48 protein-coding genes and 1 pseudogene (2 of these 49 cut by a window edge) are annotated in these 57,671 nt (G+C 66.1%); 13 read left to right on the top strand and 36 right to left on the bottom strand.

All coding sequences use genetic code 11. The features are described 5' to 3' along the window. The 15 genes from lepB (CVV68_RS13725) to CVV68_RS13645 all read right to left on the bottom strand — a co-directional run. Positions 1-939: the 5' portion of a signal peptidase I gene (lepB, locus tag CVV68_RS13725; protein ID WP_110501568.1), read on the bottom strand. Its footprint begins 51 nt before the window's first position; 939 of the gene's 990 nt are visible here — the first part of the coding sequence; the start codon lies at positions 937-939; its stop codon lies beyond the left edge, outside the window. 48 nt (positions 940-987) lie between these two features. Continuing rightward, positions 988-1,644, bottom strand: coding sequence for a signal peptidase I (lepB, locus tag CVV68_RS13720; protein WP_110501567.1), 657 nt, complete (start codon positions 1,642-1,644; stop codon positions 988-990). Between the two features lie 14 nt (positions 1,645-1,658). Then, positions 1,659-2,018, bottom strand: a complete 360-nt coding sequence (gene rplS / locus CVV68_RS13715; RefSeq protein WP_110501566.1) for a 50S ribosomal protein L19 — start codon at positions 2,016-2,018, stop codon at positions 1,659-1,661. Positions 2,019-2,259: 241 nt separating this feature from the next. After that, the gene (gene trmD / locus CVV68_RS13710) at positions 2,260-3,060 is read right to left on the bottom strand and encodes a tRNA (guanosine(37)-N1)-methyltransferase TrmD (RefSeq protein WP_110501565.1); all 801 of its coding nucleotides are present in this window, start codon (positions 3,058-3,060) and stop codon (positions 2,260-2,262) included. Continuing rightward, positions 3,060-3,632: a ribosome maturation factor RimM gene (gene rimM / locus CVV68_RS13705; protein WP_110501564.1), complete on the bottom strand. Its 573-nt coding sequence runs from the start codon at positions 3,630-3,632 to the stop codon at positions 3,060-3,062. Before rimM ends, trmD begins: the two co-directional genes overlap by 1 nt. Positions 3,633-3,789: 157 nt before the next feature. Then, positions 3,790-4,029: an RNA-binding protein gene (locus CVV68_RS13700; RefSeq protein ID WP_110501563.1), complete on the bottom strand. Its 240-nt coding sequence runs from the start codon at positions 4,027-4,029 to the stop codon at positions 3,790-3,792. A gap of 1 nt (position 4,030) precedes the next feature. Further along, positions 4,031-4,438: a 30S ribosomal protein S16 gene (rpsP, locus tag CVV68_RS13695; RefSeq protein ID WP_110501562.1), complete on the bottom strand. Its 408-nt coding sequence runs from the start codon at positions 4,436-4,438 to the stop codon at positions 4,031-4,033. A gap of 636 nt (positions 4,439-5,074) precedes the next feature. Next, the gene (locus tag CVV68_RS23515; RefSeq protein ID WP_245933535.1) at positions 5,075-5,527 is read right to left on the bottom strand and encodes a hypothetical protein; all 453 of its coding nucleotides are present in this window, start codon (positions 5,525-5,527) and stop codon (positions 5,075-5,077) included. Positions 5,528-5,559: 32 nt separating this feature from the next. Continuing rightward, on the bottom strand, positions 5,560-6,450 hold the full coding sequence (locus CVV68_RS13680) for a VOC family protein (RefSeq protein ID WP_110501596.1): 891 nt from the start codon (positions 6,448-6,450) through the stop codon (positions 5,560-5,562). Positions 6,451-6,754: 304 nt separating this feature from the next. After that, positions 6,755-7,255, bottom strand: coding sequence for a GNAT family N-acetyltransferase (locus tag CVV68_RS13675; protein ID WP_110501559.1), 501 nt, complete (start codon positions 7,253-7,255; stop codon positions 6,755-6,757). 216 nt (positions 7,256-7,471) lie between these two features. After that, positions 7,472-8,236 carry an alpha/beta fold hydrolase gene (locus tag CVV68_RS13670; RefSeq protein WP_110501558.1) on the bottom strand — a complete coding sequence of 255 codons (765 nt, stop codon included), beginning with the start codon at positions 8,234-8,236 and terminating at the stop codon, positions 7,472-7,474. Positions 8,237-8,321: 85 nt separating this feature from the next. Beyond that, positions 8,322-10,769 (bottom strand): ABC transporter ATP-binding protein, encoded by a 2,448-nt coding sequence (locus tag CVV68_RS23910; protein WP_211320842.1) that lies wholly within the window; start codon positions 10,767-10,769, stop codon positions 8,322-8,324. Positions 10,770-10,874: 105 nt separating this feature from the next. After that, entirely contained in the window at positions 10,875-11,828 is a 954-nt protein-coding gene (locus CVV68_RS13655) for an ABC transporter permease (protein ID WP_245933534.1), read from the bottom strand. Beyond that, positions 11,825-12,769 (bottom strand): ABC transporter permease, encoded by a 945-nt coding sequence (locus CVV68_RS13650; RefSeq protein WP_110501557.1) that lies wholly within the window; start codon positions 12,767-12,769, stop codon positions 11,825-11,827. The genes CVV68_RS13655 and CVV68_RS13650 overlap by 4 nt, the downstream gene beginning before the upstream one ends. A gap of 111 nt (positions 12,770-12,880) precedes the next feature. Then, positions 12,881-14,485 carry an ABC transporter substrate-binding protein gene (locus tag CVV68_RS13645; RefSeq protein WP_170133176.1) on the bottom strand — a complete coding sequence of 535 codons (1,605 nt, stop codon included), beginning with the start codon at positions 14,483-14,485 and terminating at the stop codon, positions 12,881-12,883. Positions 14,486-14,507: 22 nt separating this feature from the next. Here CVV68_RS13645 and CVV68_RS23505 point away from each other — a divergent pair, with 22 nt between their 5' ends. Both CVV68_RS23505 and CVV68_RS13640 read left to right on the top strand, forming a co-directional pair. Continuing rightward, positions 14,508-14,732, top strand: coding sequence for a hypothetical protein (locus CVV68_RS23505; protein WP_170133175.1), 225 nt, complete (start codon positions 14,508-14,510; stop codon positions 14,730-14,732). Between the two features lie 339 nt (positions 14,733-15,071). After that, positions 15,072-16,475 carry an MFS transporter gene (locus CVV68_RS13640; RefSeq protein ID WP_245933533.1) on the top strand — a complete coding sequence of 468 codons (1,404 nt, stop codon included), beginning with the start codon at positions 15,072-15,074 and terminating at the stop codon, positions 16,473-16,475. A 125-nt stretch (positions 16,476-16,600) separates the two neighbouring features. Here the strand turns inward: CVV68_RS13640 and ffh are convergent, their stop codons facing one another. Beyond that, positions 16,601-18,175: a signal recognition particle protein gene (ffh, locus tag CVV68_RS13635; protein WP_110501554.1), complete on the bottom strand. Its 1,575-nt coding sequence runs from the start codon at positions 18,173-18,175 to the stop codon at positions 16,601-16,603. A gap of 526 nt (positions 18,176-18,701) precedes the next feature. Here ffh and CVV68_RS13630 point away from each other — a divergent pair. Further along, positions 18,702-20,102 (top strand): glucose-6-phosphate dehydrogenase, encoded by a 1,401-nt coding sequence (locus CVV68_RS13630; protein WP_211320845.1) that lies wholly within the window; start codon positions 18,702-18,704, stop codon positions 20,100-20,102. Between the two features lie 240 nt (positions 20,103-20,342). Here CVV68_RS13630 and CVV68_RS13625 read toward each other — a convergent pair whose 3' ends face one another. The 4 genes from CVV68_RS13625 to ftsY form a co-directional block, all read right to left on the bottom strand. Then, positions 20,343-21,179, bottom strand: a complete 837-nt coding sequence (locus tag CVV68_RS13625; protein ID WP_110501553.1) for a putative endonuclease domain-containing protein — start codon at positions 21,177-21,179, stop codon at positions 20,343-20,345. 383 nt (positions 21,180-21,562) lie between these two features. Further along, positions 21,563-21,901: a P-II family nitrogen regulator gene (locus tag CVV68_RS13620; RefSeq protein ID WP_110501552.1), complete on the bottom strand. Its 339-nt coding sequence runs from the start codon at positions 21,899-21,901 to the stop codon at positions 21,563-21,565. Then, positions 21,898-23,253 (bottom strand): ammonium transporter, encoded by a 1,356-nt coding sequence (locus CVV68_RS13615; RefSeq protein WP_110501551.1) that lies wholly within the window; start codon positions 23,251-23,253, stop codon positions 21,898-21,900. The genes CVV68_RS13620 and CVV68_RS13615 overlap by 4 nt, the downstream gene beginning before the upstream one ends. Positions 23,254-23,451: 198 nt before the next feature. Continuing rightward, the gene (ftsY, locus tag CVV68_RS13610) at positions 23,452-24,657 is read right to left on the bottom strand and encodes a signal recognition particle-docking protein FtsY (protein WP_110501550.1); all 1,206 of its coding nucleotides are present in this window, start codon (positions 24,655-24,657) and stop codon (positions 23,452-23,454) included. 59 nt (positions 24,658-24,716) lie between these two features. Between ftsY and CVV68_RS13605 the strand changes: the two genes are divergently transcribed. Next, positions 24,717-26,012 (top strand): MFS transporter, encoded by a 1,296-nt coding sequence (locus CVV68_RS13605; RefSeq protein WP_438502643.1) that lies wholly within the window; start codon positions 24,717-24,719, stop codon positions 26,010-26,012. Between the two features lie 141 nt (positions 26,013-26,153). Here CVV68_RS13605 and CVV68_RS13600 read toward each other — a convergent pair whose 3' ends face one another. Together CVV68_RS13600 and CVV68_RS13595 are read right to left on the bottom strand one after the other, a co-directional pair. Further along, on the bottom strand, positions 26,154-26,669 hold the full coding sequence (locus CVV68_RS13600) for a flavin reductase family protein (RefSeq protein ID WP_110501549.1): 516 nt from the start codon (positions 26,667-26,669) through the stop codon (positions 26,154-26,156). A 297-nt stretch (positions 26,670-26,966) separates the two neighbouring features. Beyond that, positions 26,967-30,689, bottom strand: coding sequence for a chromosome segregation SMC family protein (locus tag CVV68_RS13595; protein WP_211320841.1), 3,723 nt, complete (start codon positions 30,687-30,689; stop codon positions 26,967-26,969). 252 nt (positions 30,690-30,941) lie between these two features. Between CVV68_RS13595 and CVV68_RS13590 the strand changes: the two genes are divergently transcribed. From CVV68_RS13590 to CVV68_RS13570, 5 genes are all read left to right on the top strand, one after another. Then, positions 30,942-31,967: a 3-oxoacyl-ACP synthase III gene (locus CVV68_RS13590; RefSeq protein WP_211320840.1), complete on the top strand. Its 1,026-nt coding sequence runs from the start codon at positions 30,942-30,944 to the stop codon at positions 31,965-31,967. Then, positions 31,961-34,768: an alpha/beta fold hydrolase gene (locus tag CVV68_RS13585; protein ID WP_245933532.1), complete on the top strand. Its 2,808-nt coding sequence runs from the start codon at positions 31,961-31,963 to the stop codon at positions 34,766-34,768. The genes CVV68_RS13590 and CVV68_RS13585 overlap by 7 nt, the downstream gene beginning before the upstream one ends. Then, the gene (locus tag CVV68_RS13580) at positions 34,765-36,327 is read left to right on the top strand and encodes an NAD-dependent epimerase/dehydratase family protein (RefSeq protein ID WP_438502642.1); all 1,563 of its coding nucleotides are present in this window, start codon (positions 34,765-34,767) and stop codon (positions 36,325-36,327) included. Before CVV68_RS13585 ends, CVV68_RS13580 begins: the two co-directional genes overlap by 4 nt. Before the next feature lie 657 nt (positions 36,328-36,984). Beyond that, positions 36,985-37,479 carry a putative endonuclease domain-containing protein gene (locus CVV68_RS23500; RefSeq protein ID WP_170133173.1) on the top strand — a complete coding sequence of 165 codons (495 nt, stop codon included), beginning with the start codon at positions 36,985-36,987 and terminating at the stop codon, positions 37,477-37,479. A gap of 301 nt (positions 37,480-37,780) precedes the next feature. After that, entirely contained in the window at positions 37,781-39,247 is a 1,467-nt protein-coding gene (locus CVV68_RS13570) for an MFS transporter (protein WP_245933531.1), read from the top strand. Between the two features lie 504 nt (positions 39,248-39,751). On the opposite strand, the gene CVV68_RS13565 is transcribed toward CVV68_RS13570, so the two are convergent. The 6 genes and pseudogenes from CVV68_RS13565 to coaD form a co-directional block, all read right to left on the bottom strand. Next, complete coding sequence (locus CVV68_RS13565; RefSeq protein ID WP_110501546.1) at positions 39,752-40,720, bottom strand: endonuclease domain-containing protein; 969 nt, start codon at positions 40,718-40,720, stop codon at positions 39,752-39,754. Between the two features lie 278 nt (positions 40,721-40,998). Beyond that, on the bottom strand, positions 40,999-41,976 hold the full coding sequence (mutM, locus tag CVV68_RS13560; protein ID WP_110501545.1) for a bifunctional DNA-formamidopyrimidine glycosylase/DNA-(apurinic or apyrimidinic site) lyase: 978 nt from the start codon (positions 41,974-41,976) through the stop codon (positions 40,999-41,001). 187 nt (positions 41,977-42,163) lie between these two features. Then, positions 42,164-42,910 (bottom strand): annotated as a pseudogene (gene rnc, locus CVV68_RS13555) (ribonuclease III); the annotation flags it as partial. A gap of 61 nt (positions 42,911-42,971) precedes the next feature. Beyond that, positions 42,972-43,175, bottom strand: a complete 204-nt coding sequence (rpmF, locus tag CVV68_RS13550; RefSeq protein ID WP_110501543.1) for a 50S ribosomal protein L32 — start codon at positions 43,173-43,175, stop codon at positions 42,972-42,974. 58 nt (positions 43,176-43,233) lie between these two features. Next, positions 43,234-43,713 (bottom strand): YceD family protein, encoded by a 480-nt coding sequence (locus CVV68_RS13545; RefSeq protein WP_245933530.1) that lies wholly within the window; start codon positions 43,711-43,713, stop codon positions 43,234-43,236. 434 nt (positions 43,714-44,147) lie between these two features. After that, positions 44,148-44,663 (bottom strand): pantetheine-phosphate adenylyltransferase, encoded by a 516-nt coding sequence (gene coaD, locus CVV68_RS13540; RefSeq protein WP_110501542.1) that lies wholly within the window; start codon positions 44,661-44,663, stop codon positions 44,148-44,150. A 244-nt stretch (positions 44,664-44,907) separates the two neighbouring features. Between coaD and CVV68_RS13535 the strand changes: the two genes are divergently transcribed. Both CVV68_RS13535 and CVV68_RS13530 read left to right on the top strand, forming a co-directional pair. Then, positions 44,908-46,104 (top strand): aminotransferase class I/II-fold pyridoxal phosphate-dependent enzyme, encoded by a 1,197-nt coding sequence (locus CVV68_RS13535; protein ID WP_110501541.1) that lies wholly within the window; start codon positions 44,908-44,910, stop codon positions 46,102-46,104. Beyond that, entirely contained in the window at positions 46,104-46,880 is a 777-nt protein-coding gene (locus CVV68_RS13530; protein WP_170133172.1) for a spermidine synthase, read from the top strand. Before CVV68_RS13535 ends, CVV68_RS13530 begins: the two co-directional genes overlap by 1 nt. Before the next feature lie 126 nt (positions 46,881-47,006). On the opposite strand, the gene CVV68_RS13525 is transcribed toward CVV68_RS13530, so the two are convergent. Next, the gene (locus CVV68_RS13525; protein WP_245933529.1) at positions 47,007-47,237 is read right to left on the bottom strand and encodes an NfeD C-terminal domain-containing protein; all 231 of its coding nucleotides are present in this window, start codon (positions 47,235-47,237) and stop codon (positions 47,007-47,009) included. A gap of 4 nt (positions 47,238-47,241) precedes the next feature. Further along, complete coding sequence (locus CVV68_RS13520; protein WP_110501539.1) at positions 47,242-48,636, bottom strand: SPFH domain-containing protein; 1,395 nt, start codon at positions 48,634-48,636, stop codon at positions 47,242-47,244. Positions 48,637-49,086: 450 nt separating this feature from the next. On the opposite strand from CVV68_RS13520, the gene CVV68_RS13515 reads away from it, so the two are divergent. Then, positions 49,087-50,775 carry a hypothetical protein gene (locus CVV68_RS13515; RefSeq protein WP_146238900.1) on the top strand — a complete coding sequence of 563 codons (1,689 nt, stop codon included), beginning with the start codon at positions 49,087-49,089 and terminating at the stop codon, positions 50,773-50,775. Positions 50,776-51,228: 453 nt separating this feature from the next. Here the strand turns inward: CVV68_RS13515 and rsmD are convergent, their stop codons facing one another. The 5 genes from rsmD to CVV68_RS23905 all read right to left on the bottom strand — a co-directional run bounded on the left by rsmD (position 51,229) and on the right by CVV68_RS23905 (position 57,150). Continuing rightward, positions 51,229-51,837, bottom strand: coding sequence for a 16S rRNA (guanine(966)-N(2))-methyltransferase RsmD (rsmD, locus tag CVV68_RS13510; RefSeq protein WP_110501537.1), 609 nt, complete (start codon positions 51,835-51,837; stop codon positions 51,229-51,231). A 30-nt stretch (positions 51,838-51,867) separates the two neighbouring features. Beyond that, positions 51,868-54,234 (bottom strand): ATP-dependent DNA helicase RecG, encoded by a 2,367-nt coding sequence (locus CVV68_RS13505; protein WP_110501536.1) that lies wholly within the window; start codon positions 54,232-54,234, stop codon positions 51,868-51,870. Continuing rightward, positions 54,221-55,177 carry a DAK2 domain-containing protein gene (locus CVV68_RS13500; protein ID WP_110501585.1) on the bottom strand — a complete coding sequence of 319 codons (957 nt, stop codon included), beginning with the start codon at positions 55,175-55,177 and terminating at the stop codon, positions 54,221-54,223. The genes CVV68_RS13505 and CVV68_RS13500 overlap by 14 nt, the downstream gene beginning before the upstream one ends. Positions 55,178-55,199: 22 nt before the next feature. Further along, positions 55,200-56,216, bottom strand: a complete 1,017-nt coding sequence (locus CVV68_RS13495) for a thiamine-phosphate kinase (protein ID WP_110501535.1) — start codon at positions 56,214-56,216, stop codon at positions 55,200-55,202. A 736-nt stretch (positions 56,217-56,952) separates the two neighbouring features. Further along, entirely contained in the window at positions 56,953-57,150 is a 198-nt protein-coding gene (locus CVV68_RS23905; protein ID WP_146238899.1) for a hypothetical protein, read from the bottom strand. 158 nt (positions 57,151-57,308) lie between these two features. Here CVV68_RS23905 and CVV68_RS13485 point away from each other — a divergent pair, with 158 nt between their 5' ends. After that, entirely contained in the window at positions 57,309-57,509 is a 201-nt protein-coding gene (locus tag CVV68_RS13485; protein ID WP_110501533.1) for a hypothetical protein, read from the top strand. 142 nt (positions 57,510-57,651) lie between these two features. On the opposite strand, the gene CVV68_RS13480 is transcribed toward CVV68_RS13485, so the two are convergent. Further along, positions 57,652-57,671 carry the 3' end of an alpha/beta hydrolase domain-containing protein gene (locus CVV68_RS13480; RefSeq protein WP_110501532.1) on the bottom strand. The gene runs 1,765 nt beyond the window's last position, so the window shows 20 of its 1,785 coding nt (coding positions 1,766-1,785); its start codon lies beyond the right edge, outside the window — the gene reads right to left on this strand; the stop codon is at positions 57,652-57,654.

The raw sequence follows: 57,671 nt of genomic DNA, 5'->3' as shown, positions 1-57,671 counted from the left end.
CGGTTCCGGCACCTTGGCGAAAACGTCGGGATAGTTGCCCAGGATGCCCGTGTGGTTCAACGGCCAGGCGATGACGATTGCGCGGCCCTCGACGTCGGAAATCGGAACAAAGCCGGTGCCACTCTCCGTCTGGTGCGCGCGCGAGTCCTCGGAATTGTTCCTGTGGTCGCCCATGACCCAGATGTGTCCGGCCGGAACCGTCACATCAAAGGTGGTGTCCGACGGCGAGGCCCCCGGAAAGAGGTACGGCTCGGTGATGGCCGCGCCGTTGATGGTCAGCTTGCCCGCCGCATCACAGCACTTCACGTGGTCGCCCGGCAGCCCGATGACCCGTTTGACCAAGTGCTGCTGGGAGCTGTCAGGGGCCACCCCGATGAACGTGGCCACGTCGCCGATCCAGCTGAACGGGCCGGTCTTCACCGACTCCGGCGGCAGCCACCCCTGCGTGTCCTTGAAGACGACGACGTCCCCGCGCTTAAGTGCAAACGGTTCCGGCACCAGCAGGTTCACAAAAATCCTGTCGTCAATGCGCAGGGTGTTTTCCATGGAGCCGGACGGAATGTAAAACGCCCGGAACAGGAACGTCTTGATCAGGAAAGACAGCACCAAGGCGATGGCCAGGATGGTGACAATTTCCTTGCCCCAGGCCCAGGCGCTGTTGCTGAAGCGCTCCAGGGCCGTTGCTTCGGAAACATGCCCGCCGTGGCCCCCGCCGTGGTTGGCGCCGTGGTTGGCGCCGTCGGGCTTGGCGCCGTGCGTGCGGTCCGGGCCCCCGCCGGCGCCCCTGCCGGCGGGCTGGGCACTGTCAGGCTGGGCGCCGCCCGCTCTGTGCCCGCCGTCGTGCTTCGCGTCGCCGGGCTTGGCACCGTGCGTGCCGTCCGTGCCCCCGCCGTCGTCCGGAACGGACGGGCCGGGATCGCCGGAAACATTCTGCTGCATAGGGGCTGTTTCCTTAAAGTTCAGTACAACTTGGGTGGGACGGAAACGCTAGGGGGTGGCGGCGTCGCGCGCCAACACGTGGATCCGCCCCAACGGCCACACGGTGGCCCACGGCCGGCCGATCACACGGCTGGTGGAGATGAGGCCTCCGCCGGGCATGCCCAGCAGGGACCGCGAATCCAGTGACACGTCCCGGTGGTCGCCCATGAGCCACAATTTACCCTGCGGGACGGTCACCTCGAACTTCAACGCGCTGGGCTGGTCCCCGGGATACAGGTAACTCTCAGTAACCGGCACGCCGTTGACCTCCAGCAACCCACCGGCCGAGCAGCATTTCACGGTGTCCCCGGCCACGCCCAGCACGCGCTTGACGTAAATGTTGTGGTTGGGAACCAGTCCCAGCCACTGCCCGGTGCCGATGGCGGCGTCCGTGAGCGGGTCATGGCCGGACTCCCACGGGGTAAACGAGCCGCGTCCGTCGAAGACCACCACGTCGCCGCGCTTGACGCCGCCGGCGGCGAAGTCGGTGCGTGAAACCAGTACGCGGTCGCCGGTCAGCAGCAGCGGCTCCATGGATTCGGACGGGATGTAGTACACGTCCATCCACACGTTGCGCACCACCGCGGTAAAGAGGAAGACCACCACAACGGCAAGGACAACAAAACGCCAGCCCAGTTTCCTGGACTGGCGTTTTGTTTGGCCCAAAGTGCGGTTCCTTTTTACTTGGCAGGAACGTTGTCGCGCTTTTCCTTGATCTTGGCAGCCTTGCCGCGCAGGTTGCGCATGTAGTACAGCTTGGCGCGGCGGACGTCGCCCTTGGAGACGACCTCGATCTTGTCCAGGACCGGGGAGTGCACCGGGAAGGTACGCTCCACGCCGACGCCGAAGGAGACCTTGCGGACCGTGAAGGTCTCGCGGATGCCGTCGCCCTGGCGGCCAAGGACGAAGCCCTTGAATACCTGGACACGTGCGCGGGTGCCTTCAATGATGTTCACGTGAACGTTGAGGGTGTCGCCGGCACGGAAGGCGGGGATGTCGCTGCGCAGGCTGGCTGCGTCAACGGAATCGAGAATATGCATTTTTCTCACTCCAGGTAAACGCCACAGGTCATTTACTTTGTGTCACGACTCCATGGACGGCACTCATGCCAGTCATGGAAGTCGAAAGATGAAAGACCGGTTTTCGCTGGTGGAATCCCGGTGTGCCGCCCTGTTGACGAACGTTCCCCCTGTGGCAGGAACGCGCCCAGTCAGGCACATCCACTAATTTTGTCACACCGGGACCGCTGGGACTAATCGGCGCTGTAGCCAATATTTGCTGCTATTCCTTGTTGCGGCGCACTGCCCTGCCATGTTCGACGGCGTACCCGAGTTCCCAGAGCACGTTGCGTTCGGTCTTGCTGAAGTTGGAGACGTCGAGCTTGTCCAGCAGGTCGGGGCGGCGGGCAGCCGTGCGTCGCAGCTGATGTTCCCTGCGGAACTTGGCAATCTTGCCGTGGTTACCGCTGAGCAGCACGTCCGGGACGTCACGGTCCCGCCAGCTGGAAGGCTTCGTGTAGACGGGATACTCCAGCAGCCCGTCCGAGTGGGACTCCTCAATGAGGGAGTCCGGGTTTCCCACCACACCGGGAATGAGACGACCAATGGCCTCCACCATGGCCAGCACGGCCACTTCACCGCCGTTGAGGACGTAGTCACCGAGGCTGACTGGACGGACTGCGTACTGCTCCTGCGCCCATTCGAGCACACGTTCGTCAATCCCCTCGTAGCGTCCGCACGCAAAGGCGAGGTGTTCCTCCTCGGCCAGCTCGTAGGCCAGCGCCTGGGTGAAGACCTCGCCCGCAGGGGACGGGACGATCAGCACGGGCTTGCGTCCGGCTGCGGTGGCCGGGGACGCGGCGGCAATGTCGCCCAGTGCCTGTGCCCACGGTTCCGGCTTCATGACCATGCCGGCCCCGCCGCCGTACGGGGTGTCATCCACGGTGCGGTGGCGGTCCTGCGTGTAGCTGCGCAGGTCATGAACGATCAGCTCCAGCAGCCCGTCCGTCCGGGCCTTTCCAATCAGGCTCAGCTCCAGCGGCGCCAGATACTCGGGGAAGATGCTGACAACGTCAAAGCGCATCAGGCCTGCGTACCTTCCGTGCCGCCGTCCGTTTCCGCCGCCTGCCCGGTTTCGTCATTTTCCGTGGCTTCCTTGTTCACCGTGAACAGTCCGTTCGGCGGCGTCAGGAGGACATAGCCCTCCTCGATGTTCACCTCGGGCACGATCTCGTCCACGAACGGGACCAGGACTTCGTCGCCGTCGTTGTCCTCCACGATCAGCAGGTCCTGCACCGGCAGGGTGCGAAGTCCAGTGACCTTGCCAACCCTTTCCGTGCCAACGCGGACCTCAAGGTTCAGCAGCTCGTGTTCGTACCAGGCGTCGTCGTCCTGGTCCTCTTCGGAGTCAAAGAACAGGCTGGCCCCGCGGAGCAGCTCCGCATCGTTGCGCGTGTTGGTGCCCTCGAAGCCCAGCAGCAGGATGTCCTTGTTCCAGCGCGAGCTGCGCACGGTCAAGGTGCCCAGCGAGGCCGGCTCCACCACAAATTCGGTGCCGACGGCAAAACGCGAATCCGGGGCATCGGTGAGGACAAGCACTGTCACTTCGCCGCGAATGCCGTGGGGCTTGCCAATCCGGGCAACTTGAACCTGCATGTGAACTCCTTGGTGCGTGCTTCGTTTATTGGGCCGGGATGCGGCCGGGAAAAAATTTGGCCCCGACACCATTATGGTGCCGGGGCCAAATGTCTGGCTTTACTGCTGAAAACTTCATCACCCCGCGTGCGCGGAGCAAAGTTCCCTGGCGGCAGGGTTAGCGGCGGTCGGTGTCGACAACGTCAACACGGACCGGCTCACCGTGGGCCAAGGCTCCGACCACGGTGCGCAAGGCACGGGCCGTGCGGCCTTGGCGGCCAATGACCCGGCCCAGATCGTCCTGGTGAACGCGCACCTCGAGGGATTCCCCGCGGCGGTTGTTGTTGACGCTCACCTTGACGTCCTCGGGAGAGTCAACAATCCCACGGACCAGGTGCTCCAGCGCTTCAGCCAGCAAGTTACTGCGCCTCGGTGCTCTCGGCAGCCTCAGCGTCGTCGGCCTTCTTGGCCTTCTTGGTGATGGCTTCCTTGACAATAAGGTTGGTGGCTTCCGGAGCGACGAAGGCAGGCTTGGCTTCCTTCGTCTTCAAGGTGCCTTCCTGGCCCTTGATGCCCTTGTACTTCTGCCAGTCACCGGTGATCTTCAGGATCTTGGCAACGGGCTCGGACGGCTGGGCACCAACGCCGAGCCAGTACTGGGCACGGTCCGACTTGACCTCAATGAAGGAGGGCTGCTCGGTCGGGTGGTACTTGCCGATCTCTTCGATGGCCCGGCCGTCGCGCTTGGAGTGTGAGTCCATGACGACGATGCGGTAGTACGGTGCGCGCATTTTACCAAAGCGCTTAAGGCGAATCTTTACGGCCACTTTTGTGGTTACTCCTGGTTCGAAAAAGGGGCGAATTCCGCTTCACGCTCCCGTGGGGCGGGCCGATCAGCGGATCTCTAAGGACAGGACCATCACGCGGAGAGAGGGGCCGCACGGATCGAGTACCTGTCCATTATGCCAGACGATTGGCCATCCGCGCGACGCGTTACGCCGGTCCCGGTGCGTGTTGTGCACCATACGCGGTCCGACCCGCCTGATCTGCTGGGAAACGGAATTAAAAAGACAGTACCTGCGGGTGACGCAGACTGGCTTCGATTAAAAAGACAGTACCTGCGGGTGCTCAGATTTGAAAAGACAGTACCTGCGGGTGTTAGTGGTGCGGACCCGCAGGTACTGTCTTTTCGATCCTGATCAGCACCCCGGACCCGCAGGTACTGTCTTTTCAATCCCGCCTATAGCTTCGGGGTCCCATCCGAGGAACGAGGGTGGGAGCGGCTGGCTTGGGCCCCCAGGCGCGAGGGCCCCGCTGCGAGCTTGCGAGCGGTGGGAGCGGCTGGCTTGGGCCCCCAGGCGCGAGGGCCCCGCTGCGAGCTTGCGAGGGTGGGAGCGGCTGGCTTGGGCCCCCAGGCGCGAGGGCCCCGCTGCGAGCTAGCGAGCGGTGGGAGCGACTGGGGACTACGAAGCTGAAAAAAAGAACAGTCCCATTTTCGCGTTGTCGTCGGCCGCGGCCACGGCGGCGACGGCCATTGCCGTCAGGGCGCGCAGCAGCGGCTCGGTGACCTCGGGGGTGGATTCCATCTCTTCGGCGGCGGCCCATTCGGCGGCAAGGTCCACCACGTCATCCGGTTCCTCCGGCGCGTTGAGCTCGGCAAACACCTCCAGCAGGGCATCCGGAACGGCGTAGAGCGTGTCCAGCTCGATGTCCACGAGACTGAGCTCGGCTCCAACGCCGGTGGCATGGACCTTCCTCACGGCCAGCTCCCCCAGCACTTCAATTTCAAAGTCGCTCAGGCCGGGCGTTGGCAGGACGGGCACGTCGATGGCCGGCGACTTTCCGGCTTCGCGGGCCTTGGCCCGGGCAACGGCTTGGTGGTGGTCGGCAATGAAAAACTCGGAGTAGAGGGCCACTCGGGTGCCTTTCGCAAAAGGGTGGTGCCGGGTCAGCGCTGGGCTGCGGCGGGTGCAGTCTCCACACTAACGCGGATCCGGTTCTTCCACGGGTCCTCGAAGCGGATCTCGGCGCCGGTGTTGGCGACGGCAATGCCGTGGCGGCCCAAACGCTCCGCCAGCTCCCCGACGTCATCCGGCTTGGGCAGCTGGATCAGGACCTCACCCAACCCGAGGGTGTCCTTGCGGGGGCCGGCACCGCGGCTGTTCCATACGTTCATGGCCATGTGGTGGTGGTAGCCGCCCGCGGAGACGAACAGCGCCTGCCCGTGCCAGCCGGCCGTGCGCTCAAAGCCGAGGGTGTCCACGTAGAACTTTTTCGCCGTTTCGACGTCGCCAACCTGGAGGTGTATATGGCCGACGCCGGCACCTGCGTTCCGCTGCCCGCTCACCGATTCCTCGGTCAGGTGCCTCGTGAGGTACTGCTGTGGTGGCAGGGCCAGCGACGCCATTTCAACGGTACCGTTATTCCAGGACCAGGCATCGCGGGGACGGTCCCAATAGAGCTCAATGCCGTTGCCCTCGGGGTCGGTGAAGTAAAACGCCTCGGAGACCAGGTGGTCGGCGCTGCCGGCGAACAGCTGCGGGCTGTACTGGGCGGCGCTGGCAACGGTGGCGGCCAGGGAAGCCTGGTCCTCGAAGAGCAGGGCCGTGTGGAACAGGCCGGCCTCGCCGCGGCCAGGGATGTGCAGGCCGCCGGCCGGCTCCAGGTGGACCAGGGCTGTGGTGCCGCGCCCCAGGTATTGGCCGCCGTCGGCCTCGGCGACAACATCCAGGCCGAGTGCCTTTTGGTAGTAGTTGCTCATCAGGTTCATGTCGCCGACCTTGAGCATCACGGTGCCCATTTGCAGGTCGGCGGAAAGGAGGTCTTGATGGGTGGTCATGGTTGCTCCAAAGTTTGTTGTGTTCATATCGTATCAAACTACTTGAAGCTTCAAGTTATTCCCGGTGGCCGCCCTGCCGCGGTCATGTGCGGCGTTCAAGCCGGCCGGGCCGCCGGAACCAAATCGTCTGCGCACGCATCGGGGAGGCCGGGGATAAATGCGATGGCAAACGGGTACGGGGCGGAAACAGACAAATGCTGGTAGTGCAGCAGCCGCGAATGTCCACTTTTGCCCCGGGAGCCAGGAGTCCATCAAGCGGGCGTTGCAACTGTCGATCCCACTGCACCAACCAGCACCGGCACACTCAGAGGTGTGCGCGCATGGCCACGCGGCGGCCCATCGCGTCCAGCCCGAGTGCGGCTTCCTCGCGGCGCAGGACAGCCAGTCCGGGTGCCATCTGCGCTTCCGGAACTTCGATAAAGCCGCAGCTGGCGTAAAACGGGCCATTGAAGGGCACCTCGGCGAAGGTGCACAATGTCATCGTGTGGAACCCGGCCTCCAGCGCCCAGGCCTTCGCGGCCGTGACCAGGGCACGGCCAATCCCCCGACCACCCTGGTCCGGGCTAACGGCCAGCTGTGCCAAATGAGCTTGTTCGTCCACTATTTCCAGCCGTGCGAACCCCACTGGTGGCCGCCCGGCAACCATGATGTGAAAGGCCTCGGCAAATGAGGAAGCCGTGCCGGGAGGTGGAAATTCGGTGTGCGGAAACGGCGGGTCCAGGGAGGCAAACACTGCGTCCGCATCCGCTTCCAGGGCAGGCAAAAGCGAAAATTCGTTGAGCCCTGCAGGCCGGATCTCGAGCATGGGGCCAGTCTAGTGCGGGGCTCCGACACCAGATCCGCAATGCCCTCAGTCGGGCCCTGCTCCAGCCCGGCGGCCATGCACTCAGTCGGAACCTGGCCCAGCCCGGCGGCCATGCACTCCGTCGGAACCTGGCCCAGCCCGACGGCCATGCCCTCCGTCGGACCCTGGCCCTAACCCCGGTCTTGCCCCTGCCTGCCTCCCGGGACCTTACTCCGGTCAACCCGCCGGGCCGGGACCGGCTTCGATGCCGCCGATGAACTCTTCGATGAGCCCGGCCCCTGCCTCGGAGTCCTGCGGCCGGTGGCCGCCGCGGGTGACCACGTGGCGGGCCCCGGTGCCGGCAAGGTAGTCGGCGATCTCCTCATAAAGAGGCTCCCATCCCCCGGTCAGCACCAAGGTGGGCACGCCGGGGACTATGTGCACCGGTGCGTCCCACTGCGGCGCCTGCAGATGAATCCGGGCCGCAATCCGGGCAGCCGACTCCGCTGGTCCGGTCCGCGGCCGCGAGAGTCCGGCTGCACCGTCCGACGCGACGCCCGCCGCGCCCGGCCCCGCCATGGACGCCGTCAACCTGCGGAATTCGGCGGAAAAAGCCGTGTCCGTCAAGGCGGCACTGCGGGCAAACAGGGGTTCGAGGTGTTCGCGGTACGCCGTGGTGGCGGGAAGCTCGGCCGTCAGGGACAGCAACGCCGGCTCCACCAGCACCAGGGACTTCACCAGCTCGGGACGTTCCACGGCAGCCATGACGGCCGCCGTGGCCCCCTGCGCGTGTGCCACCACATGCCCGCCGCTGTCCAGGGCATCAATCACAATGCGGGTGTCGGCGGCAAAATCCGTTGGCACGGGAGGCTCGACGGCGTCAAAACCGGCCCGCTTGAGAAAGAGCGCATCGTAGCGCCCGGCCAGGCGGTGTTGGACGGGCCAGGCCGCTGAGCCGTAGCCATCGATCCCGTGCACGAACACGATCCGGGGTTTAGTCATTCAAGCAGGGTACCGGAAGCGGCTGACAAGCCCGTTGGCGGGACGGCAGCCAGCACCGGGCTGTTACGGCCCTGTCAGCGTCTGGCTAAACGGCCCCGCCAGCCCCGGCCGGCCCCGGCGTCCCGCCCGGCCTCCCGCCGTCCGGGGCTCCGTCGGCGGTCACGTCCTGGGGCCCGTCCGCGGCAATCCCACCAGGCGCCACCGTCCCCTCCACCAGCGTGTCGGCGGCGGCGTGTCCGTTGATGGGAAAATGGCAGGCGGTCAGGTGGGGAATGGTGCCGGCGGCGGCAGCGGCGGCCGTTGCCGCCGCCAGCTCGGCGGCGGGCATGGGTACGGATCCGCCCCCCGGCTGCAGCGGCGGTTCCACCTTGGCGCAGATCTCCTGCGCCATGGGGCAGCGGGTGCGGAAGCGGCAGCCGCTGGGCGGGTTCATCGCCGACGGCAGCTCCCCGCGCACACCCAGCTTTGCCTTTTGCCGCTCAATGACCGGGTCCGGGATCGGGATCGTGTCAATCAGCCCGCGCGTGTAGTGGTGCTGCGGGTGCGAATACACGGCGGCGGCCGGGCCCACCTCCACCATCTTGCCCAGATACATGACGGCGATGACGTCCGAGAGGTAGCGCACCACGGACAGGTCGTGGCTGATGAACAGGTAGGTCAGCTCCCGGTCGCGCTGGAGTTCCTTCATCAGGTTCAGCACCTGCGCCTGGATGGACACGTCCAGCGCCGAGACGGGCTCGTCGGCAACGATCAGCCCGGGCTGCAGGGCCAGCGCCCGCGCCAGCCCGATGCGCTGGCGCTGGCCGCCGGAAAACTCGTGCGGGTACCTCTCGGCGGCGCGGGCGGGCAGCCCGACGGCGGCCAGCAGCTCATCGACCCGCTCGTTGCGGTCGCGCGCCGATCCGACATGCTGGATGTCCAGCGGCTCGCGCAGGATGGAGCGGACCCGCATGCGCGGATCCAGCGACGCGTAGGAGTCCTGGAACATGAATTGAACGTTGCGCCGCCCCTCTTTCGCCTCCCTGCCCCGAAGCTGTGAAATGCGCCGGCCGCGGAACAGGATTTTTCCGCCGGTGGGCACGTCCAGCCCCACCACCAGACGCCCGAGCGTGGTCTTCCCGCAGCCGGATTCCCCCACCAGGCCCAGGGTTTTGCCGCGCGGGATGGACACGGTGACGCCGGCGACGGCGCTGATGTCCCCCACGTGCCGGCGCAGAATGGCCCCGGCCGTGACCGGGAAGTCCTTGACCGCGCCCTGGACCTGCAGCAGCGGGACGCCGTCGTCCGGAATGAAGGTGGTGGGCGCCACCCACCCGCGGGCGTCCGACGCCGTTGCCGCCTCCGGCGTTTCCGCTGCCCGGGCGGCGGCACCCCCGGCGGCGGCACCCCGGGCGGCGCCAGGGGCGAGGTGGGCACCCACCCGGGGTCCGGCGTCGTCCGCGTGTACGGTGGCGTCCACGGAGGAGAGGTCCATGCCGGCCTCCAGCTCGGCAGCCTCCACGCGGGCGACTTCCGGGATGATGGTGCGCAGGTCCACGGGTTCCGGCACATTCAGCGGCGTGGTCCGCGGGACAAAGCAGGCGAACTGCTGGGGACCGTGCGCAGTGGTGATGGTGGTCATGGGCGGCACCTGGGCCCGGCAGGAGTCGACGGCGAAGCGGCAGCGCGGCGCGAACCGGCAGGCCGGCGGCGGCTCCACCAGATCCGGCGGAAGTCCCGGGATCGAGTACAGCCGCTCCCCGGTGCCAGCGGCGCGCTCGGGCAGCGCCTCGAACAAGGCATCCGTGTAGCGGTGTTTGGGGGCGGCAAACAGGGTGTGGACGTCGGCCATTTCGGCGACCTTGCCAGCGTACATGACCACCACCCGGTCGGCGCTGCCGGCGATGACGCCAAGATCGTGGGTGACCAGGATCATGGCCATGCGGAACTCCTGGCGCAGCCTGTCCACGAGCTCCAGGATCTGCTTTTGCACCGTGACGTCCAGGGCGGTGGTGGGTTCGTCGGCGATCAGCAGCTTGGGCTGGCAGATCAGCGCCATGGCGATCATGACGCGCTGGCGCTGGCCGCCGGACAGCTGGTGCGGGTAGTCGTTGATGCGCTGCTCGGGGCTGGGCAGTCCCACCAGGCCGAACATTTCCATGACTTCCTTGTAGGCCTGGCGCTTGGTCGACCCCCGGTGCAGCATGAGGGGCTCGGCCACCTGGTCGCCAATGGTTTGCACCGGGTTGAGCGAGGTCATGGGGTCCTGGAAGATCATGCCGATGTCGCTGCCGCGGATCTCCCTCAGCCGGGGCTCCTGGAGCTGCACCAGGTCTTCGCCGTCAAAGAGGATCTCGCCGTTGATGATGTGGCCGCCGGGCGGCAGGAGGCGTTCAATGGACATGGCCGTCATCGTCTTGCCACTGCCGGACTCCCCCACCAGGCCCAGGGTCTCCCCCGCATCGACGTGCAGACTGACATGGTCGAGGGCATGCACCACGGACTTGCTGAGCTGGATGTCCGTGCTGAGGTCGTTAATCTCCAGAAGCGCCATGGGCCTGTCCTTTCCTCGTGTGGCTGATGCCGTGGACTGCTGTGCCTGATGCCCGACGCCGGCCGGCCGGGTTGGTGTTCCCGGGTCCGGCAGGAGCCGGTGAGATCAGCGGCGTTGCAGCCTGACCTCCACCGAGTCGCGGAGGCCGTCGCCCACCAGGTTCACGGCCACGACGACGATGATGATGGCGAATCCCGGAGGGTAGATCAGCCACCAGTAGTTTGTAAACACGAACGCGGTGCCGTTGCTGAGCATGCCACCCCAGTCGGTTGCCGGCGGTGAGATGCCAAGACCCAGGTAGCCGAGGTAGGCGATCAGCAAGATGGCGTCGGCGACCTGGAAGGTGGCATTGACGATCACGGTGCCGATCACGTTGGGCATGATGTGCCGCAACACCGCATGCCACGACGTCCCACCCATGACGCGCACCGCCTGGACGTATTCACGCACGCGCAGGGTCAGCGACTCGCCGCGCACCAGCCGGGCCGGCACCAGCCAGGCCGTCAGCCCCAGCACAAAGATCATGACCGGCACGCTTGGCTTGACGATGGTGACCAGGAACAGCAGCAGGAACAGAATCGGGATGGAAAGGATCGCGTCGACGGTGCGCATCATGACGGAGTCCAGCCAGCCGCCGAAGAAGCCGGCGATGGCGCCCCAGATGGTTCCGACGATTGTGGCGATGATGGCCGCGGCAAACCCGATCATCAAGGACACCTGACCGCCGGTCATGAGCCGCCCCAGCTGGTCGTAGCCGGTTTCGTCGGTGCCCAGCGGATGGCCGGGGCCCGGCGGAAGGTTCACGTTCAGCAGGTTCACGGTGACCTGGTCGGTCGGGTACAGCACAGGGCCAAGGAAACAGAACAGCACCGCCAGCACCAGCACGACGAGGCCCACGATGGCCAGCCGGTTCTGGATGAAAACTTCAAAGCCGAGCTGAAACATGCTCTTGGCCTTGCCGGCGGGCAGGCCCGTGCTTGAGACGGCGACGGTGGTCTTGTGTCCGTCGCCGACAATCTCAGGCGGCGGTTCGCCGACTCCCGGGCGGATGGTGGTCATAGCTTCACTCTCGGATCCAGAACGGCCAGGGAAATGTCTGCCAGCAGGTTTCCGGCGACGGTGGCGAACGCGGTGATGATCACGACGCCGAGTTCCACCGGGTAGTCGGAGGCCTGGGCTGCCTGCCAGAACAGCAGGCCCATGCCCGGGAAATTGAAGATTGACTCAGTGATGAGGGCTCCGGCGAAAATGGCCGGGAGGGACAGCCCCAGCAACGTGATGATGGGTATCATCGCGTTGCGCAGGATGTGGTGGTACAGGACCCTCGTGGGCGACGCGCCCTTGGCTTGGGCCGTGCGCACATAGTCCTGGTCAAGGTTGTCCAAGACCGAGGAACGCATGTAACGGGAAAAGCCGGCGATGCTCAGCAGCGCCAGTGTGACAATGGGCAGCACCATGGCATCGAACTGCGCAAAGATGGGTCCCACACCATCGGATTGCGGCGCTTCCGGGGGAAACCAGCCCAGGTTTTGGGAGAAGACCTCGATGGCGACCAGCCCGATGAAGAACGTCGGAGCAGCATAGAAGATGAACGACAGCCCCGTGGCAATGTAGTCAAACGGCTTGTTGCGGTGCACGGCCTGGTAGATGCCCAGCGGCACCGCAACGATGACCGTGAGCGCCAGGGAAAGGAGGCCCAGGACAATGGTCTTGGGCATCCGCTGGACCAGCAGTGAGCTGACCGACTGGTTCAACTTGATCGAGAAACCGAAATTGCCGGTGGCCCAGTCGCCCAGCTGCCGGAAATATTGGACGAACAACGGCTGGTTGTAGCCGTTCTGGACGTTGAAATCGGCGATCTGGGCCGCGGTTGCCCGCGGTCCCAAAATCGCCCGGGCCGCACCCCCTGGCAGCTGATGCAGCAGGATAAACACGATGATGGTCACCACCAGAACCACCAGAATGGACTGGGCCAGGCGGCGGAGTATGTAGCCGATCATGACACCGCGCACCTTGCCGGCATCGTGTCGATTGCTGCTGCCCTTGCCGCCATGCCCGGTTCACCCCGTCGTTGTGACCCATTGACTATTACTTGTTGACCCAAGGATTGCTCAGTAGTGCCAGTCCTCGGGGTTGATGGCGCTGTACGGGTTCTGCGTAGTCGCTCCCTTGAGCCCATTGGCCACCTCAGTCAGGCTGTAGGTGTAGTTGGGCTGCCAGATCACCGGCACGTCCTTGGCCAAGGCGTTCTCGTAGGCCTGCATCACTGCCGTCCCGCTTTGCGTGGTGCTGTCGGAGATCAGCTTGTCCATGGCGGCGTTCGAATAGCTTCCGCTGTTGGAACCGGCCCCCGTCTGGAACAGCGTCTCACCAGTTGGGTAGTAGTCGGGTGCATACACCCAGCCGCCGCCCCAGTTACCCATTTCCCACGTGCAGGTCTTGCCGGAGCAGGGGATGGCAGTGCCGGTCACCGTATTAAACGGCGCCGGGGAAATGTTCAAGATGATGCCCGCCTGCGCCGCGTTGGACTTCAGGGACTGCATGGCGGTGGTGATGGTTTGGGTGCCGCTGGCGTACTGCAGGTTGAAGCTCAGCTTCTGCCCCGCCGTGACGCCTGCCCCGCAGTCGCCGGCGGCGGTCCCGGGCTTCGAGCACGTAGCAGCGGTGCCAGAAGCGACGGTCCAGCCGTTGTCCGTCAGGTACTTCTTGGCCGCATCAATGTTGAACGGGTAGGGGTTGGACTTCTCCGTGGCGGAAATCAGCGGGCTGTCCGGGAAGAGCGGCACGGGGCCGGTGGTCTCGAATCCGTAGTTCTTTGCGGCGGAGGTGAGGATGCCTTTCTGGTCAACCGTCGACTGCAACGCCTGCCGGAAGTACAGCTGCTTGAAGATCGGGCCAACCGTGGGGTTGTTGAAATTGATCGGGAAGTAGTTGATGCCGTACAGGTTCCACGGTGCCAGGGTGTAATTGGCGCTCAGCGGGTTGGGCCCTGCCTGGCCGGGCGAGGTGTTCGCCGGCCGCGGCGACGACAGGTCCTGGGTGGGCAGGTAACCAACGTCGATCGTGGAGGCGCCGCGCAGGACGTTGAATTCCGCCGAATCGGTGGTGAACGGAACCTCGATGAACTCCTTGAGTGTGGGCTTGACCGGCCCCGAGTACTTCGTGTTGGGAACAAAGGTGATGTGGCCGTCAGAGTTAAAGGACTTCAGGGACCATGGTCCGTCAACCACCTGCCACAGCGGGTTGGTCGCATACGTGGGCAGGTCCTTCGACTGCGCAATCAGGTACTTGTATACGGCGGCACAGCCGGATTCGCTGCTCGCACACGTTCCCTTGGTGTTGGCTGCCGTCATGTCCCACGCCGCCGGCATGGGCGTTATCTGCCCCAACTGGTTGGACAGGAACCACTGCTGGCTGTAGGCCTTGTCCGTGTTGAAGACAATCGTCTTTGCATCAGGGGCAGTCGCTGAAACAATATTGTCCGGGAACTGTCCTGGGACATAGGCGGCGTAGTTGGTCTTTTCCGCCTTGGCCATGTTAAACCAGAACATCACGTCGGCCGAGGTGACCGCCGTGCCGTTGGACCAGTTGTATGGCTTGAGCTTGATCGTGACGGTCTTGCCGCCATTGCTGTACACGGGTGCGGCAGCCAGGCTCAGTGAGTCGTTCACCTCGGCCTTGCCGTCGTTGCCGAACCAGTACAGCGGACGGAACATCAGGTACTGCAAATCCGAGGAGTTGGATACCGAAAAATCAGCGATCGGCGCAAACGGCCAAATCCAGTTCGGCACCGTGTTGGGCGGTTCCGCAAAAGTCGCGGTGTTGGCTGCCTTGCCCGGCGCATTTGCCGACGCGGTGGTTGCGTTCGGGGATCCGTTGCCTGAAGAGCATCCCGTCAACGCCAATAAAACGACTGCAATACTTCCAAATATCCGGAAGATCGGCTTCCGAATCCCCCCATGAGTCCGCAACTTTTTCATCATGCGCCTCCATGGCAGAACCCGGCGGCGGCAGATCTGTTTGGTCCTCGCAGGGCTCCTAAATCAGAGTCTAAACCTCCACCGCCGGACTGTCAGGAGAATGTTGGCGCGAAACGCCCGTCCGGGTGCCCCAGGGCCTGACCCCGGCGGTCCGTGGCGCGCAGATCCGCGGTTCTACTGGCATCATGGGCGTTTTCTGGCAGTTTCCCGCCAAATTCCTGCCAATTCCCCGGGCTTCGCACCGAGGATGTCGATACAGATATTTGAGGTCGAAATATCCGTATCGGCATCCTCAGTGGCGCGAGGTTCTACTGTGGGATGTGTGAGTATCGGGGAAGGGAATTCCGGCGCGTGGGTTGAGGACACAGCGCCCGACGGGGCAGCGCCAGGCGGCATCTTCGGCCGCGGGTACCGGACGATCACCGTGGGAATCTGTGCGCTCATCGTGCTGTCGGCCTTCGAGGCACTTGCCGTCACGACCGTCATGCCCACCATCAGCACGGCCCTGAACGGGGCTTCCCTGTATGCCCTTGCCTTCGCCGGGCCGCTGGCGGCCGGGGTTGTCGGCATGGTGCTGGCCGGAAACTGGTCGGATCGCGGGGGGCCGCGCGGTTCCCTGTACGCCTCCGTCGTCCTCTTCGTCGCAGGTCTGGCCGTCGTCGGCACCGCCCACAGCATGGCCGTCTTCCTGGCCGGACGCCTGGTGGAAGGTCTGGGTGCCGGCGCCTTGACCGTCGCACTCTATGTTGTGGTGGCCCGCGCCTACCCTCCCGCCCTGCACCCGCAGATCTTTGCGGCGTTTGCCGCGTCATGGGTCGTGCCCTCGCTCGTCGGTCCCGTGGTGGCAGGGCTGATCGCCCAGACGCTGGGATGGCGGTGGGTGTTTCTCGGGGTCATCGGACTCGTGGCCATCGCCCTGGCCATGGTCATTCCCGCCATGGTCCGGCTGCGGGGATCCGCTGAAGGCGCCGCCGTCCCGTGGAACGTGGGCCGCATCGGCTGGTCGCTGCTGGCCGCGGCCGCCGTGCTCGCCGTCAATCTCCTGGCTGATGCAAAAGGCTGGCTCCTGTGGATCGGACCGGCAGCGGCGGCTGCCATTGCGCTGCTCGCGCTGCGGCCGCTGCTCCCCCGGCACACGCTAACGGCCGACGCCGGGCTCCCCAGCGTGATCCTCAGCCGCGGTCTCGCAGCGGGCGCCTTCTTTGGCGCAGACGTTTACATCCCCTACCTCCTGACGGTCCGGTACGGCTTCCCGCCGCTGGCCGCCGGACTGTCGGTGACAGCCTCCGGCCTGACCTGGGCAGGCGGGTCCTGGCTGCAGAGCCACTTGGGCGTCCGCCTGAGCCACGTGCGCAGCATTCAGTTTGGTGCGCTGGCACTCTCGACGGCGATCGTCGCGGCGTGTGCGACGGCGGTCCTTGTACTGCCGCCCGCCGTCGCGATTGCCGGCTGGGCAGTCGCCGGGTTCGGCATGGGACTGATGTACCCGCGCACGAGTGTCGCGACGCTGGAATACTCCAGCGTCGAGAAGCAGGGCTTCAACAGCTCCGCGCTCGGCATTGCCGACGCCATCGGCGCCTCGATTTCACTTGCCGCAACGGCGATCGTGTTTTCCGCCCTTGCCGGACTGGGTGGTCCGTGGCCGTTCGCAGGGTGCTTCGCACTGACCACACTGCCCGCCGTGGCGGCGCTGGTCCTGGCCCGGCGCATCGGCCAGTCGCAGTAGCACCCACCCCGGCCCTGGCGGGCCCTGTTGGACAGTGGCGGGTCCAGTCACACGACGATGGCTGGGCGCACCCGCGCCGGGGCACGCCCGACGCATCGGCCAGACGCAGTAGCGCCCCGGAACTGCTACTTCCCGAGGAACTTCTCAAATCCCTTGGGCAGGTTCAGGCTCGCAGGGTCGAACTCCTCGTTGCCGGCGCCAAAGGCGGCACCGGTCGGCAGCGCCTTGGGGGCGTTGGACTTCTCCTGCGCCGCCCGCAGCTCGGCAGCGGCCTTGGCCGGGTTGCCGGAGCGTGCCTTCTTCTTCACGACCTTTTTGCCCTTGCGGGCGCCCCCGAAGCCGCCGGGTCCGGCAACGCCGGGCATTCCGGGGATGCCGCCGCCCTGGGCCATCTTCTTCATCATCTTCTGGGCCTGGCCAAAGCGCTCGAGCAGGCCGTTGACCTCGGAGACGTGCACGCCCGAACCCTTGGCGATGCGGGCGCGGCGGGAGCCGTTGATGATCTTCGGTGCCACACGCTCGTGCCGGGTCATGGAGCGGACAATGGCCTCGACGCGGTCAATTTCGCGCTCGTCAAAGTTTTCCAGCTGCTGGCGGATGTTTGCCGCACCGGGCATCATCATCAGCATCTTCTTCATGGACCCCATTTTGCGGATCTGCTGCATCTGGGACAGGAAGTCGTCCAGGGTGAAGTCTTCCTGGTCGGCGAACTTCTTCGCCATCCGTTCCGCTTCGTCCTTGTCCCAGTTCTTTTCAGCCTGCTCAATGAGTGTGAGGACATCGCCCATGTCCAGGATGCGGCTGGCCATGCGGTCCGGGTGGAACAGTTCAAAGTCGTCCAGCGACTCGCCGGTGGAGGCAAACATGACGGGCTTGCCGGTGATCGAGGCAACGGAGAGGGCGGCACCGCCGCGGGCGTCGCCGTCGAGCTTGGAGAGCACCACGCCGGTGAAGTTCACGCCGTCGTCGAAGGCCTTGGCCGTGTTGACGGCGTCCTGGCCGATCATGGCATCAATGACGAAGAGGACCTCGTCCGGGTTGATGGCGGCGCGGATGTTCGCAGCCTGCGCCATCAGTTCGGCGTCGATGCCGAGGCGTCCGGCGGTGTCGACAATGACGACGTCGTGAAGCTTGGACTTGGCCTCGGCCACACCGGCCTGGGCAACGGCCACGGGATCGCCGGTGGCGGATTCAGATTCACTGCTGACGCCGGGGTGCGGGGCGAAGACGGGCACCCCGGCGCGCTCTCCGTTGACCTGCAGCTGCTTGACGGCGTTGGGGCGTTGGAGGTCCGCGGCCACCAGAAGGGGGCTGTGGCCCTGGGCCTTGAGCCACTTGGCGAGCTTTCCGGCCAGCGTGGTCTTGCCGGCGCCCTGGAGGCCGGCCAACATGATGACGGTGGGCGGGTTCTTCGCCAGGTTGATGCGGCGGGTCTCCCCGCCCAGGATCGTCACGAGCTCGTCATTGACGATCTTGACGATCTGCTGCGCCGGGTTCAGAGCCTCGTTGACCTCCGACCCCAGGGCGCGTTCACGGACCCTGGCGGTAAATTCGCGCACCACGGGTACGGCGACGTCGGCGTCCAGGAGGGCGCGGCGGATCTCCCGCACGGTGGCATCGACGTCGGCCTCGCTCAGCCGGCCCTTGCCGCGCAGGTTCTTGAAAGTTGCTGTCAGCCGGTCAGATAGGGAGTTGAACACGCGCCGTGTACTTCTTTCGTCTGGGGTACAGCCATCACCCGCGCGGCCCGGCCATGGCGGCAAGGCCGCAAGCAGCGGGTGCGGCGATTCGAATTTGCAGGATGAGAACGGCGGGCCCGCCCCGTAAAAGCTGCCCGCTCCCTTTCCTGTGGGACTCAACTATCAAGGGTATCAAGCGCCGGGCCGCTTTGTTGCACCTTTTCCACCGGCACCGGCGGGGGCCTCCGGATCTCCCATTGCGCCCTTGTGCAACACGGCGGCGGTGCAGGGGAGGGAAATCGTCGCTCGAAAGTGGCATGCTGGGTTCGTGACCAAAACCACAAGTGTGACCCGCAGCCCCCAGTCCGCCACCACGAGCCCAGTGACCCGCTCTTCAACGGGCGCCGACTCCGGGGTCTCTGCCAAGTCTTCTGGCAAGCCGACTGGCAAGTCCCCTGCCAAGACGCCTGCCAAGCACGATGCCGGGTCCCCGGCTCCGGGGGCCGCCGCGGCTTCCGGCGGTTCCGGCGGTTCCGGCGGCGAGCGCATCAAGACGCTGGTCATCCTGGGCGCCTCGGGCGACCTGACCGGGCGGCTGCTGCTGCCCGGCGTCGCCCGCCTGATCGCCTCGGGGCGCGCGCCCGGCATCACCTTGGTGGGGGCCGGCAGCGACGACTGGTCGGAGAAGAAGTGGCAGGACCGGCTAACGGAAAGTTTTACCGACGCACTGGCCCCTGGCGGTTCCTCCACCACGGCTGGCATCAAGGAGCTGAAGAAGGTCCAAAAGAACGGCAGCTACCATCAGGTCGACGTAACGGCCAAGGGCGCACTGGGAAAGCTGCTAGCCACGATGGAAGGTCCCGTCGCCCTGTATTTTGCGCTTCCGCCGGCCATCAGCCAAAAGGCCTGTGAAGTCGTGAAGAAGAAGGAACTGCCAGCCGAAACTCGGCTGGTGATGGAGAAGCCGTTTGGTTCCAGCGCCGAGTCCGCCCACGCCCTCAATGAAACGCTGGCCGGGCTGGTCGCCGAGGACCACATCCACCGGGTGGACCACTTTCGGGGCAAGTCCACGGTGCTGAACATCATGGGCCTGCGCTTTGCCAACCGGCTGCTGGAACCGTTGTGGAACGGGGAGCACATCGAAAAGGTTGAGATTGTCTTTGACGAGGACCTGACGCTGGAAAACCGTGCCCGCTACTACGACCACGCCGGTGCAGGCAAGGACATGATCCAAAGCCACCTGCTGCAGATCATGGCCATCATGGCCATGGAGCCGCCGGCAACGCTGGGCGAGCAGGACGTGCGCTCCAGCATTGCCGCCGTGCTGCGTGCCAGCACCATCGGCGACGCGGCGGACCCGGACTATGCCAAATCAACCCGTCGAGCCCGCTACACGAAGGGCACCATCGGAAAGCGCAAGGTGCCCGACTATGTGGCCGAGGAGGGTGTGGACCCCGCCAATGACACCGAGACGCTGGCCGAGGTGGAGGTTTACGTCAACAACTGGCGCTGGGCCGGTGTGCCGTTCATCCTGCGCTCCGGCAAGTCCCTGGGCCGCAACCGCAAGGAAGCTGTGGTGACCTACAAGCCGGTGCCGCACCTGCCCGTCGGCTTCGCCGGCACCGACTCTCCCACCCGCCTGCACATTGGCTTCGGGCCTGACTCGCTCACACTCGATCTGGATGTCAACGGCCCGGGCGATCTGTTCACCCTGGACCGCGTGCAGCTTGAAACGGAACTGGCCAGCGATCCCCTGCTGCCCTACGGGGAGGTTCTGGAGGGCGTGCTCAGCGGCGATCCCCTGCTGTCCGTCCGAGGGGACACGGCTGAGGACTGCTGGCGGATCGTGGAGCCGGCATTCGCAGCGTGGAAGGACGGAACGGTCCCGATGGAGGAATACGCCGCAGGCTCCTCCGGCCCCGCCGACTGGACCACCAGCAACGACTAACCCGTCCGGGGCGCTGGCCGTCCCGGCATGCCGCTTGCCTTGCGCACGGCAGCGGCGGTCCGCTGCGCATAAGCGACGGAAAGTTTTTTTATGCGCACTGCCGGGGTGCGGTGTCTGCGCAGCTTGTCCACTGGCGCAGCGCCAGCACCCTGGCGCTGCGCACAAAAAAAGCCGGCTTCCACCATGCGCACGGTTCGCCCGGAGCGCTGCGCACAAAGAAACGGCTGGTGCCAGCCGGGGTCACTTGTTCGAGGATTCGATCCGTTCCAGGGCCTGCCTTACCCATCGCAGCATCAGCTCCGGGTGGTAGAGCACCACGGCTGCCGGAATCCGCAGCTTCCAGATTCCCTCGATGACGAGCAGGTTGTCCCGCCGCAGGTCTTCGGCCCATCCCCGGGGCGTGTTGTGGTACTGCTCCCCGTCCGTTTCCACCCCAAGGATCCCCTCCACCAGGAGGTCGAGGTGGCCGACGCCCCGCACGGCCGCCTGCCCCTGCACGTTGTAGCCTGCCTGCTTCAGGTAATACCGCGCCACGGGTTCAACGATGGACTGTGACTGCGGATCGATCATCTCCACGATGGCCCGCCCGGCTGTGTCCCCCCGCCCCGAGAAGGCTTTCCGCAGCTGGCCAATCGTGCACTTCTTGAGCACGACTGCGGACTCCAGGACCGTCAACGCCTCAACCTGAGTTCCGCAGCGGACGCATTGGCGCATGATGTTGGTCAGCGTCTGCCCACCCTTGACCCGGTGGACGACGCATCCGGGCACGGGCCGCCCGTGCGCCACCGCGACGTGGGGTTGCTGCATGGGCCGGATAACCCATAGGCCCAGCTCTTCGGCCTTCGTGAAGCAAGTCCGCCGCGCCTGGTGTTGGGCAAACTGAACATCAAGCGGATCGGCTTCCGGCAGTGCAAAGTAGCCGCGCGCCACTGCCTGAACGGTGCCGGCGGCCACGGCCTGTTTCAATTCCCAAGCCGTGCATCCGCGCGCCAGCAGTTCATTGCGCCTGGCCACCGTGCCAAACGCCTTGATGGCGTTCTCGACGTTGTCAGCCTTCCGGATCTCCTGAATGGTCATGACGTCCAGTGTGCCGAACCCTTCCAGGCAGCGGCAGCCCGGCCGTCGAACTTGTGCACAACCAAGGGCACGGCGCGGCTGTGGAGGGGGCGAATGGACCACGAGCAATGGCTGGCGCCCCGTTGAGCTCGCTGGGCCTACAGGCGGAAAGTGTGGGAGCGCCTGTGGATGATGACCGCACCCACAGCCGCTGCAGCGACTTTGGATGACATCAACGCAAATTTCAACGAGAGTGGGACGTTGCACGTCTCAAACCGGACGGCGCGGCACCCGGGTGAGCTTTCAAGGCCCACTCAAGTGCCGGCGTCGTACTTGGCCAATCAGCCATCATCTCGAACAGCGCGGGAGGACATCATCTCGAACCTCAGCGGGGAGACGGAGGGCTAGATGGCGGCAACGCCCCGCTCGCCGGTGCGGACGCGGACGGCCTCGAAGACCTCCACCATCCAGACCTTGCCGTCGCCGGCGGTTCCGGTGTTGGAGTTGGCCACGATGATGTCCATGAGGTCCCAGGCGCGTTCGTCGGAGGTGAGGACCTCAATGCGGACCTTGGCGTGGAGGTCCACGGTGTACTCGGCGCCGCGGTAGACCTCGGTATGCCCGCGCTGGCGGCCGTAGCCGTGGGCGCCGCTGACGGTCAAGCCCTGCACGCCGTAGCTTTCCAGGCCGCTGCGGACCTCGTCCAGCTGTTCGGGCCGGATGATGGCGGTGATCAGTTTCATGCGTCGACCTTCGAGTTGGTGTGGACGGGGGCGGCCTGGTGCCAGCCGGAGTTCTCATCCATCGGGTGGAAGCTGCCGGAGACCCGGCCGCCGAGGTCGTAGGCCGATTCGGCGTGGACGGAGATGTCGATGCCGGCGGACTCGTGGGCGGAGGAGATGCGGAAGCCCATGGTCTTGTTGATGATCCAGCCGATGGCGTAGGCCAGGACAAAGGAGTACAGCATGACGGCGAAGGCGCCGATCGCCTGCTTGCCCAGCAGTTCCAATCCGCCGCCGTAGAACAGTCCCTGGCCGGCTGCCGGGGCGTTGGGATCGGCCGCAAGTCCGATGAACAGGGTGCCGATGATGCCGCCCACCAGGTGGACGCCGACGACGTCGAGCGAGTCGTCAAAGCCGAGGCGGAACTTCAGGCCCACGGCCATGGCGCAGACGACGCCGGCGAGCAGGCCCAGGGCCATGGCCCACATGGGCGTGATGGCGGAGCAGGCGGGGGTGATGGCCACCAGGCCGGCAACGGCACCCGAGGCGGCACCGAGTGAGGTGGCGTGGCCGTCGCGGAGCTTTTCCACCAGGAGCCAGCCGAGGATGGCGGCGCAGGGAGCGGCGAGCGTGTTGATCCAGGCGTAGGCGGCAATTCCGTTGGCGCCCAGGGCGGAGCCGGCGTTGAAGCCGAACCAGCCAAACCAGAGCAGGCCGGCGCCAAGCATCACGAACGGCATGTTGTGCGGGCGGTGGCTCGGATCCTTGCCGAAGCCCTTGCGCTTGCCCAGGATCAGGCACAGGGCCAGGGCGGCGGCACCAGCGTTGATGTGGACAGCCGTGCCGCCGGCGAAGTCGATGACGCCCAGGCCCTGGCCGAGCCAGCCGCCCGTGTTGTTGCCGTTGGCGTCCTTGTTGAAGTCAAACACCCAGTGGGCCACGGGGAAGTACACCACGGTCACCCAGACGGCGGCGAACACCATCCAGGCGCCGAACTTGGCGCGGTCGGCGATGGAGCCACTGATGAGGGCGACGGTGATAATCGCGAACACGGCCTGGAAGCCCACGAAGGCGATTTCCGGGATGGTGCCCACCAGCGGCAGGGTCTTGCCGGTGGCCAGGACGCCCTGGAGGCCGAGTTTTTGCAGCGGGTCACCCAGAAGTCCACCTCCAACGTCGTTCCCGAACGACGCCGAGTAACCAAACAGCACCCAGAGGACGCCCACGACGGCAATGGCGCCAAAGCTCATCATCATCATGTTCAGCACGCCCTTGGCCCGGGTCATGCCGCCGTAGAAGAATGCCAGGCCGGGTGTCATCAGCAGCACCAGGGCTGCGGAGACAAGGACCCACGCGGTATCGCCAGTATTCATCGTTGCTGGCCTTTCGTTGCAAGTAGTGTTGCCGCCGCTCCATTGGGGCTGTGCAATCTGGACACTTATAACTGTTCCGCGGGCGTGTTTCGCCAGCGCGCGGCAAAGATTGCCGGTGTGTTACAAAAAGCGGCGACAGGTTAAATCCTGTCGCCGCTTTTGTTTCCGGCACGTTACGCGCCGTCGGTTGGGGATGCGCTAGGACAGCAGCGCGTCCACGAAGCTCTCGGCGTCAAACGGCGCGAGGTCATCGGCGCCCTCGCCCAGGCCCACCAGCTTCACCGGCACGCCCAGCGACTTTTGGATCGCCACCACGATGCCGCCCTTGGCCGTGCCGTCCAGCTTGGTCAGCACGATGCCGGTGATGTTTACGACGTCGGAGAACACCTTTGCCTGGGCCAGCCCGTTTTGCCCGGTGGTGGCGTCGAGCACCAGCAGCACCTCATCGACGGTGGCCTGCTTTTCAATGACGCGCTTGACCTTGCCGAGCTCGTCCATCAGGCCCACCTTGTTCTGCAGGCGGCCCGCGGTGTCAATCATGACCACGTCAACTTCGCCCTCGATGCCCGCCTTCACCGCTTCGAAGGCAACGGACGCAGGGTCCGCGCCGTCGACGTCGGACTTCACGGTGGGCACGCCCACGCGGGCACCCCAGGTGGCCAGCTGTTCGGCGGCGGCGGCCCGGAAGGTGTCCGCGGCACCCAGCAGCACATCCTTGTCCTCGGCCACGAACACGCGGGCCAGCTTGCCGACGGTGGTGGTCTTGCCGACGCCGTTGACGCCCACCACCATGAGCACGGCGGGGCGGTCCTCGTGGCGGGAGATGTTCAGGCTGCGGTCCATGGTGGGGTCGACCAGCTTGATGAGCTCCTCGCGCAGCATGGCCTGGACGTGCTCGGGACTGCGGGTGCCCAGCACCTTGACGCGGTCGCGCAGCGTGTCCACGAGCTCCATGGTGGAATCGGTGCCGATGTCCGCCAGCAGCAGCGTCTCCTCAACTTCCTCCCAGACACCCTCGTCAATCTTGTCACCGGAGAGCAGCGCCAGCAGGCCCTTGCCCAGCGCGGTGTTGGACTTCGCCAGCCGCGCGCGCAGCCGGACCAGCCGGCCTTCCGCGGGCAGGGGCGTCTCCAGCGCCGACGGTGCAACCGGTTCAACAATTTCAAGGTCCGACGCCGGAGCCTGGGTTTCCGGGCGGTCCTCCAGCAGGGTGCCGGCCGACATGGACGAATCCGCTCCAGCCGGGTCCGGCGCCGACGGATCCAGGGGCGCCGGATCGTTGGCGTCCCGGGGGCCGGTGTAGTTTTGTGAGTTCTTCCGGGCCTTCAGGAAGACAGGGACGAGGCCTCCGACGACGGCAAGCCCAATAACGATGTACACGATGATGGCAAGAGTTTGGTTCACCGTCCCAGTCTCTCACGGGGCCTAGGAGTCCACGGCGGGCCAAGGCTGTGGCAAACTCAATGCTGATGTCCCCGCTAACACCTGCCCCCGAATCCGGCGTTGCCGACCCCGCCGTGACGCTGCCCCGCGAGATCAAGGTCCTCGTTGCGGCCGCGTTCCTGATTGCCATCGGCTTCGGCATCGTGGCGCCCGTTCTGCCGCAATTCGCACAGAGTTTTCATGTCAGCGTCGCCGCGGCCGCCGTGGTGGTCAGTGTCTTCGCGTTCACCCGCCTGCTCTTTGCCCCGCTCAGCGGCGTGCTCGTGGAGCGGCTGGGCGAGCGGCGCACGTACATCCTGGGGATCCTGATCGTCGCGGCGTCCTCTGCCGCCTGCGCCTTTGCCCAAAACTATTGGCAGCTGCTGCTGTTCCGGGGCCTGGGCGGCATCGGCTCCACCATGTTCACCGTCTCCGCAATGGGCCTGCTGATCCGGCTCGCTCCCCCTCAGGCCCGCGGCAGGGTTTCCAGCCTTTACGCCGGGTCCTTCCTGCTGGGCAACATCACCGGCCCGGCCGCCGGCGGCCTGCTGGCAGGCTTTGGCCTGCAGCTGCCGTTCCTGGTGTACGCCGGGGCGCTGCTTCTGGTGGCGCTGCTGGTGGCCACGCAGCTGCCGGCAGTCGGAGCCGCGACCGGCACGGGTCCGGCGCGGGCGAAAGGTGCGGGTCCGGCGTCGGGCCTGGCGCGGGCGAAAGGTGCGGGTCCGGCGTCGGGCCTGGAAAAACCCGGCCAGGAGCCGCTCCTGCTGCGGACGGCCCTGGGGGTCCCAGCCTACCGGGCGGTGCTGACGTCAAGCTTTGCCAACGGGTGGTCGGCGTTTGGGATCCGCATGGCACTGGTGCCGCTGTTCGCCACGGCGGCCCTCGGCGCGGGGCCCGAGGTGGCCGGCATCTCGCTGGCGGTCTTCGCCATTGGCACCGGTGTTGCCTTGATGTTCTCCGGCAAGCTCGCCGACACCTGGGGCCGCAAGCCCATGATCCTGCTTGGCCTGGCCGTCAACGGGGTCGGCATGGGCGTGCTGGGATTTACCGGCGACGTTTTCTGGTTCTTTGCCGTTTCACTGGTTGCCGGCCTGGGCAGCGGGCTCATGGGGCCGGCCCAGCAGGCCACCGTGGCGGACGTGATTGGCAACGGGCGCTCCGGCGGGAAGGTCCTGGCCACGTTCCAGATGACCTCCGACTTCGGGGCCATCATCGGGCCCATCGCCGCCGGCTTCCTCGTGGACACCTTTTCCTACGGTGTTGCCTTCTCGATGGCCACCGCCGTGTCACTCGTGGCGTTGCTATTCTGGCTGCCCGCGCGGGAGACCCGGCGCTGAGCGCCCGCCTCCGTTCTGTGTTGCAATTGTGGGACGAAATCCGTCCCGGCATGGGCCTACCGGTCCATTATCTGCAACACAGACGACGGACGGTCAGACGACGGGGCCGACCGGCCGGTGTCCGCGGGCGGGTCGGCACGATCACGCCAGGGCGCCCAGGAGGGACGGGGCAGGCTGCACCCGTGCGTAGGCGCCCCTGTAAAACAGCAGCGGCTCGGCCTCGGCCCGGGCTTCCAGCGCCCGGACCGCAGCCACCACAATGGTGTGGTCGCCGCCGTCGTACTCGTCTTGAAGCTCGCAATCGACCCAGGCCAGCGCCTGGTCCAGGATGGGGTTGCCCAGCGGCGACGCTGTGTACCCCACGCCGGCGAATTTGTCGGCGCCCGAACGGGCAAACTGCGCGGACAGGTGCTGGTGCTCGGCGGGAAGAATGTTCACTGTGAAGCGGCCGGCAGCCTGGAGCAGGGGCCAGGTGGAGGAGGTGCGGGCCGGGCTGAAAGTGACCAGGGCCGGATCCAGCGACAGCGACGCGAAGGACTGGCAGGTGAATCCGGCCGGACCGTCTACGGTGGTGGCCGTGATGATGGTCAGGCCGGTGGCGAAATGGCCCAGGACGGTGCGCAGCTTGCCGGGGCTGACGGGTGGTGTCGGTGTCATGATTGATCCTTTCGAGGCGGTAAACCCACACAATCACGCAGGCAACGCTTCTTGAAAAGCATATGCAATGCCTCGAAACACGGCTCAATGCCGCTCAATCTGCCGAGACGCGGCGTAACAATCCGGACCCGCCGGCGCCGTCGGCCCGTCAGCCGTTGGACCACCAGTTCCATGCGCATGTCCAGGTGGAGGTCCTCAAGGTCGCTGGCGTCGCTGGCGGGTAGTTTGTGCGTGGACTCGGCCGCCGGGAGTGCTGCAGGAGCGTCAGGCGAAAAACCCCCGGCAGTGACGGGAGCGTCAGGCTTCGGCGGGGGCGCGGTCCATGCGCTGGCTGATCACGGTGGAGACGCCGTCGCCGCGCATGGAAACGCCGTAAAGGGCGTCGGCCACCTCCATGGTGCGCTTCTGGTGCGTGATGATGATCAGCTGGCTGGATTCGCGCAGTTCCTCAAAGAGGGTAATGAGCCGGCCCAGGTTGGTGTCGTCCAGGGCGGCCTCCACCTCATCCATGACATAGAACGGCGACGGCCTGGCCTTGAAGATGGCCACCAGCAGGGCCACGGCCGTCAGCGACCGTTCGCCGCCGGAGAGCAGCGAGAGCCGCTTGATCTTCTTGCCCGCCGGGCGGGCCTCCACCTCAATGCCGGTGTTGAGCATGTCCGACGGGTCGGTCAGCACCAGCTTGCCCTCGCCGCCCGGAAACAACCGGCCGAAGACGCGCTCAAACTGCACGGCCGTGTCCGCATAGGCGGCAGTGAACACTTCCTCGACCCGCTGGTCCACTTCCTTGATGATGTCCATCAGGTCCTTGCGGCTGGACTTGAGGTCCTCCAGCTGTGTGGAGAGGAACTGGTGGCGTTCCTCCAGCGCGGCAAACTCCTCCAGTGCCAGCGGGTTGACCTTGCCCAGGGCAGCCAGGTCGCGTTCGGCCCGCTTCAGGCGCTTTTCCTGTTCCTCGCGCACAAACGGCACGCCCACGGGAACTTCGTCGCCGGAATCGTCCACGGCAACGCGCAGCGCGGCCCACTTGTCGGTTGCTTCGCCGGGGCTGGGCGGCACCAGCGTCTCCGGCCCGTACTCCTTCAGCAGGTGGTCAACCGTCAGGCCCAGCTCGTCAATCGACTTGTTCTCCAGCGACTCGATCCGGAGCCGTTGCGAGGCCCGGGCCAGCTCGTCCCTGTGCACGGAATCGGTCAGCTTCGCCAGTTCCTCCTCCAGCTCCAGCGTCGCCGACCGAACGGCCATCAGCTCGACCTCGCGCTGCGCCCGCAGTTCCTGGGCCGCATCACGCTCCTGCTCGGCCAGTTCAATGGATGCCTGCACAAACCGCGAGACCTGCTCCACGGCCAGGGCCACAGCGGCCGCCTTCCGCGCCTGAAACTGGCGCCGCCGTGCGCGGTGCGCCGCCCGTTCCCGGGCCATGCGCTCCGTGGCCGCCGCCCGTTCCAGTGCCGCAGCCCGGTTCCGCACGGTGTTCAGCTGCTCCTCGGTGCTGCGCAGCGAAAGCCTGGATTCCATCTCCACGGCGCGCGCGGCAGTTGCCTGGGCGGCAAGTGCATCGCGGTCGTCCATGGAGGGGTCCACCTCCGCAGGGACTTCCTGGGCCAACGCCAGCCGGGCGGCGATCTCCGTCAGCGCGGCCTGCTCCTTCTCCAGGTTGGTGCCGGCCACGGCCAGGGCCAGCTCGTGCCGCTCCGATTCCCCCGCCGCCGAACGCAGCGTGGCGCCCAGCGATCCGAGCCGCTCCGCCACGGCGGCCAGCCGCGCATCGGAGTCGTGCAGCGCGGCCAGCGTTGCCGCCTCGTCATCCGCCGCGCCAACGCGCTGCGACGCCGCGGCCGCCAGGGCGAAGCGCGCCCGCTCGCCCTCGGCCGCAGCCGCACGCAGCCTGGTGTCCGTTTCGTCAACGGCGGCCTGCAGTTCCAGCAGGGACGGGGCCGTGGCCGATCCTCCCCGCACGGAAAACGCCGCCAGCACGTCGCCGTCGGCAGTCACGGCCGTCAGCGTCGGAAACCGCACCAACACGTCCTGTGCCCGGGCAAGGTCGGGCACCAGCACCACGCCGTCCAGCAGCACGTCCAGCACTGCACCCAATTCATCCGGGCCGTTGACCTGTGCCCGCCCGACGCCTGCCCCCTCCACCGCGGCCACGGCCGCCGACACCTCGCCCGCCAGCACGGGCGAAGCTGCTTTTCCTTGGAGGGCAGATTCCGGCCGGGCGGATCCCGGCACGGCACCTTCCTCCACGGCGGATCCCGGCACCGGGCCCGCCACGGAGCCTTCCTCCACGGCGGAGCCCGGCACCGGGCCGCCCGCCACCACCAGGGTGACCCGTCCGCCGTCGTCCGTCTTGATGCGCTCCAGCGCGGCCACGGCCACGTCCGGGGACGAGACCGCCACGCCCTCAGCCGCGGCTCCCAGGGCTGCTGCGATGGCGGTCTCATGTCCGGACGAAACCGTGAGCAGCTCCGCCACGGCGCCGAGGACGCCCGGCAGGCCGGCGGCGAGCAGCTGCGCGGATGCGTCCTTGCGCAGCAGGCCCACGGCCAGTGCGTCCCGGCGGGCGGTGAGGGAATCGCGCTCCCGCTCGGCGGCCAGCTGGGCGGCCGTCAGCTCTTCGATCTGCGCGTCAATGCCGGCCAGGGTGGCGGCGGCTTGTTCGTAGTCGGCGTCGAGCCGCTCCTCGCCCTCCTCCACGCCGGCCACCTGGGACTCCAGCGCCGCAAACTCCCGGGCCGCAACACCCTGCCGGTCGGCGCCAGCCGCCTTGCCTTGGTGCAGGCGGCCAATTTCGGCCTCGGCGGACTCCACGCGGGACCGGGCTGCGGCGACCTGGCCGGCCAGCTTGGCGAGGCCTTCGCGCCGGTCCGCGGTGGCCCGCAGCAGTTCCCGGACACGCTGCTCCTCGGCGCGGACGGCGCCCTCCACGTCCTCCTTGATTTCCATGGCCGTCTCCAGCCCGATCCGCCGCTCCTCCAGCGCCAGGTCCAGCTCCGCCTCTTCGGTGCGCAGCCGCTGTGCCTGCTCCGCGAGCCGGTCCGGGTCGCGACTGGCGTCCGGCGCGGTCTCCGCGGCGCCCAGGTGGCGGTGCCGTTCAGCGGCGAGCACGCCCAGCGACTTCAGTTTTTCCTGCGTGGCAGACAACTGGTACCAGGTGTCCCGGGCGGCGTTGAGCACGGGCGTGGCCGCTGCCGCCTGCTGCTCCAGCTCGGCCTGCTGCGCCCGCCCCGTCGCCAGGTCCGCCTCCACCTGTTCACGCCGGGCCTTCAGCGCCTGCTCGGCGGCCTCGTCACGTTCGACGGCGGTGGTCAGGGTGTGGAGGTCGTCGGCCAGCAAGCGGGCGCGGGCATCGCGGACGTCAAACTGCACGGCCTGGGCCCGGCGGGCCACGGCGGCCTGCTTGCCCAGCGGGGTGAGCTGGCGGCGGATTTCACCGGTCAGGTCGCTGAGCCGGGCCAGGTTCGCGGACATGGCATCGAGCTTGCGCAGCGTCTTTTCCTTGCGGCGGCGGTGCTTGAGGATGCCGGCCGCCTCCTCAATGAAGCCGCGGCGATCCTCGGCCGTGGCGTGCAGCACCTTGTCCAGCTGGCCCTGGCCGACTATGACGTGCATTTCCTTGCCCAGGCCGGAATCGGAGAGCAGTTCCTGGATGTCCAGCAGCCGGCAGGAGGTGCCGTTGATGGCGTACTCCGAACCGCCCGTGCGGAACAGGGTCCGGGAGATGGTGACCTCGGAGTATTCGATCGGCAGGGCGCCGTCGGCGTTGTCAATGGTCAGTGCCACGTGGGCGCGGCCCAGCGGCGGGCGCCCCGAGGTGCCGGCAAAGATGACGTCCTCCATTTTGCCGCCGCGCAGGGTCTTGGCGCCCTGCTCGCCCATAACCCAGGCCAGGGCGTCCACCACATTGGACTTGCCGGAGCCGTTCGGTCCCACCACGGCCGTCACTCCCGGCTCAAAGTCGAAGGTGGTGGCCGAGGCGAACGACTTGAATCCGCGCACGGTCAGACTTTTTAGATGCAAACTGTTTTCTACTCCTGCGCCGGGGCGGTTTTCACTAGCCAATCTACCGTGGATTCGATGTTTGCCGGGGAAGTTTCCCACATGTATGCACCGCGGTGCATGTGCGTCAAACCCATCATAAGGTGCATAGTTAAGCTTGAGGTTTGATGTCGGGGCGGGGACTAAGGCACAAGCATGCCCCGGCCGCGGCCGTCAACACCCGGACTTTCGGTACCCGGATACAGTACGCACACAGAAGAAAAAGGCTGGAATTTGATCGGCAACGCGACTTTTCGTCACCACAACAGCGCCTTACTCGCCGTCACCAGCGTGGAGGCCCCGGTGGTGGTCAGTTCCGCCGACTTTGACGAGCGCCTGGCCCCGAGCCTGAAACGCCTGAGGCTCTCCAAGCGGCTGCTCGAACGCGTTGCCGGCGTCCAGGAGCGCCGCTGGTGGGCCCCGGGGACGGACTTTGACGACGCCGCCATCGAGGCAGGCGCCAAGGCACTTGCCGAGGCGGGGATTGAGGCCGGGGAAATCGGCCTGCTCATCAACACCTCCGTGACCCGCCGCAACCTTGAGCCGTCCGTGGCCGTGAAGATCCACAACGGGCTGGGCCTGCCGTCGTCGGCCCTGAACTTTGACCTGGCCAACGCGTGCCTGGGCTTTGTCAACGGCATCACGCTGGCCGCGAACATGATCGATTCCGGCCAGATCAAGTACGCCCTCATCGTGGCCGGCGAGGACGCCCAGACCACCCAGGAGACCACCTTCCGCCGCTTGAACGCCGAATCGTCCACCCGCGAGGACTACCTGCGCGAGTTCGCCACCCTGACGCTGGGCTCGGGCGCCGCGGCCGCCGTCATCGGCCCGGCGGACGCCCACCCCGGCGGCCACCGCATCCTCGGCGGCGTTTCGCGTGCCGGCACCTCGCACCACGAACTGTGCGTGGGCGGCCCGGACGGCATGTTCACCGACACCAAGGGCCTGCTCGACAACGGCCTGGAACTGGTTACCGACGCCTGGGACGAGGCCCACACCGACGGGTGGAACTGGCGCAGGATGGACCGCTACGTCACGCACCAGGTCTCCACCTCCTACACCAATGCCATCATCAAGGCCGTGGACCTGGTCCGCAGCAAGGTGCCCATCACGTTCCCGAAGTGGGGCAATGTGGGGCCGGCTTCCCTGCCGATGACCCTGGCCCAGGAAGCCCAGACGCTCAGCCCGGGCGACCGCGTGCTCTGCATGGGCGTGGGCTCCGGCCTGAACACCGCCATGATGGAGATTGCGTGGTAGCAGGGGTTTTGGCTGCTTCTTCCCCCGATTCAGGACCCTGGCCCGGCGTCCGCGCGTCCTGGCGCCGCACGCTGGCGGTGCCGTCCACCGCCGCCGTGGACGCCCCGGGCACCCGCCGCCAGTGGCACTTTCTGGACAACGCCGACGACGTCGAGGCGACCGGGCGCGAGGCTGTTGGCACCCTGCTGTGCGTGCACGGCAACCCGACCTGGTCCTATCTGTGGCGCACGCTGCTGGCCGGCGCCACGTCCGCCGCCACCCTGGCAGCCGGCGGCCCGTGGCGGGTCATCGCCGTCGACCAGCTGGACATGGGCTTTTCCGAACGCACCGGCACCTTCCGCCGCCTCGAGGACCGCATCACCGACCTTGGCGACCTGACCGCGGCCCTTGGCCTGGCCGGGCCGGTTGTCACGGTGGGCCACGACTGGGGCGGCGTCATCTCCCTGGGCTGGGCCACCCGCCACCGCGGCCAGCTGGCCGGCGTGGTGCTCACCAACACCGCGGTCCACCCCGCGGGCTTTTCCCTCCCGCCGGCGCTGACGCTGGCCCTCCACCCCGCCGTCCACAAGTGGGGCACGACGACGTCGGCCGCGTTTTTGCGCGTCACGCACAGCCTCGCGCAGCCCGCCCTTGCCCCCGAGGTCCGCGCCGCGTTCATGGCCCCGTACCGCACTGCGCCGCGCCGCGCCGGGGTGGGCAACTTTGTGGCGGACATCCCCGCCTCAGAGTCCCATCCCTCGTGGGCTGCCCTGGACTCCGTGTCCTCGGGCATCCGCACCCTGGACGTTCCCGCGCTCATAATGTGGGGACCCAGGGATCCGGTGTTTTCCGACCGCTACCTGCGCGACCTGCTTGAGAGGATGCCGCAGGCCGACGTCCACCGCTTCGAGGGCGCAAGCCACCTGGTCCAGGAGGACCGCGACATTGCCACCCCCGTCTTTGACTGGCTGGCGAAGAACGTCCTTCCCGCCGGTGGGCCGGCAGCGGGCCCCGCAGGCGTGGACCTGGCCGTGGGCCCACGGCCGCGACGGCCCCGACACGAACTTGCGGGCAGTGAGGGAACGGGATCCGGCACCTCCTTCAGCCGGGCCCCGTCGAGGCCCGGTCACGCCGCCACCGCCGACTACCGCCCCATGCTGGCGGAGCTGGATGCCCGCCGCGGGGACGGTTCAGTTGCCATTGTGGACATGCTGCCAGCCGCCGGCCGGGTCCCCGCGGGACCCGCCTCCCGTTCCGTGTCGTGGGCAGCCCTCGCCCGGGACGTTGACGACCTCGCCACCGGCCTGGCAGACCTCGGCGTCAGGAGAGGCGACCGCATCAGCCTGCTGGTGCCGCCGGGCATCACCCTGACCACGCTCATTTATGCCTGCCTGAGCCTGGGCGCCGTCATCGTGGTGGCCGACGCCGGCCTCGGCACCAAGGGCATGGGCCGCGCCATCAAGGGTGCAGGCCCGGCCTGGCTGATCGGCATTGAACGCGCGCTCACCGGTGCCCGGATCTACAACTGGCCCGGCGTAGGGATAAGCGCCGACGACTTCACCCCCGCAACGGATTCGGTCAAGCGCAGGCTGCTGTCCGTGGCTGCCACGCTTCCGGAGCTGATGGCCAACGGCCGCGCCATGCGGCTGGCAGCTTCCGCCCCCGTTCTTGAGACCGCCGCCCCGGACGACGACGCCGCGGTGTTGTTCACCTCCGGCTCCACGGGCCCGGCCAAGGGAGTCGTGTACACGCACCGCCGGCTGGCCGCCATGCGTGACACCCTCAAGGCCACCTACAAGCTGGAAGCCGGGACTGCACTGGTGGCCGGCTTCGCACCGTTTGCGCTGCTGGGCCCGGCCCTGGGCGCCACGTCCGTCACCCCGGACATGGATGTCACGGCCCCGCGCACCCTGACCGCCACGGCCTTGGCGGACGCGGCGGCAGCCATCAACGCCACGGTGGTCTTCGCTTCCCCGGCCGCGCTGGTCAACGTTCTCGCGACCGCTGCGGAACTGGCGCCAAAACACAAAACCGCCCTGTCCGGCGTCGAACTTGTGCTTTCGGCGGGGGCGCCGCTGGCCGAACCGCTGTTGGCACGGGTGCAGGAGCTGGCGCCGAACGCTGAGCTCCACACACCGTACGGCATGACAGAGGCGCTGCCCGTGACGGACATCAGCCTGGCCGGCATCCGCGCTGCCGGCGACGGCAACGGGGTCTGCGTCGGCGTCCCCGTGAGCGGCGCCTCCGTGGCCATTGCGCCGGTCGCCCCTGACGGCTCCGTGGATCCGGAGCCGACCACGCAGGCCGGTGTCACCGGCGAGATCCTGGTCAGGGCCCCGCACGTGAAGGAACGCTACGACCGCCTGTGGATCACGCAGGAACAAAGCACGTCCATCCCGGGCTGGCACCGCAGCGGCGACGTCGGCCACCTCGATTCCGGCGGCCGCCTCTGGGTGGAGGGCCGCATGGCGCACCTGCTGACCACTGCCGGCGGCGTCCGGACCCCCGTGGCCGGGGAACAGGCCGCGGAGCGGGTGGCGGGCGTGGCGAGGGCCGCCGTCGTGGGCGTGGGACCGGCCGGGGCGCAGGTGGCCGTGACGATTGTCGAAACTGCACCTCCCGCGAAACACTCCGGTTTGGCCGCCCCCGCGCTGGCCACGGCGGTCCGGGAGGCCTGCGCCGGGTCGGGGCTGGAACTGGCCGCCGTCCTGGCCATCGACGCCATGCCCACCGACATCCGGCACAACTCCAAGATCGACCGTGCCAAGCTGGCCGCTTGGGCGTCGCGCATGCTGGCCGGGGAGAAAGCGGGCCGGCCGTGAGCAGGCGTTCGACGGCGGTCCAGGGCTCCCCGAATTCTGCGCCCTCCGCCTCACCCGAGTCCGCGGCGGGGACGGCGCAGCCGGGTTCCGGGGAAGTTACAGTGAACGCCACCTCGGCAGCCTCCGGTTCCCCGAATGCTGCGCCCTCCGCGGCGGCCGGGACGACGCAGGGTTCCGCGGCAGTCACGGGGAACGCCACCTCTGCAGCCTCCTCAGCGGCCGCCGTGAATGCCTTCACGAAAGCCGCCGCGGCGGCCGGGACGACGCAGGGTTCCGCGGCAGTCACGGGGAACGCCACCTCTGCAGCCTCCTCAGCGGCCGCCGTGAATGCCTTCACGAAAGCCGCCGCGGCGGCCGGGACGACGCAGGGTTCCGCGGCAGTCACGGGGAACGCCACCTCTGCAGCCTCCTCAGCGGCCGCCGTGAATGCCTTCACGAAAGCCGCCGCGGCGGCCGGGACGACGCAGGGTTCCGCGGCAGTCACGGGGAACGCCACCTCTGCAGCCTCCTCAGCGGCCGCCGTGAATGCCTTCACGGAAGCCGCCGCGGCGGCCGCCGGCCAGCCAGGGACCGCCCGCCGCGTGCTGGTGACCGGCACCAGCGGATTGCTGGGGCGGGCCGTAGCCCAGCTTTTGCATGAGCGCGGATACGCGGTGCGCACGCTGCAGCGCAGCGCCGTGCGCGATCCGTGGGAGTCGGTCCAGGGCTCGGTGGCGGATCCCGACGTCGCCGCCAGTGCCGTTGCCGGGGTTGACGCTGTCATTCACTTGGCCGCGAAGGTGTCGTTCACCGGCGAGTGGACGGACTTTGTGTCCACGAACATAGTCGGCACCCGCCAGCTCCTGGCCGCGTCGCAGCATGCCGGTGTACACGACTTCGTCTTTGTGTCCTCACCATCCGTGGCCCACTTTGGCTCCTCAATTGTGGGCGCCGGTGCCGGCCCGGCCAACCCGGACCTGGCCCGCGGCTTTTACGCGCGGTCCAAGGCCGCCGCGGAGCAGTTGGCGCTGGCCGAGGACTCCCCCGCATTCAGGGTCACCGCCATCCGTCCGCACATTGTGTGGGGACCCGGTGACACGCAGCTGGTTGAGCGCGTGGTGGAACGGGCGCGGGCCGGACGGCTTCCGCTGCTCGACGGCGGCCGGGCACTGATCGACACCACGTACGTGGACAACGCCGCCGGGGCGATTGTGCGCGGGCTCGAGCGCATGGAGTACGCCCACGGCCAGGCCCTGGTGGTGACCAACGGCGAGCCGCGTCCCGTGGGAGAGCTGATCGCCGGGATCTGTGCCGCCGCTGGGGTGCCCGCTCCGGGTTATTCGGTGCCGGGCTGGCTGGCCCGCGGGGCCGGTTCCGTCATTGAAAAGGCGTGGACGGCGGCCGGGACTCGTGGCTGGGTCCACGACGAACCGCCGATGACCCGCTTCCTGGCCGAGCAGCTTTCCACGGCCCACTGGTTTGACCAGCGGCACACCCAGTCCGTGCTGGCCTGGACGCCGTCCGTCTCCATTGATGAGGGCCTGGCCAAGCTGGCGGCATACTATCGGGCGCAACGCTAAGAAGCACGCGGACGCGACTTCTGCCATTAGCCGCAATTTTCCCCGGGCAACCATGCATCTCGCGGCAATAGTCAGCAAAAGAACTTAGGACTGGCAACGCTCAGCGCCCGACTTATCCACAGATTCACCAATATGCGGTGCAACCCCGTTGTTCGCTGCATTATCCTCTTCCACAATCGACCCATGGACAGGATAATTGCACAGAACACATTTGAGCGATTTTGGCCCGCGGGGCGGTTGGTGGCTACCACGGGACAGTTGCTGAACGCCGGGCTGGATACGAGAATGATTGGAGCTGGCCTGCAGTTTGGCCTGATCCATCGGTTGAGGCGCGGCGTCTACATTCCCGCGCACAAGTGGAATGGACGAAGGCCATGGGAACAGGACAAGCTGGTGCTGTCAGGCCACCTTGCCGCTACAAATGGCCAACAGGTGTACTCGCATTTCAGCGCAGCCCGCCTGCACAGACTGCACCTCTGGAACAGCTCCAGGCTCATCCATGTCAGCGCGGCGTACAGATCTTCTCCATCACGGACATCGCGGGACGTTGCCCTGCACTTCACCGCGTTGGTGCCCGGCGATGTAGTCCAGCGGCTCATTCCCGGTGTTGGGCTGGCCAGCTACACCAACCTGCAGCGTACAGTCCTGGAGTGCGCCATGAAGGCAACGCTCGAACAGGCCGTCGTCATTGGCGATTCGGCCCTGCATGCCGGGCTTGCATTGCCTGACCTTGAAGCGCTGATGAACGCGTCCGATGGCCGGCGCGGTATCAAGCGCGCACGGCACGCCCTCGCTGCCTTGAACCGCTTGTCCGAATCGGCGGGCGAAACCCGAACCCGGCTGATAGTGGCGGAGCTGCCCATCGAGCAGCCCGAACTCCAAGTAAGTCTTGCCACCAGCAGTGGCACATACCGGGTGGACTTCGTGTGGCGGGGGATCCGGTTGATCCTCGAATTTGATGGCGACACCAAGTATTTCGACTACCAGCCCACATCCGAGGCGCTGATCGACGAGCGGGAGCGGGAAAATGCCTTAATCGAAGAGGGCTGGCGGTTCATCCGTTTGAAATGGAAGCACCTGAACAACCCGGAATTGTTGAAAGCGCGGATCATGAAGGCCTACCTGACGGCCCAGCAGGCTGCCGCATCATGAATCTTGTGACGGTACTGCTGACCTCAGCTGCGAGTTGCATGGTTACATAGGGATTTCCGTGGCCAACTACAGCACTCGTAATCAAGGTACACGTCCAGTCCGTGCTGGGCTGGACACCGTCCGTCTCCATTGATGAGGGCCTGGCCATGCAGGCTGAGCACTACCGAAACCGGGCCTGACCGCGCCGGGACAGAAACGCCGGAGCACGACCCTATACCACCCCGTTACGATATTTCACCTTCACAACCGCATGTTACCGGGCATCTTGGTGCCGGACGCTGCCAGGAGATAATTTGACCAAGTGCCAATTTCTGAAAACAAAGCAACCACAACCACCACCTCCACCCCCCTCTCGGTAGTCATTCGTTCGGCCAAAGACGTCGCAGCCGCACTGTCCTACCAGCAGGGACCGCAAAAGGGCGCGTTCGCCGTCGTCATTTTGGCGCTTGGCGGAATCTTCATGGACGCCTACGACTTTTCGTCGCTGGCATTCGGGATCACCCAGATTAAGGTGGAGTTCGGCCTGACCGGTTTCATGACCGGTCTGGTTAACGCCGCAATCTTTATCGGTGCTGTGATTGGCGCCCTCGGCGGCGGCTACCTGGTGGACCGCTTTGGCCGGTACCGCCTGTTCATGGCGGACATGGTGTTCTTCGTGATTGCCGCAATTGGTTGCGCACTGTCCCCCAACGTTGAAACCCTGATCTTCTTCCGCATCATTATGGGAATCGGCGTGGGCCTTGACCTTCCGGTGGCCATGGCCTTCCTGGCGGAATTCTCCCGCCTCCGCGGCAAGGGGAACCGCACACAGCGGGTGAATTCGTGGTCGCCGGCCTGGTATGCGGCCACCGGAATCGGCTACGTCATAGTGCTGATCCTGTTCCTGGGCCTGCCGGCCGCCCAGTACGACCACCTGTGGCGCTACGTGGTGGGCTTCGGCGCAGTTCCCGCCGTCGTGGTGCTGCTGGTGCGGCGCAAGTACCTGGCCGAGTCCCCGCAGTGGCTGGCCAATCAGGGCGACCTGGTGGGCGCCGTCGACATCCTGCGCACCAAATACAACGTTGCTGCCGTGCTTGCGCCCAAGCAGGAATGGGATCTGGCGGTGCCGCCCAAGGCATCGGCAAAGTCCTTCGCTGTGCTGTTCTCCCCGCGCTACCGTATCCGCACCATCGCCGCCCTCTGCGTGAGTGTGTTTTCCACCTTTGGCTACAACGCGGTGGCCTACGGCACGCCGCTGATCATCTCAAACCTGTTCCATCAGGGGCCGCTGGTGACCATCATTTCCGCATTGGTCATCAACTTCGGCTTTGGTGTCGGTGGCGGCCTGCTGGGTGTGGCCCTGGTGTCGGGTTGGGGCTCAAGGAAGCTGGCATTGATTGGCTTCGCCGTGCAATCTGCCTCGCTGCTGGTGCTGGCCTTGCTGGGCATCCCCAGCAGCGCCCTGGTGATCTTCGCCGTCATGATGCTGGCGGTGTTCATTTTCTTCCAGGCCATGGGACCGGGCGCACAGCTGATGTCCTACTCGACGCTCAGCTACCCAACGTCGCTGCGCGGAGTGGGCGTGGGCTTTAACCAGGCCGTCCAGCGGTCATTCTCCATCGTTTCCCTGATCGCGTTCCCCATCCTGGCCACCACCATGGGCACCAATGTGTTCTGGGTGATCGCCATGGCGCCCCTCCTGGGCACCCTGGCCATTGCCTTGATCAAGTGGGACCCCACCGGCAAGGACGTCGACGCCGAAGACAACTACGAGGTAGTCTCCGCCTGAGCCCCCAGGCGTTGCGGTACCTCGCCACCGGGCCGCGGCAGCACCGTGACGGCAGGCGCAACTGCCGCCCGGGCTGGGCAGCGCAGTGACGGCAGGCGCAACTGCCACCCGGGCCGCGGCAGCACCGTGACGGCAGGCGCAACTGCCACCCGGGCCGCGGCAGCACCGTGACGGCAGGTGCAACTGCCACCCGGGCCGCGGCAGCACCGTGACGGCAGGTGCGACTGCCAGAGCACTTCAATGGAACAGCGGCAAGCCTTGTCGCCGCGACTGCCGGGTTCGGCAGCCCGGAAGGTCGCGACTGCCGGGGCTGGCAACCATTATGCCTGTGGAGCTGGTGTTAGCTCCCAAAAGGCCGATGTAACTACCGGTCCAGCAGCTAAGACCAGCACCAACGTCGAAGACCAGCACCAACGTGGTCTGGCGGGCCTCTCCTGCACGACCGCCCGGCGATAATGGCCGCCCGGACGGGCAGGAGACCCCAACTATCCTCACCTCATATCCCTAAGCAGCTTGTGCCCCGGCTGCCCTGTCATAGGCGGCCAGAATTCTGGCCCTGACCTGGTCGGGGTTGCCCAGGTGTTTCCATTTGAGGCGGACAAATGTCCACCCTTGTTCCATCAGCGCACTTTCGCGTTCGCGCTCCTTGATCAAGGCCTCAGCGGTGGGTTCATAGTCGAAGTATTTGGTGTTGCCGTCGAACTCCACGATGAGTTTTACCTCACGCCAGGCAAAGTCCGGCCGGTATTCGCGGCCGTCAACGATCAGTTTGATCTGCAGCTCGGGTCGCGGAATGGGCAGATCGATCATGATCAGGCGCGTTCGGGTTTCTCCCGCCGATTCGGACAGCGCGTTCAAGGCATGCACCACCCGGCCGGCCCGCTTGGTTCCCTTCCGTCCCTGCATTGCCAGCAGTGCGGCATTCAGCTCCCCCATTGTCAGGCCACGGTGCAGTGCGGAATCGCCTATGACAACAGCCTGTGCGAACGGCGCGTCCACGGCACAGTCCAGAACCGTGCGGGATAAGCTACTTAAGTTCGCGGTGCCGACGCCGGAAAAGTGCCTGCGGACCACATCGCCAGCAGGAATCTCAAGGCTGTGGACTTTCACGTCACCGGCCGTTTTGCCTGGCGATGACCTGTACCGGACGTTTACGTGGATGTCCAGTGAGCAGTCCCAAACGTGCAAACCGTGAAGCCTGGCAGCGCTGAAGCACGTGTAGACAAGTGATCCCCGGGAAGCGGCAATGTGCGCAGCAAGGTTGATCTTGGCCTGCTGCCACGGAGGCTTTTCTGTCCACCTGTTACGCGGAATGTAGACTCCCCGTCGCAACCGGACCAGGAGGCCCAGCCGGACACCGTCCGAGACGAACTTTGGTCCCAGGCCCGCTGCCTGCAGCTGCCCCGCCGTGGCCACGAAACGATCCCGCGGCCAGAGGCTGCGAAAGGTCGTCTCAACAATCGACTTGTCCATGCCTATGAGTCTGGAAGGGATTCCGATCAGGTTCAAGGGGCTTGCCCCCGATTGTGGATAACGTGCCCCTTACAGGCCCTTGCAGCACCCACGTGTGCTGGTGTTCGCTTCCGGATCGGTACTTCCATCCTGTGTTTTTGTCACTAAGACCAGCACACGTGTAAGTCACTGCCAAGCCACTGCTAAGCCACTGCTAAGCCACTGTGGATGACACAGCCGGTACCCAAAACAGGGCGTCCCGGGACATCCACAGGCAGCCGGCCACCTCGCCGCCGATGCTACAGCCGGGCGTTGCGGGGACGGGGCTGGCAGACGGGACAACTGTAGGAGGACCGGTTCATGAAGGTGTCCCGGCGGATCTTTGTGGACAGTCCCGCGGCCGCGCAGCGAGGGCATGGCTCCCCTTCGCGCCCGTAGGCGTTCAGGGACCGGGAGAAGTATCCCGAGGCGCCGTTGACGTTGACGTACAGCGAATCAAAACTGGTGCCGCCGGCGTCGAGTGCCCGGGACATGACATCGTGGGCTGCGTGGACGACCCGCTCGGTGTCGGAACGGCGCAAGGTGTCCGTGGGCCGGGCATAGTGCATCTTCGCTGTCCATAGCGCTTCATCCGCATAGATGTTGCCGATGCCGGAGACCAGGCCCTGATCCAGCAGGGCACGCTTCAGTCCGGTCTTTCGGGCACGCAGCTTCTGGTGAAGTGCCTCCACGGAGAAGTTGGGGTCCAGCGGGTCGCGGCCAATGTGCGCAGCCTCGTCCGGGATCAACGACCAGCCGCCCCCACCAGCTGCGGGCACCATCCCGCAACCGCCGGGCAGCCCGTCGCGGGTGGGCGCCAGCGAGGTGACGAACAGTCCGCCAAAAATCCTTTGGTCCACGAAACGCAGTTCCTCGGGGGCGTCGGCACGCTGGGAAAAAGTCAGCCGGATTTTCAAATGTTTTTCGTGTGGCTGTTCCGGCGATTCAACCAGCAGCTGACCGCTCATGCCAAGGTGCGCAACAAGCGCAGTATGTGGCGGCGAAGGGGGCACCGAGCCGCCGGACGGCGAATCGCTTAGCGGCATCCACAGGAACTTGCCGCGCCGCACCACGTCCAGGACGGTGGTGCCGAGCAGATTGCCGCGGAAGTCCTCAACCCCCAGGTAGTGGCGGCGGATGGACCGGGGATCGGCAACGGAAACCCCCGTGATGGTCCGCCCCGCGACCCAGCGTTCAAGGCCGCGACGGACCACTTCAACTTCCGGAAGTTCAGGCATCTTTCACGGAAGGGAATCCCGCAGCAACGTCCGCAACCGGGGACGACGCGGAAGAGGACGGAGAAGCGAAGGGGGTCCCGGCGTCGTGCTTGGGCACGGAGGCACTGGCGGTGGGGGCACTACGGACGGAAGCATTAGCGGCATTAGGCACCGAAGCACTGGAGGCACCAGGCAAGGAGGCCCCGGGCGCGGAGACACTGCCGCCGGTAGTGGCGGGACGGGCAAAGCGCTCCTGCAAAACGGTCCATCCGGCGGCGGCGGCGGAACGCTCGGCTTCCTTCTTCGAGGGGCCGGTACCGGTGCCGTAGTGGTGGCCGCCGATCAGGAGCCGTGCCGAGAACGACCGGTCGTGGTCGGGGCCGGTGCCGGTGATGTCATAAACAATTGAGCCCAGCCGGCGGGCGGCCGAGACTTCCTGGATGCTAGTTTTCCAGTCGGTTCCCTCTCCGAGGGCTTCGGCGTCGGCCAGCAGCGGCCCGACCAGGCGCATCACCAGTTCGCGGGCAGCCTCGATCCCGTTGCTCAGGTAGGTGGCGCCGATCAGGGATTCCATGGTGTCGGCCAGGATCGAGGCCTTGTTGCGGCCCTTGGTGAGGCGTTCGCCCTGGCCGAGGTAGATGAATTCGCCGACGCCCAGGGAGCGGGCGATCCCGGCGAGGGCGCGGGTGGAGACCACGGCCGAGCGGCGCTTGGCCAGCTCGCCCTCGGGCAGCCCGGGGTTGTCGCGGTACAGCGCGTCAGTGACGGAGAAGCCCAGGATCGAGTCGCCGAGGAACTCCATGCGTTCGTTGGTGGGGATGCCGCCGTTCTCATACGCGTAGGAACGGTGTGTCAGGGCAAGACGAAGCGTCCCGGCATCAATAGTGACACCGAGACGCTTCAACAGCAGTTTGTGCCCGTCCTCAAGCTTCGGGGGTTCCGCAACTGAGGACATGAGCAGCTCCTGCAAAAATTGTTAACCAGTGAACGACCAGCCGGATGGCTGAACGGACGATTTAGACTTCAGCAACCTTACGGCCCTTGTATTCCAGGAACAGGGCGGTACCGGCAGAGTCGGTAACGACCTTGGCCTGGTGCGGCAGGCTGTAAACAACTTCGCCATTTTCAATGGTCTTTACCAGAGCAGGCGCGGTGGCCTTCCACTGGGAACGGCGTGCGCGCGTATTGGCACGGGACATCTTCCGCTTCGGAACAGCCACGGCAAACTCTTTTCTCTCGATAACTCACAGGCACGTGCCCACAAGTAAAACTTATTTGCTAGTTTTCTTCGCCGGTTAAGCCCTGTAGGGCAGCCCACCGAGGATCCAGGACCTCGTGGTGGTGCCCCGGCTCATCCGCGAGGTGTATTCCACATTCGGAACACAGACCCTCGCAGTCTTCCCGGCACACCGGCTGGAACGGCAGGGCAGTTACCACTGCGTCCCGCAACACCGGTTCAAGATCGATAGAATCGTGCTCGACCCAACGTTGCTGATCTTCTTCTTGTTCAAGGAAGTCCGCAGGCGGTTCCTCGTAGAAGAAAAGTTCTTGCACATCAACTTCAAGTTCATCCTCGAAGGTCTCCAGGCAGCGGGAGCATTCGCCGGTCACTTCGACCAGCACACTGCCCGACACCAGAATTCCTTCATGGACGGCCTCAAAACGGAGTTCCAGATCCAGGTCGGTTCCGGGCGTCACCTTGATGAGCGGAGTACCAAATTCCTCTGGCACGGGAATACGTTCGTTGAAAATCCGCATGCTGCCCGGGCTTCGCCCAAGCTCCCTGACACCAACGGTGAGGGGCGTGCCGTGGTTGGACTTGTTGCCCAACGTGGTTGCGCTAATGAGAACTCCTGAATGAACATACGACCGACGCACCATCTTAGCCCGAATACTCACGGGCATCAAAACGGGCGGTTACCAAAGCCATTTCGGCCTTGTTCAGTCTACGGCAGGCAATGGTGGTGAGTCGAACCGCCCGGGCCGTGCCGTCCGTGATGTGACTCTCATGAGACTCTCATGAAGTACGACGCCGGACGGCCGGGTTGCGCTGCGCGGCGGCGATTGCGGTGGCTTCCGCCGCCGGGCCCGTCCTGTTCTGCGCAGTATTCGCACTGACGCGTGCGCACAACACCGACCTGCGCCACGGCCGCCACGGCCTGAGCGCACGACAGGACAGAACACGGCGGAGGCTACAGGCTCGGCGGGACCATGGGCACGGGACGCGTGTCCGGGCCAACGTCGCCCTGCAGGCGGCGCAAAACCGCCCGGGGGACAAAGTCGGACACATCCCCGCCCAGGGAGTGTACTTCCTTGATGAGCGTGGAGGACAGGTGCAGGTAGCGGCTGTCGCCGGGCAGGAAAACCGTCTCCACGCCGGAGAGCTGGCGGTTCATGGTCGCCATGGGCAACTCGTAGTCAAAGTCGGAGGAGGAGCGCAGCCCCTTCACTATGGCGGAAACGCCGCGAGCGTGGCAGTAGTCGGACAGCAGTCCCTCCCCCATGGGCTCCACCACAATCCCGGACAGCGCCGAAAACGTGGTCCGGGCCATGTCCAGGCGCTCGTTCAGTGTGAAGCGGTAACTCTTGGCATAGTTCGTCGAAACGGCCACAATCACCTCATCAAAAAGTGCGGTGGCTCGAGCAATGACTTCAATGTGACCCTTGTGGATCGGGTCAAACGATCCGGGGCATACAGCGCGTCGCATAGGGATGAATCTATCGGAAGAAAGGCGCCACGACGCTCAGTTTTGCCGCATGTCCCCCCATTACGTGCCGTACCGGCCGGTAGCGGCCGCCAACGGGCGGACCCGCTCCGGAACCGCGCCACGGTGCCCCAAGCAACGGCCACGATGCCAGCCTCCGAAAACCTGCGTGGCCATCGAGCCGGGTAACGTATTGAAGGAACAGCCTGAACCATCTTCACGGGCTCCAACAGCTAAGGATCAGCAAATGAGCACGCCATGGCAGCGCACCGCGGACGGCGCCAACCTGTTGGGCCCCGACGGTTCCCTGGCGGTGACCATCTTTGAGGAAATCACCACACTGGCCGGCCGCCACAATGCCATCAACCTCGGCCAGGGATTCCCCGACGAGGACGGCCCTGCGGAGCTGAACCGCATTGCCCGGGAAGCCATCGCCAACGGACACAACCAGTACGCGCCCGGCAAGGGCATCCCCGAACTGCGCGCCGCCGTCGCCGAACACCAGCAGCGCTTTTACGGGCTCACCCCGGATCCCGAGACGGAAATCGTCATCACCACCGGCGCCACGGAAGCCATCGCCTCCGCCGTCCTGTCACTGACTTGTCCGGGCGACGAGGTGCTCACCTTCGAGCCGTTCTACGATTCCTACGGCGCCATGATCGGGCTCAGCGGCGCCAAGCACACCACCGCGGCACTGCTGGCCCCGGACTTCATGCCGGACCTCGCCACGCTGGAAAACAGTTTCAGCCCGCGCACCGCGATGGTCATCATCAACAACCCGCACAACCCCACGGGTGCCGTGTTCCCTGTGGAGGTACTCAGCGAAGTGGTGCGCCTGGCCATCAAGTACGACGCCGTGATCGTCACCGACGAAGTGTACGAGCACCTGACGTTTGGTCCCCGGCACATACCCGTGGCAACACTGCCCGGTGCAGCGGACCGTACGCTGACCATTTCCTCGGCCGGGAAGACGTTTTCGTTTACCGGCTGGAAGATTGGCTGGCTGTCCGGACCCGCGGAACTGGTGGCCGCGGCCCGCACGGTCAAGCAGTTCCTCACGTATTCCTCGGGCACGCCGTTCCAGACGGCCATCGCCGCCGGGCTGCGCATGGACGGTAGCTTCTTCACGGAAGCCGCAGCCACGCTCCAGCGCAAGCGTGACATCCTCAGCGAAGGACTGCGTGCCGCCGGCCTGGACGTGCTCAGCTCCCAGGGCACGTACTTCATCAACGCCGACACGGCCAAGCTCGGCATCACCGACGCCACGGCCCTGGCCCGCCGGCTCCCGGAGCTCATCGGCGTCGCGGCCATCCCCGTACCCGTCTTTTGCCACCCTGATGGCGCCCGGCGCACCCGCTCCCTGCTGCGCTTCGCGTTTTGCAAGAAGGAGACGCTGCTCGAGCAGGCCGCGGGACGGCTGGCCACGCTCAAGGACAGGCTGTAATGTCCCTGGCCAGCCGCTACCTGCGCACCGGCGGAGTCCACGCCACCATCGAGCCGGACCCGTGGCACGACGACGCCTTTGTGCTCAGCATCGACAGTGCCGAACAGTCGCAGGTCAACCTGGCCCACCCGGAGGACGTGTTTTACGAATACCTGCGACGGATCGCGAATGCCGTGGATTTGGTCAAGCCGGCGGGCGAGCCCATCACCGCCCTGCATCTGGGAGCCGGGGCGCTGACCTTGGCCCGCTACATCCAGGCCACCCGGCCCGGCTCCGTCCAGCACGCCGTGGAGCTGGAGCGCGAACTGCTCGACTTTGTGCTCGAGCAGCTGCCCCTGCCCGCCGGAACGGAGCTCACCAGCCACGTGGGCGACGCCCGCGAAGTGCTCGGCGGGCTTCCCGCGGACCTTAAGTTCGACGTCGTCATTCTGGACATTTTCAGTGGACCGGACGCGCCGGCCCACCTGGCGTGCACGGATTTCTACCGCGAGGCCGCCGCAGTGCTGATGCCCGGCGGCGTGCTGGCCGTCAACGTGGGCGACGAACCGGGCTTTTCCCTGGTGCGCAGCCAGACGAGGGCGCTGCGCGGGGCCATGGCCGGAGTTGCCGCGTACGGCACCACGAACCTTTTCACGCGGCGCTACGCCGGCAACATCATTCTGCTGGGCCGGGCCGAGGGCTGGCCGGAGGAGTGGTCGGCGGCGCTAGTGGCGGCCGGTCCGCACCCGGCCACGGTGCAAAGCAGCGTGGAGCTGGACGAGCTCGCCGGACACTGACTTAAACGGCCGCGGGGCCGGCATTTTTGTAGGCGACGTAAAGGAGACACCTAAGGCCGCCCGCGGCCGTGGTCTCGGATAGTCGCCGGAAAATGCCGGATCGCAGCCGAACAATGACCTGCCGGACTACCCGTCTTCCCGCAGGAACTCCGGCAGCTGTTCAACGTAGACGGTCTGCGGCGGTTCGAAGTACATCACCAGGACCCTTTCCCCGACGGGATAAACGCTGGAGTCGTCGTAGGGATGGGCGTGGAAGGCGCTGCTTCCGCCCTGAAACGGAACCATCACCTCGCCCACCGTCCCGGGTCCTACCAGGCCCGAGACCCGGCCGATCCGTCCAGTCAGGCTCCTGTTCATGTCCCTACGGTTGGGGCGGCTGCCGGCCATCGGGCTTGCCCTTCTTCAGCGATTCGGTCAGGGCCGGCAGGTAGCTGCCCACCTGGGCCAGGATCCCGCCCACCATCTCGTTGATGCCGTCGCCGCCGTTGAGCACCGTCAGCTGGCCCACATGGCCAAAGGGTTCGGCCGCGGCGGCAACAATGGCTGGCATGTTTTCCGCCAGCTGCTGGGAGATCACCGCTTCCTGGTTCGTGCCCAGTGCAACCGCGCGGGCCTTGATGCCGTCGGCCTCGGCCAAGGCCTTGGCCTTAATGGCCGACGCCGCCGCGTCGCCACGTGCCTTCGTCGCGGCCGCCTCGGCCTCGCCGGTGATCCTGGTGGCGCCGGCCATGGCTGCGGCGGCCGTCGCATTGGCTTGGGCCTCAACTTCCGTCTTCCTGGCCCGGGCCTCGGCTGCGCTGATGTCCGCCGCCTTCTGGGCCTCGGCCTCCGTGCGTTGGGCATAGGCCTTGGCGTCGGCAGGCTTGCGGACGCTTGTCTGCAGCTTTTGTTCCTCCCGGTCGGCTTCCAGCTTGGCCACCTCCGTCTCCTGCACCACCACCTGTTGGCGTGCCGTGGCGTCGGCCAGCGGGCCTGCCTGCGCCGCGTTTGCCCGGGCACGTTCGGCGTTGGCCTGGGCGGCGGACTGCTTGATGGCGGACAAGCTTTGGGCGTCGGCGATCAATGCCGCGGCTTCCGCTTCCTTTTCCGAGGCCTCACGGTTCCTCGTGGCCTCGGCAACCCGGGCCTCCATGACGACCTGGGCAATGTGCGGCTTGGCCAGGTTTTGGATGTACCCCGTGGGGTCCTCCAGATCCTTGATCTGCAGCGAGTCGACCACGAGCCCCAGCTTCTCCATTTCAATGCCGCTGGCACTGCGCACCTGGGAGGCGAGCTTGTCCCGCTCCCGGATGATCTCCTCCACCGTCATGCTGCCAATGATGGAGCGCAGATGGCCCTCAAAGACGTTGTACACCTGGCTTTCCATCTTGGTCTGCTGCCCCAGGAAGCGACGGGCCGCATTGGCGATGAACGGCGTCGAATCCCCGATCTTGAAGATCACCACGCCCTGGACCACCACCTGGATGCCCTGCGAGGTAACGCAGTTGACCTGCAGCTCGGTTTCGTTCAGCGTCAGTGACAGGGCGCGTACGGTCTGCAGCCCCGGGAACACAAACGCACCCTTGCCGGTGACGATCTTGAAATCCATGCCATCCGCGGTGGCGGGCCGGCCACGGGTAAGGCCGGAAATGATGAGCGCCTCGTTTGGTTCGGCCACCTGCCACATCATTTTCACGGCCACCCGCACCAACCCCAGGACTATCACCACTGCCACGATGATGGCGATGAGGGGAAGGAAGGCGTATAGGAATTGCATGACAATGCCCTTTTCACGGGGCCAGGCATCGTCCGGACGGCTGGCCGTGGACCGTGGGGATTGCCCCCTCCGGCCCGGAAATGAAGTTGGGGTTGCACACGGTGTTCCGGTATCCGGTGGGATGCCAGGCGCCGCGTCAACAGGCTCGACGCCGGCAACGGGGCCGGCGTCGGGAACGGGACCATGTACCTGAGCGAATCAGGTTCTTTTGCTGTCTGCAAGGCTACGCTCGGATGCTTGGAATTGCCCCACTGCCCGCCGTGAGAACGATGCCGCAAGTGTGCCCACATAGGGGAGCCGCCATCGCCGGCCGGGGGATCCCGGTAGACTTGGACCGGGTCCGTTCCGACGGGCCGAACCATACCCCGCATTCCTGGAGCCTAAATGACACCGTCCCCCAATGCCCCCCTGTCACCCGACGAACCGAAGCGCACAGGCCAGGCCCGTCGGATGAAGCGGACACCGGAGGGACTGCCGGCGCGCAAGAGGCTGGTTGCCGCCGCCGTGGCCGGGGCGGTTGTCGCCACCGCCGCAGTTTCACTTGTTGTGGCGGGCATGCCGATGTTGAACAATTTTATTGGTTCGTCCACCGCCGGGAAGACCACAGAGGCTCCCATCGTCATCAGCACCCCTGCCACGCCGTCCGTGTTCCCCACCTTCAAGAAGGCGGACTACGTTCAGCCTGACGTGCCGGCGACGGCAACTGAGGCTGTGAAGGCGACCACCATCAAGGTTGGCTCGGACACCACCGGCAAGGTCATGCCGGAGGGCCTGGCGGGGCTCTCCATGGACACCGATCATCTGGTGGACATGCACATGGACCCGGCGTTATCGAACTTTGCCGAAATCCTGAAGATGTCAGGCGATCCGGTGATCCGCTTTGGTGCCCAGGCCGTAGACCGCAGGTTCTTCTGGACGTCCACAGATGAGCCCATCCCAAACTGGGAGGTCGTACCCGCGTACTCCAATGACAAGCGCAAGGTTATCAAGATTACGCCGGACACTCTGAAAAATCTCAAGAATCTCCTGGACCAAGGCAACGCGCGGGTTCTCATGGCGGTGGACATGGGCCATTATGACCCGGCCCGTGCAGCCGATTTTGCCAAATGGGCCCATAAGATCTTGGGCAACCGCATGGTGGGCATCAGTCTTGGCAACGAGCCCAACGGCTACAACCGCGTCGCGTATAAGTATCTGGCCCTGCGCCCGGCTGACTACACCTTTGACGATTGGGCGACGGAAGTCCGTGCCTACTCCGCTGCAATCGCCAAGACCGCCCCCGGTGTAAAGGTCGTAGGCCCACAGGCCTACAGCGAAGTCTGGTGGAAGGGATATGCCGGATTGGACCTGCCCAACGAAGGCGCCCTGACGTTCCACAACTACCCGCTGTCCACCTGCGACGCCCCGGCCAACTCCGACCAGGCCCGCACCATAACGAACGCACTTTCCCGCCAACTCAGCGACTACAGTGCAAACTACGCGGCATCTGCGGTAAAGGCAGCGGCGGGCCACGACATTCCGGTGTGGAATTCCGAAACCAACATTTCAACGTGCTTTGGCAGCAATGAGATCCTCAAGACCCATGCTTCCGCGATGTGGACCATCAATTTCGCCATGCGTTCGGCAACGGAGGGTGTGACCCAACTAAACTTCCACGGCGGGCTGGAGGCGTGTAAGGGCGGAGCCCCAGGGTCCCCTTTGTGTGACAGCGGCCCGTACAACAAGCCCAACGGCACTCTGACCATGCGCCCGCAGTACTACGGCATCATGATGGTGAACAAGCTGGGCTCCGGGGACTTCCTGCGCTCGGAAGTTGCCGGCAACGAAAACATCTATGCCTATCCCGTCAAGCACAAGGACGGCACCATGGGTGTCATGGTGGTCAATCAGAACGACCCGGCCAAGCAGGCCCCGGCCAAGATCACCCTGACGCTTCCGCGCCAGGCCGCCACGGGCACCATGACCCAGCTTGCCGGCCCGGAACTCAACGCTCAGGACCAGACCCGCATCGACGGCCAGGAGTCCTCCGGCGTGGCTCTGGCCAAGCAGGCGAAAATCCCCGGCTTCAAGGCGGGCGAACAAACCCTGACCGTCAAGCTGAACTCCGGCACGGCCAGCATCCTGAACTTCACGTTCTAGGCACTGTCCCCAACAGCCCCGCTTCGGCGCCCCACTGGGGAGCCGACGCGGGGCTGTTCTTTGTTCCCGGTCCATGTTCTCGACGGCATGGGCAATGCTGCACCGGTTCCGATCGGCGCTGGTGTGACCGGGTGGCGATCCCGGGCACACCTCTGGCACGTTCCCGCAGCATGTGTTGATAGCGGTGGGCCCGGGGCAATAAAAACAGTCCGTTCAAATGCATATACCCGTGGCCACCCGTCTCGAACCTGGACGCGGCGACCGTCCGGTGACATGACGTTGGAACTGGTGTTAGCCGTTGGACCGGTAGTTACAACGACGCTTTAGTGGCTAACACCAGTTGAACCGTGTTTGTCGGGGCCAACGCCGGTTCAAATGACTACCTGTCTGCCCTGGTGGTCGATCACCGGCAGTGAAACTTGACCCGCGCCGTTGGGGATGCCCGAAAAGTGGCTAGCCACCGGCAGCTTCACTCCCCGCCGGTCCCTCCCCCGCGGGCTCGGCAAACCACAACCGCGTTTCGCCGTATTTCTTCTCCGCCAACAGCTCCAGTGTCACCGGCCATGTGGGCTCGGGCGTGCGGGCGGAGCGTTCCACCACCACCACGGCGTAGGGGCTGAGCCGGGGGCCCAGCAGCTCCAGCACCAGCGAAAGCTCAGGCTCGGTCAGCGGGTATGGCGGATCCATGAAGACCAGGTCCCATTGGTCCACGCCCGCCTCGGCCACGCGGCCCAGGAACGATTCCACCCGGGAGCGCTGCACCGAAACAACCTTGCCGCCGCGCACCTTGTTCACGAGCTCGGCATTGCGTTGGCACACGCCTGCGGCCTTTTCGTTGAATTCCACCAGCTCCACGGACTTGGCGCCGCGGCTGGCGCTTTCCACCCCGAGGGAGCCGGATCCGGCATACAGGTCCAGCACCCGGACATCGGACAGCATGTTCATGGATTCCAGCCGCGAGAACAACGCCTCCTTCACCCTGTCCGTGGTGGGCCGCGTGCCGTCCCCCGGCACCGACACCAGCGGCGTCCCGCCGGCGGAACCGGCAACGATCCGGCTCACGGGCGGATCCCAATTGCAACGGCGGGTCTGCTAGCCACGTTCAAGGAAGGCCTCATTTTGTTCGGTCACGTAGGTATCAATTTCAAGCTTTAGTGCCGGATGGGATTTCAATTCCGGATCCGCATTGACGATCTCCGTGGCATCCGCACGGGCTCGCTCAATGAGTGCCTCGTCGCGCAGCACGCTGAGCATGCGCAGTCCGGAGCGCCCGCCCGATTGGCGGGCCCCGAGGATGTCGCCCTCGCGCCGTTGTTCCAGGTCCGCGCGCGCCAGCACAAAGCCGTCGGTCGTAGCCGCCACGGCCTCCAGCCGCTTCCGGCTCGGGTGCCCCCGCTCCAGGCCGGTCACCAGCAGGCATGTGCCCGGGTGCCCGCCGCGGCCCACGCGCCCGCGCAACTGGTGAAGCTGTGACATCCCAAACCGGTCCGCGTCGAGGATCACCATCAGCGTGGCATTGTGGACGTCCATGCCCACCTCGATGACGGTGGTGGCCACCAGCACGTCGATGCCGCCGGCGGCGAATTCCGCCATGGTGCCCTGCTTGTCCATGGAATCCAGACGTCCGTGCAGAGCCTCGATGCGCGTGCCCGCCAGTGCGGGAAGCGTGCGCAATTGCTGTACGACGTCGAGTACCCCGGCCATGGCGCGCTCGTCACCGGAGCTTGGCCCTGGATCCCGCCCGGCCCGACCGCCGGGGAGCGCCTGGGGGTCGACCACCGAGCCGTCGTCGTCGCCGATCTTGGGGCACACCACATAGACCTGACGCCCATTGTCAATCTCCTCGCGCGAGCGGGCCCAGATCCGCGATTCCCAGCCGGGGTGGTCGGCCAGCGGCGCCACATGGGTGGTGATCGGGGCCCGGCCCAGGGGCAGCTCCGTCAGCTCGGACACCTCCAGATCGCCGAACACGGTCATGGCCACGGTGCGGGGAATGGGGGTGGCCGTCATGACCAACAAGTGCGGGGGCTTCTCCGCCTTGGCGCGCAGGGCGTCGCGCTGCTCGACGCCGAAGCGGTGCTGTTCGTCCACCACGATCAGGCCCAGATCCGCGAACTGGACGTTGTCGGAAAGCAGCGCGTGCGTGCCGATCACGATGCCGGCCTCGCCGGAGGCGGCGGCCAGCAGGGCTTTTTTCCGGGCCGCGGCCGGCATGGACCCCGTCAGCAGCACCACGGAGGTGGCATGCGGACCGCCCAGCAGCGGGCCTTCGCCCAGGTTGCCCAGCAGGGCCAGGATGGAGTGTAGGTGCTGGGCGGCGAGCACCTCGGTGGGGGCCAGGAACGCGGCCTGGCCGCCGGCGTCGACCACCTGGAGCATGGCACGCAGGGCCACCACGGTCTTGCCGGAGCCCACCTCGCCCTGCAGCAGGCGGTGCATGGGATGGCCGGCGGCAATTTCGCCTGCCACGAGGTCACAGATCTGCTGCTGCCCGGCTGTGAGCGTGTAGGGCAGCTGGGCGTCGAAGGAGTCCAGCAGGGCACCGTGGCGCAGCGCCCGCCCGGTGGCGTTCTGATGCAGCGCCTCGAACCGCTTTTGGGCAAGCGCCGTTTGCAGTGCCAGCGCCTCCTGGTAGCGGAAGCGCTGCTGGGCCCGCGGCCAGTCGTCCATGGACGACGGCAGGTGGATCTGTTCGTACGCTTCCCACAGCGGCATGAGCTTTTCCCGGCCCGCATACAGGGGCGGAACCGGGTCCGGGACCTTCTCCAGGTCCAGGGCCGGCAGCAGGGTGGTGATGACGTTCTGCGTCTTCCAGCTCGGGAACTTGGCGGTGGCCGGGTAGACGGGGACAGGCTTGACGGCCTGGATCTCGGCCTCGTGCTCGGCCAGGGGATCGTCCGGCAGCAGCACATAGTCCGGGTTGGTCAGCGACTTGTGCCCGCCGTACAACGTGACACGGCCGGAAAACATGGCCAGCACGCCCTGCCGCAGCTCCTTTTGCGCCGTCCAGCCATTGAAGAAGCTGATCTTCAGTGTTGAGGGGCGCCCGGTGTTGTCCGTAATGACGACGTCGCTGATGGTCCCCCGGCGCCTTTGCATGTGGCGGGTGGACAGGGCAACCACCCGAGCCAGAATGGTCACCTCCTCCTCCAGCGGCAGGTTGTCCAGGTCCGTCAACTCGCCGCGGGCCAGGTAACGACGCGGGAATTGGTGGAGCATCTGCCCCACCGTGGTGATGTCCAGGTGCTTCAAGACGGACTTTGCCGTGGCGGCGCCCACCAGACGGGAAAGGTCCAGTGCCAGGTCGGGATATTCCCTGGCCCGGGGCGGCTGCGGCTCGTCGGGGACGCCGCCGATTCCGCCCGCGCCACCGACGCCGCTGCCGGTCCCGTCGGCACCATGGCCGGCGCCGCCGTCGAACGCGTCAAAGTCGAAGGGCAGCCCGTCAGAGGAGGTCATGGGCGTCCACGGCTGCGTTGGGGCTCAGTGCGGAGATGCTGACGTTGCTGGGATCACCCACGGCCTGGATGGCGTCGAGCGCGGTGGCCGGGCACGGGACGTGGACATGCAGCCGCCACGGGTACGCGCCGGTGTCGTCGGCCTGCTCGGAAACGGCGCTCATGATCACGGAGTCGCCCAGCTCGTCCAGCTGCATGCGCAGTCCGGCGGCCGCCAGCGGCGAGAGGTTGATGGTGCACATGACCTCCACTCCCACCTGCTCGGGCATGTCCAGGGCAATGTTGGGGTCCTGGACCCTGTAGCCGGAGAGCCCGTCCAGCAGGTCCTCTTGCAGGGGCTCCCCCACCACCACCGAGCGCAGGCAGTCCAGGATCAGCAGCAGGCCCACCCCGCCGGCGTCCACAACATGGGCGTCGGCCAGCACGCCGAGCTGGGATTCGGTCAGCACCACTGCCTCCCGGGCCGCCGCCACGGCCCCGTCGAGGGTTTCGGCCAACGCATGGTTGGAGTCGTCGCCGTTGAGCGCCGATTCGACCTCGGCGGCCCCGTGCGCCGCGGCCTCCAGCACGGAAAGCATGGTGCCGGGCATGGGTTCACTCAGTGCGCTCCAGGACCGCAGCTGGGCGCGGTGCAGGGCGGCGGCCAGCAACGGCCCGTTCAGCCGCTGCTGCCCCGCAAGTGGCTCGGCCATGGCGCTGAGAAACACGGAGAACAAGGTCCCGGAATTGCCGCGGGCCTGTTCCATCGCGGCACGGCCGGCGGCGGCAATGGTGGTGCCGACGTCGGACGGGTCGAGTTCGGCCAGTGCCTGGGAGGCGGACCGGACGGTGAGGTAGAGGTTGGTCCCGGTGTCGGCGTCGGCCACCGGGTAGATGTTGATGGCGTTGAGCCTGTCGCTGTGATTGGCGAGCGTTTGTTCCGCCATGGCCAGCCATCGGCGAATTACGGGGGCAGTTGCGGCAATCTTAGACTGCAAAATGATCCCATCCCACAGCGCCGTCCACGACGCTTTTGAAGTTCCGTCCGTCGATGGACACCGCCGGTTGGCTGGCATCTGCGGACACTACCGAGCCTATCGCAACGAACCCTTGAGGAAGCGCAGTGTTGGCTGGGAATGTGGATAACAGTCCGTGGTCCTCCCCGCCGGTGAGCACCCATTGCAACGGATCCGCGCCCAGTGCCTGCGCACATTCGGCCAGCTTTTCCGCCATTTTTCCCATCACGACGCCGGACAGGTCCAGGCGGGTGCCGCTGGCCGCGGCCAGGCGCCCTGCGTCGCGCAGCAGGCCGTCGGAAATATCCATCATGGCCGTGGCCCCGGCACGCGCCGCGGCGGGACCCGCGGCCAGCGGCGGCTGCGGCCGGTTGAAGAGGCTGACCGCCCGTTGCATTGACTCCGTATGGCGTTCCGGACCGAGGGTGCTTTCCTGCAACGCCCAGCCGGCGGCCGAGCGTCCAAGGTTGCCGCACACGGCGACCTTGTCTCCGGCCTGGGCGCCGCTGCGCAGCACGGGATCCCGCCCTTCCAGCGAACCGGTGACCGCGACGGTCACCACGATTTCAGAGCCGCCGGACAGGTCCCCCCCGGCGACCGAACATTGCCCGGCCCCAAGCGCAGCGATTGCGGCACCCAGGCCCTCGGCCAGCCCCTCAACCCAGGCCACCGGCGTCGTGCCCGGCAGTGTCAGGCTGACCACCATGGCGGTGGCCACGGCGCCCATGGCGTTGATGTCGCTGAGGTTTTGCGCGGCGGCCTTCCAGCCGACATCGAAGCCGGTTGTGGCGTAGCCGTTGGGCCAGGTGAGGCGGAAATCCCTGTCCTGGACCTGGGTGTCGATGGAGATGACCGTGCGGCCGTCGGGGGCGGCGATGATGGCGGAGTCGTCGCCGGGGCCCAGCAGCGTGGACGTACCGGTGGGCAGACGCGGGAAAATGCGCGCCAGCAGGCCGGATTCGGAGAGTTGGTCCACGGTGAGGGTCATGATTTAACCGTACCGGGTGGGTGTGACAGGGAAGGTCATCCCTGGGGTGGATATGCAGGTGCCTGCATGACTGCTGCCGCGCGGTAGGTGAGTGCGAGTTTGTTATTACAGCTGGCCAGCCCGCGCGGGCACCTGGTCAAGGAAAATCGACTTTGCCGCCCCTGGTGGTTGGGCACACTGTCCGCGGCACGGTCGGACGAGCCCTACCCAGGAATGACCCACTCATTTGTGATGAGTGGGTCATTCGCGAACTGCCCAATTGGCGGGCTACCTCCAGCCCTGCCAGACCAATTCAAGTTGGCCTTCGATGCTGAAACCTCCGACGAGTGCGCCTGACCCCGACAACGTACCCCAGTAGGCTCCGCCGGTCGAGTAGAAGCTGATATTCACTTCAGATATTCCGGCCCCACCGCCGCTGGAAGTGAACTTGCAAAAGCCCTTTCTGACCTTGCCGATCGGACTGTCCTCGTCGTGAAAATCCTTGGACAGGCAAATCTTGTTTGGGTCCAGGACAAATGACCCTAGGGTCACACAGGTACCTGTTGCCCACGCTCCTGTCAAACGAACCCGGCTCCTTCCAGGACGCCTGGTCCCTGGATGGCGACGCGCGGCAGGCCGGGGTGGCCCCTGTCCGGGGGGGGCAGGATTCGGGACGGCAGCCGCAAAGGCCCTGGCCGCCCATGTGCTTGAACGGATCAAGGCGCCGGTGACCTTGACGATCGTGCGCAGCTCCGGCCTAGGGACAAAGACCCCAGGGGTTGCCCGGACCAACCTTGAAATCCTGGTCCAACCCGCAACCGGCATCACGGACGGCCAGTGGCGGGTGGAGGGCAATAAGTTCGTCTGCTTCGACCTCCCCGATGGGCGGCGCGCCGGCGTCCCGATCGGACTGGGCGATGCCTTCGCAGCCTCCCGGGCCACGGGCATCCCGCACGTGAGCACCTACGCCACGACCACGATGACCCCCTGCTGGCCCGCATTGCGCTTCCCATCGCCCGCTGATTCATCCACTCAAGCAGACTCAGCGCGTGGCCGGCGCTCCGCGCAGAAAGCACGTCCAGCCAAAGGGGCCCAGGGAACATCCAACTGTGGATGCGTGCGGCCAACCCGCAGGGGCAGACGGCAACCAGCCGCACCCATGGGGATGACGGGAATGAACTGGCAGCACGGATAGCCCTTCTCACGGCCCTGCGGCTTGGGCGCCCCACAACCCCGGGAGTGCTCGCCCCTGGTGAACTGATCGGGACCCAGAAGGTACTTGACCTGCTCGGCATCCGGGTCACCTACCTCTGAGAAAAAGGCTCCCGGCGCGGCTCGGAACGCCAGGCACGTGGGGCCGCTGAGGAGTCATTGGCGGCGTCGGGCCGCCCGGGTCCGGGAGCGAAAGGACCCCCGCCAGCGGCCAATCCTGCCGGCACTGCGGAGGATGGAGACCTCAGCCGCCCGCGCCAGGCA

Origin of the sequence: Arthrobacter livingstonensis, from assembly GCF_003219815.1 — a bacterium.
Classification (GTDB): Bacteria; Actinomycetota; Actinomycetes; order Actinomycetales; family Micrococcaceae; genus Specibacter; species Specibacter livingstonensis.
Note: the sequence above shows the minus strand (reverse complement) of the source record. Positions and strands in the feature narration are given on the sequence as shown.

Bases quoted from the DNA above. Each gene is read 5' to 3' on its own strand.
- coaD (WP_110501542.1), bottom strand. From the start codon at position 44,663: ATGCGACGCGCTGTATGCCCCGGATCGTTTGACCCGATCCACAAGGGT.
- CVV68_RS13650 (WP_110501557.1), bottom strand. From the start codon at position 12,769: ATGATCGGCTACATACTCCGCCGCCTGGCCCAGTCCATTCTGGTGGTT.
- CVV68_RS13680 (WP_110501596.1), bottom strand. From the start codon at position 6,450: ATGACCACCCATCAAGACCTCCTTTCCGCCGACCTGCAAATGGGCACC.
- CVV68_RS13605 (WP_438502643.1), top strand. From the start codon at position 24,717: ATGCTGATGTCCCCGCTAACACCTGCCCCCGAATCCGGCGTTGCCGAC.
- CVV68_RS13615 (WP_110501551.1), bottom strand. From the start codon at position 23,253: ATGAATACTGGCGATACCGCGTGGGTCCTTGTCTCCGCAGCCCTGGTG.
- CVV68_RS13495 (WP_110501535.1), bottom strand. From the start codon at position 56,216: ATGACCCTCACCGTGGACCAACTCTCCGAATCCGGCCTGCTGGCGCGC.
- CVV68_RS13530 (WP_170133172.1), top strand. From the start codon at position 46,104: ATGTCCCTGGCCAGCCGCTACCTGCGCACCGGCGGAGTCCACGCCACC.
- rimM (WP_110501564.1), bottom strand. From the start codon at position 3,632: ATGCAGGTTCAAGTTGCCCGGATTGGCAAGCCCCACGGCATTCGCGGC.
- CVV68_RS13670 (WP_110501558.1), bottom strand. From the start codon at position 8,236: ATGACTAAACCCCGGATCGTGTTCGTGCACGGGATCGATGGCTACGGC.
- CVV68_RS13485 (WP_110501533.1), top strand. From the start codon at position 57,309: ATGCGTGCGGCCAACCCGCAGGGGCAGACGGCAACCAGCCGCACCCAT.
- CVV68_RS13535 (WP_110501541.1), top strand. From the start codon at position 44,908: ATGAGCACGCCATGGCAGCGCACCGCGGACGGCGCCAACCTGTTGGGC.
- CVV68_RS13520 (WP_110501539.1), bottom strand. From the start codon at position 48,636: ATGCAATTCCTATACGCCTTCCTTCCCCTCATCGCCATCATCGTGGCA.
- CVV68_RS13625 (WP_110501553.1), bottom strand. From the start codon at position 21,179: ATGACCATTCAGGAGATCCGGAAGGCTGACAACGTCGAGAACGCCATC.
- trmD (WP_110501565.1), bottom strand. From the start codon at position 3,060: ATGCGCTTTGACGTTGTCAGCATCTTCCCCGAGTATCTGGCGCCGCTG.
- CVV68_RS13645 (WP_170133176.1), bottom strand. From the start codon at position 14,485: ATGTTCCGTCCGCTGTACTGGTTCGGCAACGACGGCAAGGCCGAGGTG.
- mutM (WP_110501545.1), bottom strand. From the start codon at position 41,976: ATGCCTGAACTTCCGGAAGTTGAAGTGGTCCGTCGCGGCCTTGAACGC.
- CVV68_RS13620 (WP_110501552.1), bottom strand. From the start codon at position 21,901: ATGAAACTGATCACCGCCATCATCCGGCCCGAACAGCTGGACGAGGTC.
- CVV68_RS13515 (WP_146238900.1), top strand. From the start codon at position 49,087: ATGAAGCGGACACCGGAGGGACTGCCGGCGCGCAAGAGGCTGGTTGCC.
- CVV68_RS23500 (WP_170133173.1), top strand. From the start codon at position 36,985: ATGAAGGCAACGCTCGAACAGGCCGTCGTCATTGGCGATTCGGCCCTG.
- CVV68_RS23910 (WP_211320842.1), bottom strand. From the start codon at position 10,769: ATGGCGCTTCTGGAGATTAACGACCTCAGCACGGACATCCAGCTCAGC.
- rplS (WP_110501566.1), bottom strand. From the start codon at position 2,018: ATGCATATTCTCGATTCCGTTGACGCAGCCAGCCTGCGCAGCGACATC.
- CVV68_RS13655 (WP_245933534.1), bottom strand. From the start codon at position 11,828: ATGACCACCATCCGCCCGGGAGTCGGCGAACCGCCGCCTGAGATTGTC.
- CVV68_RS13600 (WP_110501549.1), bottom strand. From the start codon at position 26,669: ATGACACCGACACCACCCGTCAGCCCCGGCAAGCTGCGCACCGTCCTG.
- CVV68_RS13505 (WP_110501536.1), bottom strand. From the start codon at position 54,234: ATGACCTCCTCTGACGGGCTGCCCTTCGACTTTGACGCGTTCGACGGC.
- CVV68_RS13565 (WP_110501546.1), bottom strand. From the start codon at position 40,720: ATGGACAAGTCGATTGTTGAGACGACCTTTCGCAGCCTCTGGCCGCGG.
- CVV68_RS13545 (WP_245933530.1), bottom strand. From the start codon at position 43,713: ATGCGGATTTTCAACGAACGTATTCCCGTGCCAGAGGAATTTGGTACT.
- CVV68_RS13675 (WP_110501559.1), bottom strand. From the start codon at position 7,255: ATGCTCGAGATCCGGCCTGCAGGGCTCAACGAATTTTCGCTTTTGCCT.
- CVV68_RS13525 (WP_245933529.1), bottom strand. From the start codon at position 47,237: ATGAACAGGAGCCTGACTGGACGGATCGGCCGGGTCTCGGGCCTGGTA.